A 56659-nucleotide genomic window follows, 5' to 3' on the forward strand; every position below is an offset into this window, starting at 1 on the left:
TGCGGATGATTGACCTGGGTTAAGCGTTTCAGCACTTTCAATAACACCGAACCGTTTTATCGAAATGTCCGCTCAGTATTACTTGTAGAGTTCCCAGTGGCGTGCAGTGAAGAGCGGGATATTCGCTTCGATCGAACATCACACCAGCAGGCGCCGCACACTTCGCAGTCCCTGGATCGACTCGATGATGACCGGTTGCAAGTTTTACTCAATATTGATTAAAAACTTGCTCGCCTTGGCGAATTTACTATCCCGCACGACGCGGGTCGTGCGTGCAGCCACCGTTCCAGAAACTCGGCTCAGGGCGACAGCAAACGCCAGCTTTCAGTGATCTCCCGCGCCAGGCGCTTCAGGCGGGAAACCCTGGGCACTTTGGGGCAAATTGCTCCCACCAACCTTCGCGGCTGGGCTGCTGCTGATAGGTCTGCACCTTATCCGCCGCACTGCCCAACAACTCACTCACTGTCGATCCGCGTTTCGCCACGTACGCATCCAGCTCCTCGATGGCATTGCTCAACACCTCATAGCCCCCGGTGAACACCGCCGAAGTCATTTCGGTGGCGCAAGCCCCGGCCAATAGGAAGCGCGCGACATCCAGGCCGCTGCGTGCCCCGTTGGTGGCGATCAGTGGGTAGTCGTCGGCCATTGCCCTGCGCGTCTGCATCACCCAACGGGCAGTGAGTGGCAGTGCCCAGGCGCCACCGATCGCGGCGCTGGTGCCGAGCAAGGGCAGGCCGGTTTCCAGGTCGGGTAGAAAACCCATGAAGCGGCCCATCATCACCACGCTATCGGCTCCGCCTCGACGCGCTGCCTGCGCGAGGCCAACCACATCTTCGCTTTGCCCGGTGAGCTTGATCCACAGGGGCAGGGTGGTTGCTTCGCGCAAGCGGCGCACGATGGCTTCGATTCGCGCGGCGCCTCGTTCCAGCACGATGGCGCCCTTGGCGGCCTCTTCGCCGTGGGGTGCGCCGATGTTCAGTTCCAGCACTCGCAGGCCGGCCTGTTCGATGCGTTGGGCGAATGCGGCGCATTGTTCCAGATCGCTGAGGATCAGGCTGGGAATGACGTAGGCATCCTGCAGGCGGGCTTCGCGGTCGAGCATCGCCAGTTCCTGCAGCCATTCCTCGAAGTCACGCTGTACCAGGCCGGAACGGCCGAACAGGCTGGCGTCGGCCGGCGGCTGGAAGTTCCAGGGCAGGCGGTTCCACTGGGCGTCGAGCAATACGTAGTCGGTCTTGTCCAGTTGCTCCTTGGCCGCTGTCGATTCGTTGGTGGACTTGGCCACTACCGCACCGGCGCCGCTGGCCAGTGCGGCGCGGATGGCGTCGGCGGTTATGGTCTGCTCACCGGCCCCGCAGATCACCGGGTTTTTCAGGGTCAGTTGGCCGATGGTGGTTATCAGGCGTGTCATGTCTGTAGCCTCACAGATTCATCAGGCGGGCGGCGTTGCCGGAGGTCAGCTTGCGGATGTCCGCATCGCTGAATTCCAGGTCGATCAACTGGCCGATCACGTTGCGAAAGCCGTCGGCGATGCCCGGGTTGCCTTGCTGGCCCAGGTCGGAGCCGAGGATGGTCAGGTCGACAGTGCCGGCCTCGATCACTTCACGCAGGAAGGTGTCGTCGTAGAACTTGAACTTGGACCCCGGTACCCACATGCACATTGAGTGCTCCATGAACACGCCGTCGCGGGCCAGTTGACGCATGTCGTCCAGGGTCGCGTCCACCACGTAGGTCGGGTGGTTGACCAGCAGGCGCTTGACCCCGCGCAGGCGTGCTTCCTCGAACAGCGGCCAGACCTCGCGGATGTTCAGATGACCTGCCGAGAGCACCACGTCTTTTGCGGCGATCAGGTCTAGGATGGCCTTGACCTCGTCTTTCAGGCGGCCTTCATCGTCGAGCACGGTCAGCGGAATGGGTTGCAGCATGCGTTGGGTGGTCTGCGGGAATTTCTCGACGAACTTCTTATCCTGCTGGTGATGGGCGATGTGGTTGGCCGAGGAGAACGTCGGCATCCAGACCAGTTTTGCGCCGAGGGTCAGGCCATGTTCCACGGCATGAACATTCAGCCCGCCGACAGAGTTGTTCAGTGGTACGCCGGACAGCATGTGCACGTCCAGTTCACTGAAGTGTTTGTTCAACAGGTGGGTCACTGGCGTGCAACTGTAGTAGTGGTCCTTGAGCAGCACAGCCTTCAGGCCCGCTTCAGACGCTTCGCGCATGGCTTCGACGTGGTCGCAGTAACGCGGCATGACCGACGGGCCGCTGTGGCAATGCAGGTCGATGGCGCCCTTGAGCAGGTCGGCAATGTGCGCCTGGCGTTCTGCGCTGATTGGGGTGTCGATGATGGCATTCATGGAAAGTCTCTCTTGTTGTGGTGCGGGTCAGCGGGCCGACCCGTGGAATTGACGGACGTGCTGGCTCCAGCCGGCGCGCAGCAGCGCCTGGTCGGAACCGAGAATGAAAAAGCTCACGCCGCGCGCGGCGAAGCGTTCGAGGTCTTCGAGGTTGGCGACGAACATGCCGGTGGGTTTGCCGGCCGTCTCGGCGGCGTCGAGCACACGGCTGACGGCGTCCTCGACCCGAGGGTCGTCCAGCTGTTCGGCACCCAGGGAAACACTCAGATCGGCGCGCCCGACCAGCAAGCAGTCGATGCGCTCAATGCGCGCCAGTTCGTCAAGGTGGTCCAACGCTTCGCGATCTTCAATCTGGGCGATCACCGCATGGCGGCCATCCTCGGCCAGCAGATGCTCGGGCAGACTGGCGCGGCCGTAGCCACCGGCGCGGGGCGAGTTGGAGAAACCCCGGCTGCCGTTGCGGTAGTACAGCGCCTGCAGCACCGCGTTGGCTTGATCGGCGCTGATGATGTGCGGCAATACCAGGCCGTCGGCACCCAGGTCCAGGGCCTGCTGCAATGTCGCGGGGTGCTTGTCCGGCACCCGCACCAGGCCTGCGGTGCGGGCCGCACGGCAGGCCAGCAGGCTGATGTCGAGGGCGGCGGCATCGAACGGCGCGTGCTCGGCATCGAGCACTACTGCGTCCAGTCCGGAGTCGCCGGCAATTTCGATCACTGCGTGGCTGGGCGTCTTGATAAAGGTGCTGAGCAGTCGCTCGCCCTGGCGCAGACGGCTGGTGAAGTTCATGCCGGCTCGCCTTTGGCCGGGGTGAATTCCGCGTCCTGGTAGTCGATCAGATGGCGGTAGTCGTCGCGGATTGGCGAGAACACATCGAGGTTCATCACCACTTCGTCGCCCAGCGGCTCGGCGTAATGCACCACGTGCGGCGGGATGCGGATCATGCTGCCCGGGCCGCCTTCGACCACTTCGTCGTCCAGGTGAAAGCGCACCCGGCCCTGCACGATGATCACCAGTTGCTCGAAGGTGTGGCTGTGCGGGAACACGTCCATCCCCGGGGTCAGCCAGTTCATCACGCACAAGGTGTCGTCGCCGCGAAAGGCAACGCGCTCGACGCCTTTGCGCACGGTTTCGCGGGGCAGGTCATTCCAGTTGTGAAGCAGGGCCTGGGCGAGACTCATCGGGGTATCTCCGTTTCTTTTATAAGAATGCTGTTTCGTTGTGAGATAAACCTACGCTGGCGTTCGGGGCCCGGTCAAGTGACTTTTTCGACCTTGACAGCGGTTCCTTGTCGACCCTAGGATTGTGTCGTACAAAAAAACAACGTTTCTACAAAAGAAACAAATTAAAGGAAGTGCCGTCCATGCGAGTCATAGAATCCCTGTTGATCGACGGGCAGTGGTCAGCCGGCAATCACCCGCGCCGCGCCGATGTATTCAACCCTGCCAACGGCGAGGTGATCGCCCAGCTGAGCCTGGCCAGTTCCGCCGATCTGGATCGCGCGCTGGCTGCTGCCGCACGCGGCTTCGAGGTGTGGCGCAAGACGTCGGCCTATGAGCGCTCAAAAGTGCTGCGCCGCGCTGCGGATCTGGTGCGCGAGCGTGCCGACGAGATCGCCGCACTGATCACCCTCGAGCAAGGCAAGCCCCTGGCTGAAGCGCGCATGGAAGCCTTTGGCGCCGGTGACCATATCGATTGGTACGCCGAAGAAGGTCGTCGCGCCTACGGCCGGGTGATCCCGGCGCGGGCCAGCGGCGTACGGCAGATGGTGCTGCGCGAGCCGATCGGCCCGGTCGCGGCGTTCAGCCCATGGAACTTCCCGGTCAGCCAACTGGTGCGCAAGATCGCCGGTGGATTGGCAGCCGGCTGCTCGATCATCGCCAAGGGCCCGGAAGAAGCGCCGTCTTCGTGCATCGAACTGTGCCGTGCCTTTCAGGATGCCGGCGTGCCTGCGGGCGTGCTGAACCTGGTGTTCGGTGTGCCGGCAGAGGTGTCGGATCAGTTGATCCGCTCGGAGATCATCCGCAAGGTGTCTTTTACCGGTTCCGTGCCGGTCGGCCGTGCGCTCGGTGCCCTCGCGGGCCAGTACCTCAAGCGCTGCACCCTGGAGCTGGGTGGTCATGCTCCGTTTATCGTATGCGACGACGTCGACGTTGACGCGGTCGCCACCCTGGGGGCCAACCTCAAGTTCCGCAACGGTGGGCAGATCTGCGCGTCGCCAACCCGCTTCTATGTGCAGGCCAGCATCTATGAGCGCTTCGTCGAAACCTTCTGTCGCGTCAGCGCCAGCCTGAAGCTCGGCGATGGCCAGGACGCGAGCACCCAACTCGGCCCCCTGGCCAACCCGCGTCGGGTAACGGCGGCCCAGGAGTATGTCGACGACGCTTTGGCCGTCGGCGCGCAACTGCGCCTCGGTGGGCAGGGCGGCGAGGGCGCAGGCTTTTACTACCCGGCGACCGTGCTAACCGAAGTACCGGAAAACGCCCGGATCATGAGCGAAGAGCCGTTCGCGCCGATTGCCTCGATCGTAGCCTTCGACACCCTGGAAGCAGTAATCGCCAAGGCCAACGGCCTGCCATTTGGCCTTGCGGCATTTGCCTTCACCCGTTCGGTGCAGCGCGCCACATTGCTGGCCGACGAGTTGCAGTCGGGCATGGTCTCGATCAACCACTTTGGCCTCGCCGCGCCAGAAACGCCGTTCGGTGGCGTCAAGGACAGCGGCTACGGCAGTGAAGGTGGCAGCGAAGGGCTGGACGCCTACTTCACCACCAAGTTCGTCAGTCAGGTCGGCTGATTCGTCTTCACCCAGAGAACAACAAGAATGGAAACCTTCGATTACATCGTGATCGGAGCTGGATCGGCCGGCTGTGCGCTCAGCGCACGGTTGGCCCAGGCGGGCAAGCAAGTGCTGCTGCTCGAAGCCGGTCCGGCGGACAATCACCCCTACGTGCACATTCCCGGCACCTTTATCCGCGTGCACGGCACCCGGCGCACCTGGATGTACCGCACTGAGCCCGAGCCCCATGTCAACCAGCGCGAAGTGTTCATTCCCCAGGGTCGCACCCTGGGCGGCGGCAGCTCGGTCAACGCGATGATCTACATTCGCGGCCAGGCCGAAGATTATGAAGAATGGAAAAATGCCGGTTGCCAGGGCTGGGGCTGGTCGGATGTGCTGCCAGTGTTCCGCCGCTGTGAAGCCAATGCCCGACTGGGTGGGCAATTGCACGGCCAACAGGGGCCGCTGAAGGTCAGCGACCCACGGCACAAGCATTTCCTCAGTCGCGCCTTTGTCACGGCGGCTGTCGAAGCGGGCGTGCCGGCCACCGATGACTTCAACGGTGCCAGGCAGGAAGGTGCCGGTTTCTACCAGACCACTACCGCCGATGGGCGCCGCGCCAGTTCAGCTGTGTCGTACCTGCGGCCGCTACGCAAGAATCCCAACCTTAAGGTCATGACGGGTATCCACGTCAGCCGTTTGCAGTTCGACGGTTTGCGGGTGGTGGGCGTGCAGGCACAGGATGAGGCCGGCCGCGGCTTGAGTTTCCGCGCCCGTGGCGAAGTGATCGTCAGCGCCGGGGCCATCGCTTCGCCGAAGCTGCTGATGCTCTCCGGGATCGGCCCGCGTGAGCATTTGCAGGCAATGGGCATCGACGTGCGGGTGGACGCCCCCGAAGTCGGCGAGAACTTCCAGGACCACCTCAGCGCCTCGGTCTACGCCCAGACCCGCCAGCCGTCGAGCCTGCTGGGGCACGACCGTGGCCTGCGCGCCATCGGCCATGGCCTGAAATACCTGGCCACGCGCCACGGCCTGCTGAGCTCCAACGTGGTGGAAAGCGGAGCGTTCGTCGATGCCACCGGCTGTGGTCGGCCGGACGTGCAATTTCATGTGGTGCCGGCACTGGTCGGCGATATCGACCGCATGCCGCCGGCCGGTCATGGCATTTCCGTCAACCCTTGTGCGCTGCGCCCGCGTTCCCGAGGCCGTCTGCGCCTGAAAAGCGCCGACCCGCTGGCGCAGGTGGCGCTCAACGCCAACTACCTGAGTGATCCCGAGGACATGCGCACCCTGGTTGCCGGAGTGAAGCTGGCCCGCAAGATCTTGCGCGCGCCGGCACTGGCCAATGTGGTCGAACGCATGCTGATGCTGCCGGAAAGCGACGACGTGCCCGACACGGTGTTCGAAGACTACGTACGCACCGTCGCCAAGACCGTATTCCATCCCGCCGGTACCTGCCGGATGGGCTCGGACGCTGCCGCCGTGGTCGACCCAACACTGCGCGTGCGCGGCGTGCAGGGGCTGCGGGTGGCTGATGCGTCGATCATGCCGACGATCGTCAGTGGCAACACCAATGCGCCTTGCATCATGATCGGCGAGCGCTGCGCCGATTTCATCCTGTCGGCTCAGGCCTGATAGGGCTCGCTTCACCAACACAACAATTACAAAAAGGGTACTGCGATGAAGCTCATAGCCCGTAACACGTTCGACAACGAGCAGGACAGCGTGCTGTACAACCGCATCGCCTGGCGGTTGCTGCCGTTCCTGTTCGTGCTCTACATCATTGCCTTTCTCGACCGGGTCAACGTCGGTTTTGCCAAGCTGCAGATGTCGGCCGATATCGGGCTGAGCGACATGGCCTTCGGCTTCGGCGCCGGGGTGTTTTTCATCGGCTACTGCCTGTGCGAGATCCCCAGCAATATGATGCTGCAACGGGTCGGGGCACGGTTCTGGATCACCCGGATCATGGTGATGTGGGGGATCCTGTCGGTGTCGATGATGTTCGTGCAGACGCCGAACCAGTTCTACGTCATGCGCTTTCTGCTCGGCATGGCCGAGGCTGGGTTTTATCCGGGGGTGGTGTTGTACATGACCTACTGGTTTCCCTCGTATGCCCGTTCCCAGGCCATGGCCTGGTTCAACCTGGGGATTGCCATGGCCGGAGTGCTGGGCAGTCCGTTATCGGGCTGGATCATGCAGACCTTCGCGGGCGTCCATGGGCTTGCCGGCTGGCAATGGTTGTTCCTGATCGAGGGCACGCCGGCGGTGATTCTCGGCATCGTGGTGTTCTTCTATTTGGATGATCGTCCGGGCAATGTCCACTGGCTGAGCCCTGAACAGAACCAGCGGGTGGTGCGTCAACTGGCGGCGCAGCGTCAGGAGCAGGAGCACGCGGGGGCCGGGCACAACTTCCGTGCGGCGTTCGTCAACAAGGACCTGTGGCGATTGATCTATGTGAACTTTGCCTTGTTGTGCGGCACTTATGGCGTGAGCTTCTGGCTGCCGCAGATCGTGCAGGGGCTGGGCATCAAGAGCCTGACCCACACCGGCCTGATCGCAGCGATTCCTTTTGCGGTCGCGTCGGTGGTGATGCTGGTGGTCAGCCGACATTCGGACCGCACCCGCGAGCGGCGTTGGCACGGCACCCTGTGCAACCTGGCCTCGGCAGCGGGCCTGGCGATAGCGGCGTTTTTCCACGATCAGCCGGTGCTTTCGTTGGCCGGCTTGAGCCTGGCGATGTCCGGTGGCCTGGCCGGGTTCTGCGTGCTCTGGGCTTTGCCTGGCGTATTGCTGACCGGTACTGCGGCAGCGGCCGGTATTGCGCTGATCGCCACTATCGGCAATCTGGGCGGCTACGCCAGCCCGTTCATGATGGGCTGGGTGAAGCAGGGTAGCGGGCACTTGGAGTACGGCTTGTATGTGCTGGCGGTAATGACCCTGCTGGGTGCCTACACAATGTTCTCGGTGAAGCTGCCGCAACAGGATCGCGCCAAGGTTGCAGCGGAGCCTGCCAGTATTTGATGTCGTAGACCAACACAAGCGTTTCGCCGAGCGATACAATCGGGCCTTTCCCCAAAGCCCCATGCGAGGTGAACGCTTGAACCAGGATGATGAAAAGCCTGCCACTGGTCCGGCCCTGCTCGAATCGGTGGAGATGGTCTTCCGCCTGCTCGATGAACTGACCGCTGCGCGGCGCCCGCTCGGGGTCACCGAGCTGGCCCAACAGCTGCAAACGGCCAAGCCGCGCACCTACCGGCACCTGGCTTCGATGCGCCAGTTGGGGATCCTCGAGCAGGACCCGACCACCGAGAAATACATGCTCGGTTCGCGCCTGGTGGCCTATGGTGAAGCCGCTGGCGAACAGTTCGACCTGCGCGCCATCGCCGATCCCTACCTGACCCGCATTCGCGATGCCACCGGCCAAACGGCCTTGCTCGCTGTCGCCACCCACGACACGGCACTGGTGGTGTCCTGTGTCGAATCCAAGGCCAACGTGTGCATTTCGGTGAAACCTGGCAACCGTGTGCTGCCGTATTGTTCGGCTCAGGGCCGCACGGTACTGGCATTCGCCGATACCGCCAGCCAGCAACGGGTGATGCGCCGCAAGATGCCGCAACTGACGCCCGTAACCCTGCACGAACCGGAGGCGTTGGCCCAGCGCCTGGCGCTGATTCGCGAGCGTCTGTATGACGATGCGGACGGCGAGGTGACCATAGGGATCAACGCCGTGTGCTGTCCGATTTTTCGCGACAACGACCAGATCGTCGGCACCATCGGCATCGTCGGGCCAAGCGCGGCGATCCCGTCGCCACCACCGGCGGCAATGTTGCGCGAGTTGCAGTCGGCGGCGGCGGAGATCAGCGAGCGTTTACATGCGGGAACCTACCAGCGCCTCTAGGCGCTGGCGGTCATGGCAGGGGCCGGATCCGGCTCCTGTGTGGGTGGCGCTTCAGAGGATGTTGATCGGGTACTCGGTAATGACCCGCACTTCGTTGAAGTTCAGCCCGCGATCGGGGCTGCGGAAACTGGCCTGGCGGATGCGAAAGGAAAGGTCCTTGGCCGACCCGGATTGCACCACGTACTTGAGCTCCAGGTCGCGTTCCCAGGCGCGACCGTTGTCGGTTTGCGCGGTATGGAAATCGGTGCCGCGCAGGTAGCGGCCCATGAAATTCAGGCCCGGCATGCCGACGCCCGCAAAGTTGAAGTCGTAACGGGCCTGCCACGAACGTTCGTTCTCGTAGTTGAAGTCCGAATATTGCACGGAGTTAGCCAAAAAAACCGTGCTGTTGCCATCCACACCGTAGGTGTAGTTGCCGGTGCCGGTCACCCGCTGATGGGCGACCATGAAGGTATGTGGCCCGGCCGCCAATGCGGCCGACAAACTCCAGATACGGTTATCCAGGATGCCGCCCAATTGCCGGCCTTCACTCTGGGTGTCATACCCGTTGAAATCGAACGTTGCCGCTAAACCCTCGCTGATCGGTAACGCCAATGTGCTGCCCAGGTAATATTTGCGCCAGTAATCCCCGACATCGGAATGATAGGCGCGCACGTTCAATTGTTTATTGACGGTGTAGTTGCCACCGAACAAGTCCAGCGAGGTCATGCCACCGCTGTCGTGTTCACTCTGATCGCGGCTGCGCAAAGCCGTGAAGTGGCCGGCGTGCAGCGTCAGATCGGGGATTTCCTTGCTGGTGACCAGCCAGCCCTCGGTGGTTTCGGGCAACAGACGGTTATCGCTGGTGGCGAGTACCGGCAGGTTCATCAGTTGCTCGCCGAACTTGAAGATCGTTTTCGAGAACCGCGCTTTTACTGCAGCGCCACCCTTGGAATAGCTGCTCTTGGCACCGTCGCTGTCTTCCTCCAATAGCAGCGTGCCACCGCCTTTGCGCCCCCCGCCAGTGTCCAGTTTCAAGCCGAGCAGGGCGATGCCGTCCACCCCGAAGCCAACGGTCCCCGGCGTATAGCCGGACTCGAAGAGGCCAATGAAACCCTGCGCCCATTCTTCGGAGTAGTTCTGTGAAGTGCGGTCGTCGAGGAAGTTGCGATTCATGTAGAAGTTGCGTGCTTTTATCGAGAAGTGCGCATCTTCGACAAAGCCACCCGTGTCGGCCATGGCATTGCAGGAGAGGGCGCAAGTAACAGCCAGTGCCAATGTGGTCTTCTTAGCATTCATGTAGTTATTTTCCAGGCGTGTGCGTGAGCGCACGGCCGTCATCAAGGCGATGACGGCCGTGGGTTCAAGTTCGATAAATCAGGAAGTGTGTTGGCGGACGATTGGATTATTGGAATTGTTCGTTAGGCATTTGTCTCCGAAGTGGTTAGTTGGCCGATTACACCAGTTGGTCGATCAGGGTTTTCTGAAAGGCGACGGTTTGCGCGTCGGGTTGTTGAGACTCGAGCATTGCGAGCAACGGGTCCTGCACGTCGGTGCGAATGCCACTGAGCGCCTCGATGGCCGCCAACCCGCAGAACGGCACATAGGCTTCGGCGTAACCGCCTTCGTGCACCAGCACCAGTTTGCCGTCGCACAGGCGTTCGGCTGCCTCGCGGGTCAGACGGGTCAGTTCGCGGTAGCTGTCGCTGTGCAAAAGCATGCGCCCCAGAGGGTCGACGCCGCTGGCGTCATAACCGCAGGCAACGATGATCAGTTGCGGGCGATAACGCTCCAGCGCCGGCAGCACCATGCGTTGCATGGCGTGCAGATAAGCCTCATGGCCGCTGCCTGGTGGAAGGGGCACATTGACGTTGAGCCCGGCTCCAGCACCGCTGCCGGTATCGTGTTCGCCGGTGTAGCCGCGGGGGTAGGCGCGCTGCTGATGGATCGACAGTGTCAACACGTCGTCGCGTTCGTAGTAGATCGTCTGGGTGCCGTTGCCGTGGTGCACGTCCCAGTCGAGCACCGCCACACGCTCGATGCCGAATTGCTCGCGAGCGATCTCGATGGCGATGGCGATGTTGTTCAGGTAGCAGAAACCCATGGCCTGATCGGGCAGGGCGTGGTGGCCGGGCGGGCGGCTGAGCACGTAGGCGTTGTCCAGTTCGCCTTGCAGCACCTGGTTGACGGCCGCACTGACCAGACCTGCCGATACCCGGGCGACCTCATAGGTGGCCGGGCCGACCGGTGCGCCCGGGTCGAGCAGGCCACCGCCGTTGGCGCACAGTTGGCGAAAGCGCTGCAGGTACTCGGGCGTGTGCACCTTGAGCATCTGCGCCATGGACACCGGCTCGCCGCCGCGCTGCACCAGCGACTTGCCCAGGCCCGAGACTTCCACCAGGTTTTTCAGGCGGCGCTTGGACTCCGGTGATTCGGCGTGGGCGGCACCCGACGGTGGTTCGACCCAGCCACCCACGGGCAAGGTCAGGGCGAACAGGCCACCGCTGTGCCAGAAGCAGTGTTCATCGTGAAAAAATCCGCTGTTGCTCATTTCTATTCCTTGTATCAGGGCAGGCTCAGCCTGCGGTGCCAACAGCGGCCACGGGCCCAGCCTGGGAGCGCACCCGGGCCATCACCAACGCGGCGGCGAGGTTCAGGGCGGCGAGGATAAACAGGCCGTATTCCAGGTGACCACTGGACTGCTTTATCCAGCCCATCATGAACGGGCTGGCGTAGCCGCCGAGGTTGCCGACAGTGGTCATCAGGGCGATACCGACTCCGGTGGCGGCGCCGGTCAGCAGCGTGCCGGGGATCGCCCACAGCACGTTGAATGCCGAGAGGCTGCCGGCCATCGCCAGGCACAGGCTGGCGAGGCACAACAGTGGCTGGTTGTGGAAAGTCGCGCTGAGGGCCAGGCCCAGGCACGCGGCGAGGATCGACAACGAGGCGTGCCAACGGCGTTCGCGGGTACGGTCCGAATGCTTGCCGACAAGCAGCATGCACACCGAGCCCACGGCGAACGGCACAGCCGACAACAGGCCGGTCTCCAACAGGGTCTGCTCACCCAGATTGCGGATAATCTGCGGCAGCCAGAACGACACACCGTAGGTGCCGCACAACAGGGCGAAATTGACGAACACCAGGCACCACAACGCACGGTGGCGGAAGGCGCTACGCAAGGTGTGGGTGGCACCCGCCTGCTCGTGCTCCCGACGTTGGCGGTCGAGGTCGGCGACCACCTTGGCATTCTGTGCGGCGCTCAGCCAGCGCACCTTGCCGGGGCGGTCATCGAGGTAGAAGAACACCACGATGCCGAGGAGCACCGCCGGCAGGCCTTCGAGCAAAAACAGCCATTGCCAGCCGGCCAGGCCGTGCATGCCGGCAAAGGTCTGCATGATCCAGCCCGACAGCGGCCCGCCGATTACGCCGGCAAAACCCACGCCCAGGCTCAGACAGGCCAGGCCCTGGGATTGCGCATAGGACGGCAGCCAGTACGTCAGGTACAGCACGATGCCAGGGTAGAAACCGGCTTCGGCCACCCCGAGCAGGAAACGCAGGATATAGAACGAAGTGGGGGTGGAAACGAACATCATCGAGGTCGAAATGATGCCCCAGACCACCATGATCCGGGCGATCCACAAGCGTGCGCCGACACGCTGCATCATCATGTTGCTGGGGATCTCGAACAGGCAGTAGCCGAGGAAAAATACCCCGGCGCCAAAACCGAAGGCCATGTCGCTCAGGCCCACATCGGCGGCCATCTGCAATTTGGCGAAGCCGACGTTGACGCGGTCGAGGAAGGCCACGACGTAGAGCACGAAAAGGAACGGCAAGATGCGCCAGGCGATGCGGTTGTACAGCGAGCAATCCTGGTCGCTGACAAAGGTGTTGCGGGAAATGAGGTTCATCAGAGGCTCTCTGGAATTATCGGGCAGCCTGCATGCAAGGCAGGCAAAAAAGCTTTTTTTGGGCAGTGAGCGGTAAAACGGGACTTCGCTATTTTGTTTTTTTCTGCGAAACGCTGTTTCTCTGTGTGGTCGCGATATTAAGAAGCCCTCCGAGTGGATGTCAAGGATTGACGGGATGAATGGGCAACGGCGTGCCGTTGTCCCAGGTTCAGCGGCGGGATAGAGAGCGCGAGAGCAATAGCAGCAAGGTGGCGAACAGCACCATGATGGTCGCGGCTGCCAGCAGCACCGGGCTCAGGGCTTCACGGGCAGTGGTGAACATTTCCCGCGGCAGGGTGCGTTGGTCGGGGCCGGCGAGGAACAGCGTCACCACCACTTCGTCCAGCGAGGTGGCGAAGGCGAACAGGGCGCCCGAGACCAGGCCCGGCGAAATCAGCGGCAAGGTCACCTGACGCAGCGTGACCCAGGGTGTCGCGCCCATGCTGGCGGCCGCCCACAACAGGCGCTGGTTCAAGCCGCCGAGCGCAGCACCGACGTTGACGATGACGAAGGGCACCGCCAGGGTCGTGTGCGCCAGCACCAGGCCCAGGTAGCTGCGGGTCAGGCCGGCACTGGAGAACACGAAGTACATGCCGACCCCGACGATCACCGCCGGCACGATCATCGGCGCGATCAGCAGCACTTCGATCACCCGCTTGCCAGGCATCGAAGGGTGACGCAGGCCGAGCGCCGCCAGCCCCCCCAGCAACACCGCGAGGGCGGTGCTGGTCAGGGCGATGGCAAAGCTGTTGGCCAGCGCGCCGAGCCATTGGCTGGAGCCGAAAAACTGCTCGTACCAGTGCAAGGTGAAGCTGCCCAACGGCAGCGACATGTAGCGGTTGTCGCTGAACGACAGCGGCAAGACCACCAGGATCGGCAGCAGCAGGAACGCCAGCACCAGCACGCCACTGAGCGACAGGCTCAAATTGCCGAACCACGCCAGTGGCCCGCGGTTGGGATTGCGGATCATCGTTTTGCTCCTTCGTGGCCGCGCCGAGCCAGGTGCGCCTGGACCAGATAAAGCAGGGTGGTGGCTACCAACAAAATCAGTCCGAGGGCTGACGCCAGGCCCCAGTTGAGGGTGCCGGTGGTGAATTGCGCGATGTAGAAGCTGATCATCTGGTCGGCAGGTCCGCCCAGCAGCGCGGGGGTGATGTAGAAGCCCAGGGTGACGATGAACACCATCAGCGCGCCGGCTGCCAGGCCTGGCAGCACTTGCGGCAGGTAGACCTGGAAGAACACTCGCAATGGCCGCGCGCCCATGGAATAGGCCGCCTGCACCAGCAAACGGTTACAGCCGGCCATGGCCGCCAGCAGCGGGAAGACCATGAACGGCAGCATCACGTGGACCAGCGCCAGGATCACCCCGAAGCGGTTGTAGAGCAGGTGCAACGGACTGTCGACCAGGCCCAGGCGCAGCAGCCAGGCGTTGACCAGGCCCTGGTCCTGCAACAACACCATCCAGGCAGTGGTACGCACCAGAATCGAGGTCCAGAACGGCAGCAGGATCAACAGCAGCAAGGCGTTGCGGGTGCGCGGCGTACGCTTGTCGAGGAAGGCGCACAGTGGGAACGCCAGCAGCACACAGACCAGCGTGGTGATTGCCGCAATGCCGAAGGTGCGCCCGAGAATGGCTCGGTACAGCCCGGTTTCCTCTTTGGCCACCAAACCATCGCGGTAGTCGTGCTTCAGGTCCACCGCTGACAGCAGGTGATAGCTGCCGACCGGCCCCGTGGCGCGCTTGAAAGTCTGCCACGTCGCGTTGTCCAGCCAGCGCGGATCGAGGGCCTGCAGCGAGGCCGCCGTGCCGTCCAGTTGCGCCGCTTCACGGCGCGCGGCGGTCAACAGGGCACGCAGTGCCGGTGCCTCATACGCCAGACGTCGTGCTGCTGCCGCGAGCTCTCGCGGTTGCACCTGGCGCAGGTCCTTCACCAGTGGCGCGAACAGGCGTTCGTCCGGCGCCGAGGTGCCGTCCCAGTTGGCAACCGCCAGGGCCGTGGCGGGCAACGCTTCAGTCAGTTCCGGATCGGCCACGGCGCGCCACAACAGCGTGCCGATGGGGCCGACGAAGGTCAGCAGCAGGAACAGCACCAACGGAGCCAGCAGGCCATAGGCCCGCCACAGCGCGGCGCGATCCTTGCGCGCCACCACCGGGATGGCGTTGTCGAAGGCGAGAGCACTCATGTGATTTCCCCCGGCTCACTTGGCCGCCCAGGCGGTCCATTTGGCATTCAGTTCATCGATGCGGTCGACCCAGAAATGGTCATCCAGCACCAGCACGTTGGCGCTGTTCTGTGGCGCACTGGGCGAGTCGACCATTACCGCCGGGTCGGTGTCGGCGATGCCCTTGAGCGAGGTGATGCCAGTGGGTTGCAGGGCTGGCCAACGCTTCTGGTTCTCGCCGTCCCCCATCACCTTGAGCAGGCCGTAGGCCTTGTCCACGTTGGGCGAGTTGGCGAGGATTGCCCAGCTGTCCATCGTTTGCAGCGACTGGTTCCACACCAGCCCGAACGGCTTGTGGTCCTGGCGGATGGCATTGGTCACCCGGCCGTTGTAGGAGGTCGTCATCGCCACCTCGCCGGATGCCAGAAGTTGCATCGGCTGACCGCCGGCCTTCCAGAACAGTAACTGGCCCTTGATGCTGTCGAGTTTGTGGAAGGCGCGCTCGACACCGCCGGGCGTGCCGAGGGTCTTGTAGACGTCGGTCGGGGCCACGCCGTCGGCCATCAGGGCCGCTTCCAGATTGCCTTTGGGGCCCTGGCGCAGAGCACGTTTGCCGGGGAAGGTGGCGGTGTCGAAGAAGTCGCTCCAGCCGGTCGGCGCACGCTTGAGTTTGCTGGTGTCGTAACCGATGACGAAGTTGTAGACCGCATTACCGATGCCGCATGTGCTGGTGGCGCCGGGGATATAGTTGGCCTTGCCGCCGATGCGGGAAACGTCCAGTGGCACGAACAAGCCTTCGGCACAGCCCAGTGCCAGGTCTTCGCCTTCGACCTGCACCAGGTCCCAGCCGCCGTCGTCGCTTTCGGCACGGGTGCGCAGCAGTCCGATGCCGCCTTCCCAACTGTCGTCGACGACTTTATTGCCGCTGGCCTGGGTGTACGGCTTGAAGAAGATGTCCCGTTGCACGTCCTGATAGGCACCGCCCCAGGAGGCAACGGTCAGGTCGCGGGCCTGGGCGCCGCTGGCGAGCAGGGCGAGCCCGCAGAGGGTGAGGGTGCTGAAGCGGTGACGATTGATCATGGTGTGACTCCCAGCCTTTGGAATTGGAATTGGTTGGCAGTGATGCAGGTCGAGCCGATGCGTTATTTGTTGTTGTGTGGTCGTGCAATACGTCAGCGCAGCACCATGGCCTGTTCCGCCGGCACTGCCAGGGCCAGGGTTTCACCAGGCTGCGGGGCAGCGCGTCCGAGACTGGCTGGGTTGCAGGTCATCGACAGTTGCGCACCTCGGGCCATGCGCAGACGTATGCGGCTGTGGGCACCGTGGAAAATGCTGTCGATCACTTGCACGTTGATCGAGGGCTCGCCAGGTGCGGCCAGGCGCAGGTTTTCCGGACGAATCGCCAGCGCCGCGCGATCGCCTGGGGCCAGGCTGGCATCGGCGCAGCAGGCTTCATGGGTGCTGCCGTCTTCATCCAGGCGCACTTGGGCGTGGCTGGCGGTTCGGGCGATGACCGTGCTGTCGAGCAGGTTGGTCTCGCCCAGGAAGTTGGCCACAAAGCGGCTCGAGGGCCGCGTGTAGAGCAGGTGCGGCGCGTTGATCTGGGCGATTTTGCCGTCGTTGAACACCGCCACCCGGTCGGACATGGTCATCGCTTCGTCCTGGTCGTGGGTGACGTAGACGAAGGTGATGCCCAACTGTTGGTGGATGGCCTTGAGTTCCAGTTGCATGTGTTCGCGCAACGCCTTGTCGAGCGCGCCGAGAGGTTCGTCCATCAACAGGATGCGTGGGCGATAGACCAGCGCCCGAGCCAGCGCGACCCGTTGCTGCTGGCCGCCGGACAACTGCCCGGGGCGACGGTCCTCGAAACCCTCAAGACGCGCCAGGGCCAGTGCTTCACTGACCCGAGTGCGGGCCTCGGCGGCCGGTACCTTACGCAGGTTTAGCGGGAACGCCACGTTCTGCGCCACGCTCATGTGCGGGAACAGCGCGTAGCTCTGGAACACCACGCCCATGTCGCGCTTGTAGGCGGGCAGGGCGCTGATGTCCTGGCCATCCATGAGGATGCGCCCACGATCCGGGGCGTCGAAACCGGCCAGCATCATCAGCGTGGTGGTCTTGCCCGACCCGCTGGGGCCGAGCAGGGACAGGAACTCGCCCTGGCGAATGTCCAGGTCGAGGTTGTCGACCACCCAGCTGCGTTCGTCGTAGGTCTTGTACACGCCGTCGAAACGCACCACGGTCGAGGCGCTGGCCGGGGCGGCAATAGGGGCCTGCGGTAGCGGCATGGCGACCTCGGGCTGTGGGCGCAAGGACTGGGCGATCATGGCCGCACACCTGCATGGACTTCATCCAGTGCCTGGGCCACAGCCTTGAGAATAGTCTGGATCTGGTCGGCATCGACGATCAGCGGCGGCGCCAAGACCAGGGTGTCGCCCAGGGCGCGCAGCAGGATGCCGTTGCGTTGCAGCACCGTGCTGACCTGCTGGGCGATCTTCAGTTCAGCGGCGAACGGCTCGCGGCTGTGCTTGTCGGCAACGAATTCCAGGGCTGCCATCAGGCCGATGCCGCGTACCTCACCCACCAGCGGATGATCAGCCAGCGCGCGCAGGCCGGCCTGGAACGCCGGAGCCACTTCGCGCACATGGGCGACGATGTCCAGTTCGTCGTAAAGGCGCAGGGTTTCCAGCGCCACGGCCGCCGCCACCGGGTGGCCGCCGTAGGTGTAGCCGTGGCCGAGGCCGCCGAGGGCCTGGCTCTGGTCGGCAATGACCTGGTAGATGCGGTCGCTGACCAGCAGGGCGGAGATCGGTTGAAACGCAGCCGACAGGCCTTTGGCGCAGGTGAGCATATCGGGCTCGATGCCCACCGCCTCGCTACCCCAGTAATGGCCGGTACGTCCAAACCCGCAGATGACTTCGTCGGCGATCATCAGGACCTCGTACTTGCGCAGTACCGCCTGAACTTTGGCGAAGTACCCGGTCGGCGGCACGATCACGCCGCCGGTGCCCATGATCGGTTCGGCGAAGAACGCGCCGATGGTCTCGGGGCCTGCTTGCAGGATGGTTTGCTCAAGCTCCTCGGCCAGGCGTGTGGCGAAGGCTTCTTCGGTTTCCCCAGGCTCGCCCTGGCGGTACAGGTGCGGGCAGCGCACGTGGATCACATCCGCCAGCGGCTCGCCCCAGCCTTTATGCATGTTCGGCAACCCGGTGAGGCTGGCGGCGGCAAGGGTGGTGCCGTGGTAGCAGCGCTGGCGAGCGATCAGCCGATGCTTGCCCGGCTTGCCGATCGCGGTGTGGTAATAGCGCACGAACTTGATCGCGGTATCGACGGCCTCGGAGCCGGAGCTCTGGAACACCACCTTCTCCAGCCCCGCCGGGGCATGGGCAATCAACTCGGCGGCAAGGTCGGCGGCCGGACCGTGGCTGCGGTGGGCGAAGGTCTGCTGATAGGGCAGCTTGAGCATCTGCGCATGGGCGGCATCGGCCAGGCGTGGCTGGCTGAAACCCAGGGTGGCGCACCACAGCCCGGACATGCCCTCGATATAGCGCTGGCCGTTTTCGTCAAACACGTAGATGCCTTCGCCACGCTCGATCACCAACGGGCCGACCTGCTCATGCAGCCGCAGGTTGGTCTGGGGATGAAGGTGGTAGGCGATATCACGCTGGGCCAGTGCCGAGCCTTGGGCATTCATGGGCGTACTTCCTCTAGGGTTAACTCGTAAGCGTATGCGGGACGTAGTTTCATTTTTACGAGCTATCGGGATGCTCGTCAAATGTTTTCTGTTTCGCTGGTAGAAAAACTGTTTCGCACACGAAACCAAGGAGGGCGTTGTTTTTGTACCTGGGATAATTTTCCTTTTTGAATCAACAGGTTTGCTGTTCAGAGCGTTGCTGGGCGCTCAGCGCGCTGGACGGTCGTCACTTGTCAGTGGCTCACGCTTGAGCGATATTCGCGCCATCGAGTTGTTTCGCCTGTGCGAACGGCGCGCACGAAAGGGAGACCCAAGACGATGAGTGAAGAAACCGGGAAGGGCGGCGTCAGGTCGGTGCAACTGGCGTTCGATGTGCTGGAACGCGTGGCCGGTGCCGACGGCGAAATCGGTGTCAGCGAGCTGGCGGCCCAATTGAATACCACCAAGGGCTCGGTATTCCGCCACCTGAAAACCCTGGTCGAGCGCGGCTACCTGAGCCAGAACCCACAGACATCGCGCTATCGCCTGGGGATCCAGGCGTTTGTGCTGGGACGCGTGGCAGCCAGTGGTATCGACCTGCTCAGCGCCTCGACCGACGCCATTCGCGACTTGCGTGAAGAATTGGGCCTGACGGTGGTGCTGTCGGCACTGCAAGGGCGCCGCCTTGTAGTGGTCGACACGCAACTGGGCAAGTCATCTCTGGAGATCGGCGTACGCACCGGCACCGAATTGCAGTTGCACTGCAATGCCCAGGGCAAGGTCGCACTGGCGTTCTCCCGACAATTGAATGTCGAGCAGGTCATGACGGCGGGATTGGCGGCCATCACCTTGCACACCGTCACGGACCCCAAGGTGCTGCAGCATCAGGTCAGCGAGGCGCGCCGTCAGGGCTGGGCAGCCGCGATAGAAGAGGAGACGCTGGGGGTGTCGGCGCTGGCAGCGCCAATTCTGGGGATCAACGCCGAACTGATTGGCACCCTCGCACTTGTGGCGACGGTGCAGTACATATCCAGAGACATCCATCCGGATCAGGTGCGCGCATTGAAGACGGCGGCATTGCGCGCGTCTTGGAACCTGGGGTTCAAAGGGGAGTTTTTGACTGATTGATGCGGTTGTGTTTGGTTAGAGGCTATCCGGATCGCCAAAAAACATCTGAATCCGCGACCGCAGCCATCTCTCCCCCGGATCATTATCCTGCGACCCCCGCCACGCCATATGCAGCTCAAAGCTACGGGTCGGCAGCGGCGGATCCTCGGCACGTACGCCGCCGGCGGCGGTGAGGGCTTCGGCGGTGTAGTCGGGGACGGTGGCGACGATGTCGGTGCCGGCGAGCAGGGTGCTCAGGCCGTTGAACTGTGGAACGGCCAGTACCACGTGGCGTTTGCGCCCGAGTTTTTCCAGCTCTTCATCGATGAAGCCACTGAGGTCGCCGGCGAACGACACCAAGGCGTGGGGGCGGGCGCAGTAGTCGTCCAGGCTCAGGGGGCCGGGGACGGTGTCAGCGCGCAGCAGTTTGGGCTGGCTGCGGCGCAGCACCTTGCGCTTGGCGTTGGCCGGCAGGTCGGTGGTGTAACTGACGCCGATGGAGATTTCGCCGGAGGCCAGCAGGCCTGGCATCAGGATGTAATTGACCCGGCGCACCACCAGCACAATGCCCGGCGATTCGGCGCGCAGGCGCTTGAGCAGCATCGGCAGCAGGGCGAATTCGACGTCGTCGGACAGGCCGATGCGAAACACCGAGGTGCTGGTGGCCGGGTCGAATTCGGCGGCGCGACTGACCGCAGTGGAAATCGAGTCGAGGGCCGGGGACAGCAGGGCGAAGATTTCCACGGCGCGGGCGGACGGTTCCATGCTGCGTCCGGTGCGCACGAACAGCGGGTCGTCGAACAGGCTGCGCAGGCGTGAGAGGGCCGCGCTGATGGCCGGTTGACCGAGAAACAGCTTCTCCGCGGCGCGGGTCACGCTGCGTTCATGCATCAGGGTTTCAAACACGATCAACAGGTTCAGGTCGACACGACGCAGGTCATTACGATTCATCTGGAGTCCTGGCAGAATCAGCAAACTTGACGAGAGCGGCCATTTGAGAACAATGACCGGCATGAATCTTACGGGGAAAGGCTGTTACTCTGCACCGAGTAAATCATTTTTCCCACAAGATGGGTTCGGTTTTCAAAGTGGATGGACGGATTGCCGCGGTTGCGGAATCAATGACAGGCATGTCGACTATTAATAGCCACTGATGGTCTTGGCGCGAAAGCCCGGATAGAGTTCAGGGCATTAGAGGTTAATTTGACGAGGTTTGCGATGTCCCGCACGATCCGTTTTCACAAGTTTGGTCCTGCCGAGGTGCTCAAGTGCGAAGAGCATGCGGCCGCTCAGCCGGCACCCGGTGAAGTACAGGTGCGTGTCGAGGCGATTGGCGTCAGCTGGTACGACACCCTGTGGCGGCAGAACCTGGCATCGTCCCATGCCCGACTGCCCTCCGGCATTGGCCAGGAAATGGCTGGCGTGGTCACCGCGCTCGGCGATGGCGTCGACGACCTGGCGATTGGTGACCGGGTAGCCAGCTTCCCGGCGCAAAGCCCCAACGATTACCCCGTATACGGTGAGCAAATCGTGCTGCCGCGTACCTCCGTGACCCGCTATCCCGACGTGCTGAGCCCGATCGAGGCCGCGGTGCACTACACGCCGCTGCTGATCGCTTATTTTGCGCTGGTCGATCTGGCTCGGGTCAAACCGGGGCAATTTGCCCTGGTCACTGATGCCAGCCACTGCGCCGGACCTTCGTTCGTGCAATTGGGCAAGGCCCTGGGTGTGCGGGTGATTGCCGCGACCAAGAGCGCTGACGAGCGTGAGTACCTGCGTTCGCTGGGTGCAGAGAAGGTGATTGTCACCGAAGAGCAGGACCTGCTGATGCAGATCAACAAGCTCACCGACAACCGCGGTGTCGATGTGGTATTCGACGGTCTCGGCGGCCCGCAGATGTCGCTGCTGGGCGACGTCCTGGCGCCTCGCGGCAGCCTGGTGTTGTATGGCCTGCAAGGCGGCAACCAGACACCGTTTCCGGCCTGTGCGGCGTTCCAGAAGAACATTCAGTTCTTTGTGCACTGCATCGGTAACTTCACCGGCAAGCCGGAGTTGGGAATTGCTCAGGACCCGGTGGCCATGCAGCGTGCCCTGCGCGAGATCAACCAATTGACCGCCGACCGCGTGCTATTGCCGCTCAAGACCCGGGTGTTTCCATTTGCCGAGTTTGTCGAGGCACACCGCTACATGGACGAATGCCCATGCCGAGAGCGCGTGGCGCTGCAGATCGAACCGGCCTGAATCTCGGCCACCGACGAAAGCCCGCGAAAGCGGGCTTTTGCATTTATGGGCCGCTGTTAACTCACTGTTTTTCTTTAATTGATTGAAGAATGGCGCAACTGAGCTGGTTTTTCCCTGCGATCTGTATCTTCTAATCAGCATCTAAGCCCTGATAATTGAATGACTACTTTCATCTCAAGGAATGAGTCATGGTTGAGCCTTATGTTTTAGTTGGCACCCCGCCGGGTGCCTGGTGTATGGATCAGTGCTTATCTACGTCTCGTGTTGAGAATCGGTTGTTGAGGTCGACGTTAGTTAGTTGTTATTCGGCTAATTGGTTGTTGATTCCTAATTTGATGTACTCATTGTCTGTAGGACATTGTGGGAAGCATCCTAAGAAGCGCCGTTTAGAAGGCGAAGTCCAATGTTCATGCGGGCTTTGGCGATATTTCCGCTTGCCGGTGTTATGGCCGCTCAATCGTGTCAAATGGTGTCTGTAGTCAAAGTGCTAGCATTTATACACCGATACTAAAGACCCGTATTAAGCATTCATCATCGACGCGCTTGTAGCGGTGGATGAGTGTTCTTTGGGTACCGTTCTATTGAATATCAGGTAAATAACGATGAGCGCCATTCATGATTCAGCGATGAACAATGTCTATCACCAGGTATTGACTCGTCTGTTGAGTTTTTTCTCCCGGGCAGAGCGCACCGCCCTGCAACTTCTAATCCAGCGTCTGTTAGTCGCGGCCGGAGGCCCGGATCGTATCGGTCATTACAAAGTATTGGTCTCGCATTCCGGTAGCCGCGACAGTTGTTACACCCTGGCTTTCATGCGTGCCGCGCAACTGAGTATCGCCGGCAGAAGTCCTGCAACCTTCCAGATGCGTGTTGCGACTCTGCGTCTGGGGGCTACGACACCGACCATGATGGAATCCATTCACCGCAGCTACAACGCCCTGTTTGTCTACGACGATCCTCGCGTCGAAGTATTGATGGTCGACCATCGTGAAGTCCTGCCCTTCGCCCATCCGACGCCGATTTCGGATGCCGGCCGCGAGCTCAATCGCCGAAATCTGTTGTTGCTCGGGCACCTGCGAACGCCCGGCAGCATTTATGAAGTAGGTGATGAGGGCTACCTTGCCATGGGCGATTTTTATGCCCAGATGGTTCGCTGGGAGGGTGGCGTGGACGCCCTGGTGGGCGGGGAAACGGCGCGCCAGCAACGGCAGTTCATCGCGGGGTTGCTGCGCGGTGCGAGAAAGGCCGGGCTGTCGGCGATGCCTGTGCCGACGCAGAGTTTTGAAGGTTTGTTCGACACCCTTGAAGAGCTGCAGGAGGATTTGTTCCGCGAGCTCTACGCCGGGCATGACCAGGTCGAATGGCGACCGCATTCCGGGTTTGACGCCCGACGCGGGACCCTGCATATCGATATTCAGGACCTGGTGACTGGCAATATGGAAGAACGCTGGCCGCTGTTGACCGAGTTCCTTGGCTTGCAGCCCGACGAGCGGGATCTGCAGATGCGTGAAAACGACTTCGCCAGCCCTTTGTTGTCGGCCCATTTCCACGGCTTGCAGGCAGCTTATCTGTACGGCCACACCTACGAACGTGGGTTCACCCATTACGTGCAACATGCGCTGCTGCTCATGCGCCGGCGTGGCGTGCCCGAACGGTTTTGCCAGCAGGCCTTGGCGCTGTACGGGGAGCCCCGCGATGTCGCGGAATTGCGGGTACAGGCCAATATCGAGGCGCAGCAAGTCCTCGGCCTGAGCGAAGCGCAACAGGTATGCCTGCTGTTCGCCCCCTTTGCCCATGGCGGGGCAGGGCTCGAGCGTTTTCTGCGGCGCTGTCATCCGGGCATGTTGGTGGCGCAGCTCGACCTGCATAAAGCACTGCAGGGGCAGGCCGCACCGGAGCCGGTGGCGCAATGGATAGTCGATGTCAGCGGTTTGCCGCTGGCCCAGGTTCGTAGCCTTTACGCCAGGGATCCGATCGACGCTGGCGAGCCAATCCCCAGTCAGGAAGCAGCACCTGCGCGTAGTGATTCGCCGGTGCCGACTGAACGTTCGGCGAGACGTTGAAGGTGGCCGCATTGATGGATCGCACAGGCCTGGGGCGACTTCGCGCCGGAAACAGCACCCGGGCTTGCCCGCGGCGCGGTCACTTGCCATGAAAGCGCACAGAGAAATTGATTTCGCCTACCAGGCCGTGTACCGCTACTTGACGAACCTGATCAATGAAATGGGGGCGGAGCGGCCGATCAAGTTGCCGTCGCTGCGTCAGCTGGCGGAGCGCTTGGGGGTATCGATCTCGACCATTCAGTACGCCTACTCGCTGTTGGAAAAGGAAGGGCGGGTGTACTCGGTGGCCAAGTCCGGATATTACGCCTTGCCGGTTGCGCTGAATGCCGCGTTCTGTGGAGGTAACGATCTGCTGGAAAGCCTGTATGTCAGCGTCCGGCGCCCCGGCATGCTGGTGATGAGCAGTGATGAGCCGGCGCAGTTGCAATCGCTGGACAGTCCCTTGCTGCTGCTGGAGCGCGAACTGGTGCGTCAGTATCCGCGTCAGCAGCAACCGCACTCGCAGCCCTGTGGCGAGCTGGAACTGCGCACGGCGCTGGCAGCCCGTTACACCACTTCGCCGATTCGCTGCTGGCATCCCGACGATGTCTATATCGGGGCCGATCTGCGCGGGGTGCTGGAGATCCTGATCGCCGTGCTGGGGCTCAAGGGCGCCACGGTGCTGGTGGAGTCGCCCTGCGACTGGGTCATCCTGCGCCTGTTGCAATCGGCCGGGGTCAGGGTGATTGAACTGCCTTTGGCCAGCAATGGCAGCCTTGACCCGCAATTGCTCGCCCGTCTGCTCGCCACCGAGAAGGTGCAGATGGTACTGCTCTCGTCCGGGGTCAGCATGCCCAGCGGTAGCGTCATGCCGGAGGACAATCGCCAGAGCATTGCGCGGATGTTACGCCAGCATGGCTGCTGGGTCCTGGAGAACGATGTCTATGGCGAGTTGAGCCACGAGCCCAGCGAGTGGCGTCTGCGGGACCTGCTCGATCCCGAGCGCCTGCTGGTGTTCTCCACTTTCGAGAAACTCATGGGCCCGGAAGCGCCCTACGGTTATCTGCTGTCGCGGGCGTTGAGCATGGAGCTGCAACGGACCTTTTTGCTGCGGTCCTTTCGCCTGTCGCCGATTCGTCAGAAAGCCATCGCCCGGCTTTACAGCAGCGGGCGCATTGATCAGCACCTGCAAGTGCTGCGGCGCCTGTTGTGTGAGCGCAAGGCGCGGATGCTGCAGGTAGTGCAGGAGCGTCTGGGCGATGCCATGGAGTGCGTCGAGCCGAGGGGCGGGGCCACGCTCTGGCTCCGTTCGCTGCGGCCGGTGGACATGCGCCGGGTGTTCCAGCGCATGCTCAAGCAAAGCGTGGTGATCGCCCCGGGTGAGCTGTTCAGCCTGCATGGCCTGCACGCCCAGCATGTGCGCCTGAGTCACGCCTTCAGCGCCCAGCACGATCTTGACATGGCCATGAGTCAGTTGGCCGACGCCCTGCGCCTGGAGCTCATTGACTGAGCGGCGGGCAATTTTAACTGCGCGCTGGCGGATATATAACGTCGCTCAATGGTCAAACTGCCAGTAAACTGCATCAGCAGTATTTTGGCTCCAGTCTTTGTAGGAGCGAGCCTGCTCGCGAAAAACTGTAGGCGCCGCGATTATCCAGAATGATCGCATGATCGTTCACGTTCTTCGCGAGCAGGCTCGCCCCTACAGCCCTATACCCGAACCACTTTTTTTCAGAGGTTTTGCATGACACTCAGTCCTTTTGCGGGCAAACCGGCGCCAGCTCAGTTGCTGGTCGATATCCCGCGACTGGTAACGGCCTATTACACAGGCCAACCGGACGCTTCGGTGGCAACCCAGCGTGTCGCGTTCGGCACCTCGGGGCACCGTGGCAGCTCGTTCGAGCTGAGTTTCAATGAATGGCACGTCCTGGCCATCAGCCAGGCTATCTGCCTGTACCGTCAGGCCCAGGGTATCGACGGACCGCTGTTTGTCGGGATCGACACCCACGCATTGTCGACCCCGGCCGGTGCCAGCGCCCTGGAAGTGCTGGCGGCCAACGGCGTGACCGTGATGATCGCGGCGAACGACGAGTACACCCCGACGCCGGCGGTGTCCCACGCCATTCTCTGCTACAACCGGGGTCGTACCACGGGGCTGGCGGACGGTATCGTCATCACGCCATCGCACAACCCACCGCAAAGCGGCGGCTACAAATACAACCCCACCAACGGTGGCCCAGCCGATACCCACATCACCAAGTGGATCGAGGCCAAGGCCAACGAATTGCTGGCGAACAAGCTCGCCGGGGTCAAGCGCATCAGTGTCGAGCAGGCGCTCAAGGCCGACACTACCCATCGCCATGACTACCTCAATACTTACGTCGCAGACCTGGTCAACGTCATCGATTTTGACGCGATTCGCGACGCCAAACTGCGCCTGGGCGTCGATCCGCTGGGGGGTGCCGGGGTGCGCTACTGGTCGGCGATTGCCGAGCACTATCGCCTGGACCTGGACGTGGTCAACACCGAGGTCGACCCGACTTTCCGCTTCATGTCGGTGGATTGGGACGGGCAGATCCGCATGGACCCGTCCTCCAGTCATGCGATGCAGGGCTTGATCGGTCTCAAGGAACGTTTTGACGTGGCCTTTGCCTGCGACCCGGACCACGACCGCCACGGTATTGTCACACCGTCCGGTGGCCTGCTGGCGCCGAACAACTACCTGGCCGTGTCCATCGACTACCTGTTCCAGAACCGCCCGCAATGGCGTGCCGACGCCGCCGTGGGCAAGACCGTGGTCAGCAGTGGCCTGATCGACCGCGTGGCCAAGCGCCTGGGCCGTCGCCTGTACGAAGTGCCGGTGGGCTTCAAATGGTTTGCCGACGGTTTGTTCGACGGCTCCCTGGGCTTTGGCGGTGAAGAAAGCGCCGGTGCTTCGTTCCTGCGCAAGGACGGCGGCGTCTGGAGCACCGACAAGGACGGTCTGATCCCGGCCTTGCTGGCGGCGGAAATGACCGCCCGTACCGGTCGCGATCCAAGCCAGGCGTATGCCGCCCTGACCGCCGAGCTGGGTGAACCCTTTGCCGTGCGAGTCGATGCCAAGGCCAGTCCCGAGCAGAAAGCCCTGCTGGGCAAGCTGGCGCCAGAACAGGTCAAGTCCACCGAACTGGCCGGCGAAGCGATCCAGCAGATCCTCAGCAAGGCGCCGGGCAATGACCAGGCGATTGGCGGCTTGAAAGTCATGACCGAAAACGGCTGGTTCGCCGCCCGTCCTTCCGGCACCGAAGACATCTACAAAATCTACGCCGAGAGCTTCATTGGCGACGCGCACCTCAAGCAGTTGGTGCAAGAGGCGCAGGCGTTGGTGGATGGGGCGATTAGCGGGTAATCATTGTAGGAGCTAGCCTGCTAGCGATTCAGGCGCTGCGGTGTATCAGATACGCCGCCATCGCGAGCAGGCTCGCTCCTACAGTTCATGTTACCGCCCGGCATGCCTCTCACCGGCGCAAATACGACCCGAAATCAATATCCCCGGCACTGAGGATCGCCTGCACCCGGTTGTGCACGTTGAGTTTGCGCAGAATCGCCGAAACGTGGGCCTTGACCGTGGTTTCGGCGATTTCCAGGGTGTAGGCGATTTGCTTGTTCGATTCCCCTTTGGTCATTCGTTCCAGCACCAGCAACTGCTTGCGGGTCAGCGCCTGAAGCAGTTCGGGTGGGAAGCTCGGGGTGTCGTTCATTCGTCGTGGGCTGCTGCTCTTCTGGGTGCGGATGATGTCGGGTGGCAGGTAGACGTTGCCATTGAGAATCTGCTCGATGGCATCGGTCATTTGCGCCCGGGGCGAAGACTTGGTGATGAAGCCCACCGCTCCATAAGTGATGGCCTGCAGGACAATCTGCTTGTCCTGCTCGGCCGAAACGATCACCACCGGAATGGTCGGTGCCTCGTTGCGCAGGTTGATCAGGCCATTGAGACCATGCATGCCGGGCATGTTCAGGTCGAGCAGGATCAGATCCAGATCGTCATGGCTTTCAGTCAGCGCCAGGGCACTGTCGAGGTCGGCAGTTTCCATCACCTCGCTGCCGGGGAAACCATCACTGATAACGTTATGGATCGCTTCGCGAAACAGCGGGTGATCGTCGGCAATCAGAATTTTATACATAGCCTCTCACCTCATTATTTTGATTATGGTGTGGCAATAACACGCAAGGTGCAACGTCAGGGAAAAGCCTCGGGCTGTGCGGTTGTCAGGGGCAGGTTGGCGGCCTGCCAGGCGTCGACGCCGTCGCGGTACCAGTACAGGCTCGTATAGCCCAGGGCGGCGGCGCGTTTCACCGCGTTCCAACTCAACCAGCAATCAGAGCGGCAGTAGAACACCATTGGCCGGCTGTGATCGCCAGCGGTCAAACGGGCGAGATTGCCTGCGAAGTAGGCTTGCCAGAGCGGGGTCAGTTCACCATCGCCGGTGTTGGCCAGCCAATGGCTGCCGGGCACATTTTCGTGAGGCTGATCTTCGATGAAGCGTTCGTGCAGCCATTGCCGTCGATAGACGTCGATCAGCAACGGCGCCGGGGTTTGTTTCAGCAACGTTTGCAGGGCAGGGGTGTCGACCAGGGTCGCGCCGTCGAGTTGCTGCGGCGTCGGGCTGCGGTAGACATCGATGCGGTAACCGTCACTGGAAAACAGCGCGGTCTGGGCCTGGGCGACGCCCAACATGAGGCACAGCGAGAGCAGCGCCAGGCAAGGGCGCAGGGGACGGCGGCAGGCACGCGGCATAAAGGTTCAGTCCTTATTGTTGTGACCTATTACATGCCTGTCGCAGTGCGTTGGGAATGCGACGTTAGACAGGAAAAGCAGTACTAAAGTACTGGTTTCATTATTTGTAGGAGCAAGGGTTGTGCTCAATTGGCCTTTCGCACCGCAGCATGCTGCGGATTGAACGTCAGCACCGCCAGTAGCGCAAACACCAGGGTCAGCCCGGCGCACACCGCCAGGGCCAGCGGATTGAGGCGTTCATATAAGGCAAACCGCACCAGTTCCACCGCATGAGTGAACGGGTTGAGCGCGCACAGCCAGTACAGCCACTCACTGGACTCGCGCATCTTCCACAACGGATACAGCGCCGAAGACAGGAAAAACAGCGGGAAGATCACGAAGTTCATCACCCCGGCGAAGTTCTCCAGCTGGCGAATCGCATTGGACAACAACAGCCCCAGCGCGCTGAGCATCAGCGCCACCAGCAGCAACGCCGGCAACGCCAATAGCATGCCAGCGGCCGGTGGGCGGACGCCATACAGCCAGGCAATCATCAGGAACGCATACACCTGCAGCAGCGAGATCAACGCCGTTGCCAGCAATTTGCTGCACAGCAGAAAGGTGCGCGGCAACGGGCTGGTGAGCAGCACGCGCATGCTGCCCATCTCCCGGTCGTAGACCATCGCCAGCGAGCCCTGCATGCCGTTGAACAGCAGGATCATGCAGGCCAGCCCGGGGATGATGTAGACCTCATAGGGGATATAGGTGTCGTAGGGTTCGATGATCGCAATGCCTAACGCCGCGCGAAACCCGGCGGCGAACACCAGCAGCCACAACAGCGGGCGCACCAGGGCGCTGAGAAAACGCGTGCGCTGCAACACGAAACGCAGCCATTCGCGCAGCACGATGCCGCGCAGGCATTCCCAGTAGGCGCTCATGATGTAACTCCTGATGGGACTGTGGTGGTCAGGCGGGCGAAGGCCGAGTCAAGGTCGCCGCCGTGGGCCTGGCTGAGAACGGCCGCCTGACCGCTGGCGACCAGGCGGCCTTGATGGAGAATCAGCAAGTCGTCGCTGGGTTGTACTTCGTCCAGCAGGTGGGTGGTCCACAGCACGCTCAACCGCTGTTCGCGGCACAGGGTGCGGAGGTGCTGGTTGAGGGCCAGGCGGCTGGCCGGATCGAGGCCGACGCTGGCTTCGTCGAGCAACAGCAGGCGTGGTTCATGCAACAGGGCGCGGGCGATTTCCACACGGCGACGATGCCCACCATTCAGTTCGCGCACCCGTTCGCGGCGCCGCTCCATCAAGTTCTGGCGCGCCAGTTCGGCCTCGACTCGCAGCCCGCTCTGGCGCCGTGACAGGCCATGCAGGGCGGCGTGATAACGCAGGTTCTGTTCGACGCTAAGGTCGAGGTCGAGGGTGCTCTGCTGGAACACCACGCCCAATTGCCGCAGAGCCGGGCCGGCGGCGTTGCGCAGCGAACAGCCGCCGACGCGGATGTCGCCCTGCTGCAGATCATAGAGTCGGGTCAACAGCGCGATCAGGGTCGATTTGCCTGCGCCGTTAGGCCCGAGTACCGCAGCAAAACGTCCCGGCGCCAGGCCGAAAGTGACCTGGCGCAGCGCCTCGCGGGCGCCATAGGCAAAGCTCAGGTCGCTGACGTCGAGGGCGTTCATGGGGTGACCACCACGCCCCAGGGATAACGCCCGACCTTCACCGACTTGATGACTTTGAGGCTGTCGACGTCAATCACCGAGACATCGCCGCTGACGCCATTGGTGGCCAGCAGCTGTTTCTGATCCGGGGTAAATGCCATCTGCCAAACGCGCCGCCCCACCAGCAGATAGTCAAGAATCTCGAAAGTGTTGGCGTCGATCACCGCCACATGGTTGGCCGGGCCGAGGGCGACGAATCCGTACTTGCCGTCGGCACTGAGCTTGACCCCCACTGGCTGGACCTTGTCCGGGTGCACGCCCTTGATCGCGAAGTTGAGAGTCTTGAGCACGTTGCGGCTGGCCACATCGAGAATGGTCACGGTGCCGCCGATTTCTGCCGAGGCCCAGAGCTGCTTGCCGTCCGGAGAGAATTCGACGAAGCGCGGACGCTGGTCGACCAACGTGCTGTCGGCCAGGGTCTGGGTGCTGGTGTCGATCCAGTGCAGCATGTTGGTCGTTTCACTGGTGTTCACCGCCCACTTGCCGTCGGGGCTGACCGCCATGCCTTCGGGCTCGACGCCGACGTTGATCTGGCCGAGCACCTTGGAGGTCTCGGTGTCGATCACCGTGACCAGCGCATCGTCCTCGTTGGACACATACAGCCAGCGGTTGTTGGGGTGCAGGGCGAATTGCTCGGGGTCCTTGCCGGAGGGCAGTTCCTTGATGATCTTGCGGGTCGCCACGTCCATCACCTGGACCCGGTCCGAATCGCTGGCGCAGATGTACAGCAGCTTGTTGTCATGGGACAGCAGCAGGCCGCGCGGACGCTGGCCGACCGGCAGGGTCTCGGTGACTTGCAGGGTCTGCATGTCGATCAGGCTCAGGCTGTTGTCCTTTTCGTTGGAGACCCAGGCAGTACTTGCCGCGGCGTGCCCGGCGGCGAGTAACAGGGCGCAGGAAAGCAGGGTGCGGCGCATGGTGGATTCCTTTTTGTTGTTGTCGTTGTCATGGGTGTCGATCAGGGAAAGCGGCAGCTGACCTCGGCCTTGTCGTAGCCCAGGCTGTCCATTTCGTTGAAGGGATGGAGGAAACCGTCCTGAGGCGAAGTGCTGACCAGCGCCCTTGGCTGGACGATCGGGATCGGTTGCCGCAGTTGGCCATTCCACGGCCGATAGCTGAGCTTGCGGCCCTTGAAACCGTCCAGCGGCAACTGGTCGCTGAGCTCCAACTGACGGATCGCCATCGGCTCGCTCTGGCGCAGTTTGCTGCCCGCACTGGCGATGCTGCGCACGGCAATCCAGGCGGCGAAATCCCGGTCGTTCATCCAGCGTCCGGCGAGGGCTTCAAAGCGCTTTTGCAGTTGTGCGGCGCCGTAGGTTTCCACGGTCTTGTGCCAGCCCACCGGCGTCAGGCCCTGGGTGCCGGCGACCGGGCGTGGGTACCAGGTCTGGTAGGGCACGTACTCGCCGAAGTCGCCGCGCTCGTCGGCCACCAGCACCACGTCGTACTCGGCGGTCTGAGTGAACAGCGGCATATCCGCCTGGGCGCTGCGCCGCTGATCGTTGTCGAAGGTCCAGGCTTTTTCCGCCACCAGTTGCACGCCGAAGCGCTTGGCGGCGCGGCGCAGGGCGGCGGCATAGGCCTGGTCGTCCTCGGTGGGGCCCACGATCAGCAGCGCCCGCTGCCATTTGCGCACGACCAGGAATTGTCCGAGGGCATCGGCGAGCATGGCGCGGCTGGGCAGGCTGTGCAGTACGTTGGGCAGGCATTCGGTGCTGCGCAGGCGGTCATCGGCGCTGCCAGCGTTGAACAGCAGGCTGTCGGGCAGGGCGGCACTGAGTTGGCGCAGGCTGGCGGCCGGTGCGTTGATGACGAACAGGCGCAGGCCTTGGGCGTGCTGGGCCTGGGCAGCGGCGAGCAGCGCCTCTGGGCTGTCGACGCTGGCGCTTTCGAGGCTGTAGCTCTGGTTGAGAAAACGCCCGGTGCTGTTGCTGTCGGTGATTGCCAGTTGCGCGCCGCGCAGCCCCGCATCGCTGGGTTCGGGGATCACGTTGGACAGCAGCGGGCCGGGGTCTGGGCGGTAGCCGAGGTAGCCGATGCGCACCTGCAGCGGCGCCTCGGCGGCCTGGCTGTGGGTCGCCAGTCCGGCGGCGCAGGCAATCGCCAGCAGGTAGTTCAGGGCGTAGGGGACTAGCTGGCGCATGGGGCACTTCCTCTGGGGTAGCGCCAGCATAGGAAGGCCACGACGACCTGCAAATATGCAGAAAGTACCGCTGGGGCAGTACCAAGGTAGTAACTCGTCGGGGCCGGCGTGGTTTTAGCATGGGCTATGGCGGCTACCATCCGGAGGGGATCGACCATGCGAATTCTCAAGGCATTGCTCCTGCCGTTGCTGCTGATCCTCAGCATGATCGGCATCGACCGGCTGCACGGTGCCCAACCGGCACCCTTGCGTTTGATTCCGGCCAGCGGCGGGCGCTAGGCATGTCGGCGCTATGGCGGATCAACCTGTGGGTCGGCGGCTTTTTTGCCCTGGTGACACTGGCCTGCGTCGGCCTGCTGCTGCACCAGGCGCTGGCGGACGTCGAGCGCGAGCTGCAATCGGCGCAGGCGGTGGTCGAGTACCTGAGCGACAGCGCCGAGCGTGACCCGGCCGGCCTGCAACCGCGCCTGACTGAAAGCCTGCGTCACGTACGGGTGCAGTGGCTGCAACCTGGCGAGACAGCGCCTTCAACGCCGCAGAGCGGGTTGGACGCCTGGTTGGGACGACTGTTGTTCGCCGAGGCCCGACACAGTGCGCGGCTGCTGGATCTGGCGGACGGTCGGCGGGTGCAGATCGCCCTCGATCCGCGGGATGAAATCGACGAAGTCTGGGATTCCCTGCAGCAGTTACTGAGCCTGTGCGGCCTGGCGTTGCTGGTCAGCCTGTTGACCATTCGCTGGGCGGTCAGCCGTGGCCTGGGCCAGTTGCAGCAACTGCAGCGGGCCTTGCAGCAGGTCTGCGACGGGCAGCTCAAGGTGCGCCTGCCCACCGAGGGCGTGGCGGAAGCGCGGCAGCTGGCGACTCAGTTCAATCGCATGACCGAGGCCCTGGAGCAGGCCCGTGCCGACAACACCCACCTGACGCGCACCCTGTTGGCGGTGCAGGAGCAGGAACGCACCCATCTGGCGCAGACCCTGCACGACGACCTCGGTCAGTACCTGGCGGGCATTCGTGCCCAGGCCTGTCTGCTGCGGCTGGTGGTGGACCAGCCGGAGACCGTCGAGCGCACGGTGCGTGAGCTGGAGCACAACTGCGAGCACTTGCAGCAAGGGTTTCGCACGCTGGTGCGCGAGCTGTATCCGGTGGCCTTGCAGCATCTGCCGCTGGCTGCAGCCTTTGCCTTGCTGGTGGAGCAATGGCAGGGCCGCCAAGGCATCGAATGCCGGCTGCGGGTCGGCGCACAGCTGCCGGTGTTGAGCTTGCCTGAGCAGGCCCACCTCTATCGCCTGCTGCAAGAGGCGCTGACCAACGTCGCCCGGCATGCCCAGGCCAGTCAGGTGCGGGTTCGTCTGCAGCAGCGCGGCGGGCGCCTGCGCTTGCTGGTGCGCGACAACGGGCGCGGGGCGCAGCGGCCGCAACGGCCGGGTGTCGGTCTATATTCAATGTTCGAGCGAGCCCGCAGCCTTGGCGGCGAGCTGCGCATCATCAGTCAGCCCGGCGCCGGATGGGCGCTGGCCTTGAGCATGCCTGTGGAGGCGTCATGAATATTCTGCTGGTCGATGACCATGCGGTGGTCCGCCAGGGCTACGCGAGCCTGTTGCGCGCGCTGTTGCCGGCGATCGAAGTGCGCGAAGCGGCCACCGGTGAAGAGGCGCTGGCTCGGGTGCAGGAGGCGGTGCCCAACCTGGTGATCATGGATTTCGGCCTGCCCGGTATCAGCGGCCTGGAAACCACCCGGCGCCTGCGCCAGCGCCTGCCGCAGCTGCGGGTGCTGTTTTTCAGCATGCACGATGAATTGCCCTTGGTGCGCCAGGCGCTGGATGCCGGTGCCTCGGGCTACCTGACCAAAAGCTCGGCGCCGGAAGTGTTGATCGAAGCGGTGCAGCGGATCCTCGCCGGCCATGCCTACATCGAACAACCCCTGGCCACCCAGCTCGCCTGCCACCCACAGCAAGACACCCGCGACCCGCGCCTGCAAAGCATGACCCAGCGTGAGCTGGAGATCTTTGTGATGCTCGCCAAAGGCACCCCGGCCCGGACCATCGCCGAGCAATTGAGCATCAGCAGCAAGACCGTGTCCAACCACCTGACCCTGCTCAAGAGCAAGCTGCAGGTGTCGTCCCATGCGGAGTTGGTGCATCTGGGGATTGATATGGGGGTGGTGCGGGTGGCGGGGTGACTTGGGGTGGCCTTGCACCAATATTGTGTTCGACGCGGTGTCTGTGGAAGCTAGCCTGCTAGCGATGGCGATCTGTTTGTGTACATATCCATTGCTGCGGTAACGGCGACTTATGGTTGCGCCGGTATGACTCACCCACATGGGTTACAAATCAGTTCACTCACATAGGTAACAGTTTTTAACTGGCAGGGTCGGTTTTTGAGGATCTGACCATGCCTTGGCGAGAGCTAAAACCTATGGACCTGAAATTGCTTTTCATCGCGGACTACATCAAGGGTCCGCCCAGCTTCAGTGCCCTCTGCCAGGCTTACGAAATCAGTCGCAAGACCGGCTACAAGTGGGTCGAGCGGTATGAAAAAGAAGGCCCGGCGGGACTCGAGGAGCACAACCGTCGCCGGCTAACGAGGCGGCCTACCGGCCGACCTGGTTTTTCAGGTTGGTGCAGAGCCCTGTAGGAGCGAGCCTGCTCGCGAAGAGCCTGAGGCCACCGCGTACATTCAGTACAGCTGCGTCACCGTTGACGACCATCGACAGCAGGCTGGCTCCCACAAAGGGCTGAGTTGCACCGGCTTCCCTGAATAGGCCGGCCGGTAGGCCGCCTCGGCTGCTTTTGATTTTGATCCACCGGCCCCGTTACCGCAGGAATGGATATGTACACCTTAAGGCAGCCATCGCTAGCAGGCGCCCACAATGAACAGTGCCGTTCAAATTGCATCCAGTTCATCTATCCCAGGTAGTAGGACACCCCCGGCACCCCTCCATATTCGCATCCTGAAAATTCCCATAATGCTGACGCGAACCGCTGAGGTTCGCCTGCTCCAGGTTGCTTTCACCGAACTTGGCTTCCTGCAAATTGGCGTCGCTGAGGTCTGCGCCCTTGAGGTCGGCCTTGCTCAGCCAAGCCATTTCCAGGTCGGCGGCGCGCAGGTTGCTGTTGTGCAGTTTGGCCCCGGAGAGGCGGGCGAATTGCAGGTAGGCGCCGCTGAGGTTGGCGTCCTTGAATTGCGCGCCCTGGGCGAACAGGCCCCAGCCCTGGATCGCCATCAGGTTGGCGCCGCTGAAGTCCGCCAGGCGTGCGTTGCTCTGTTGCAGGCTGGCGCGGGCGAGGTTTGCGCCTTGCAGTTGGGCTTTTTCCAGGTTGGCCAGGTCGAGGCGGGCGTGGCGCAGATCGGCGTCGCGCAGGTCGGCGCCGTTGAGGTTCATGTTGCGCAGGTCCTGATTGCTCAGGTTGGCCCCACGCAAATTGGCGCCGGGGCATTGGCTGTGGTCGGCGATGGTGCAGCCGTTGATGATCAGCGGGGTGTCGTCACCGTCGTCGGCGTGGGCGGCGGTGAGGCCGAGCAGGAGCAGTAGGGGGAGATAGTTCATCGCGAGATTCTCGGGTATGCCCATTTCCCCTGTGGGAGCCGGCCTGCCGGCGATGGTCGTGAACGATGACGTGTGCTGTCTGGTACCCAGCGGCGGTCTTCAGTCCATCGCTGGCAGGCCAGCTCCCACAGGGTGTGTGTCAGTAGTGAAGATCAGCGTTTCGCCGTCTGGTTATCCCAGCTAGGAATCTTGAACACCCAGAACGAGCCGCCCTGTGCCACGGGCTTGGTCAGCTCGGCCATGTCGCCGCCCCACAACGGCACCGCGCCGCCGTAGCCGACGGTCACGCCGATGTACTGCTCGCCGTCCTGTTCCCAGGTGATTGGCGGGGAGACGATGCCGCTGCCGGTCTGGAATTTCCATAGCTCCTTGCCGGTTTTCGCGTCGAAGGCCTTGAAGTAGCCGTCGCCGGTGCCGGTGAACACCAGGTTGCCCTTGGTCGCCAGCACGCCCGCCCACAATGGCAGGGCCTCCTTGTGCTCCCAGACCAGCTTGCCGGTGGTCGGGTTCATCGCCCGCAGGGTGCCGACGTGATCCTCGTACATGCGCTTGATACGGAAACCCATGCCCAGGTACGCCGAGCCCTTCTTGTAGTTGACCTCCTCGGTCCAGTACTCCTCTTTCCACTGGTTGCCCGGGATGTAGAACAGCCCGGTGTCCTGGCTGTAGGCCATGGGGTTCCAGTTCTTGCCACCGAGGAACGGCGGCGAGACTTCCACCGGTTTGCCCTTGGTTTCACCCGGCAGCGGCTTGGCCGGACGCTGGCCCTCGTTCTCCACCGGACGCCCGGTCTTCAGATCGATATGGCTGGCCCAGGTGATGTTGTCGACGAAGGGGAAGGCGTTCTGCAATTTGCCGTTGTTGCGGTCGACCACATAGAAGAAGCCGTTGCGGTCGGCGTGACCGGTGGCCTTGACCAGCTTGCCGTCCTTGTCCTTGTAGTCGAACAGCACCAGTTCGTTGTTGCCGGAAAAGTCCCAGGCATCGTTCGGCGTGTGCTGGTAGAACCATTTGACCTCGCCGGTGCTCGGATCGACACCGACCTGGCCGGAGGTGTAGAGGCTGTCATAGTCGTGGGGGTTGCCATCCTTGGAGGTGCGCGCCCAGGTATTCCACGGGCCTGGGTTGCCGGCGCCGACGATGATGGTGTTGGTTTCCGCATCGAAGCTTGCGCTCTGCCACGGAGCGCCACCGCCGTGGCTCCAGGCCTCGACCTTGCCGGTTTCGGTGGTCGGATCATCCGGCCAGGACGGCGCCTTGACGTCGCCGGTGGGGGTGCTGTCCTTGCCGTTCAGGCGGCCCATGTGGCCCTCGACGAAAGGCCGCATCCAGACTTCTTCGCCGGTCTCCGGGTCGCGTGCATAGAGCTGGCCGACCACACCGAATTCATCGCCGGAGCTGCCGTGGATCAGCAGCACCTTGCCGCTGGTCTTGTCTTTGATCAACACCGGGGCGCCGGTCATGGTGTAGCCGGCGGCGTGGTCGCCGAACTTCTTGTTCCAGACCACTTTGCCGGTGTTTTTATCGAGGGCGATCAGCCGTGCGTCGAGGGTGCCGAAGTAGATCTTGTCGCCGAAAATCGCCGCACCGCGGTTGACCACGTCGCAGCACGGACGAATGTTGTCCGGCAGGCGATGGTTGTAGGTCCACAGGCGTTTGCCGGTCTTGGCGTCGAGGGCAAACACCCGCGAGTAGGATCCGGTGACGTAGACCACGCCGTCGCTGACGATGGCCTGGGACTCCTGGCCACGCTGCTTCTCGTCACCGAAGGAATACGACCAGGCCGGGGTCAGCTTGAACACGTTCTGGTCGTTGACCTGGGCCAGCGGGCTCCAGCGCTGGGCGTTGGTGCCCATGCCGTACTGCAGCACGTCCTTGGTGGTCAGGTGATCGTTGGCGATGTCTTCCCAGGTCACTTTGCCGGTGCTGACGGGGGCTGTCGCGGCATGGCTGGTGGCGCCGACGGACAGGCTGCCGACCAGCAGGAAGGCCTGCATGGCAACGGTCAGGGGGGAGAGGGCGGGTAGCGATCTTATTCTCATGGTTGCAGTTCCCAGTGGAGGTTTTGGCCTGCACAGGTTGCGGTGCCGGGCGCACGGCGGATACGGAAAAAGTCCCGCTGTTGTCGGGAAGACTTCCCGAACCGCACCTGATTTGGGCGTGCACCTCAAGCCCTACTACCAAGGGATTAGTACCCGACCACCAAAGCAGCATGGGGCATCCCGGCCGGGCTTTCTAAGATGGCTGCCATAGCCTCTGCCAAGAGGTTTTGCGTGCAATCCTGAGGGCATAACAATGACAACAAAACGCAACGCCGTGCTCGTGGTCGGGCTGCTGGCCGGCTTTATCTGTGCAGGTTCGACCTGGGCCCACGGCAACGTGGTACCGCAAGCGGTCGAGACCAAGGGCCTGACGCCAATCAAGGATGCCGGTGTAACGCTCAATGGCGATGGCTGGGCGGAGGTCAATCCGTACCGCAATTCGCCGGAACACGACAAGGCTGTCGAGATTGGTTCGTCGGCTTACAACCAGAACTGTGCGGCCTGCCATGGCCTGGAAGCCAAGTCCGGGGGGATCGCTCCTGACCTGCGCATGCTGGATGCGGGCGATGCCGGCGATGAATGGTTCGTCGAGCGGGTACGCCACGGCGCCGTGCGCGACGGCCGGGTGTACATGCCGAAGATGGCCGACTACCTGAGCCAGGAAGCGCTGTGGGCGGTGCGGACTTATCTGGACAGCGTGCACGTCGAGGAATAAGCCATGCGCCTGCTGAGCCTGTTGATCGGTGCCCTGTGGCTGTGCTGCCAGGCGGCGCAGGCGCAGGTCCGTAGCTATGACCAGATGATCGCCGACGGCGAGCTGCAGGTTGCGGTGTACAAGGATTTCGCCCCCTACAGTTTTGAAGACGGCGGTCAGGCACGCGGCGTCGACGTCGAACTCGCCGAGGCGCTGGCCAAGGCCCTGGGCGTGCGCCTAAAGCTGATCTGGGCGCCTGCCGGGGAAAAACTCGACGACGACCTGCGCGACTACATCTGGCGCGCCAGCCCGCTGCACAACCAGCAGCTGGCCGACCTGATGATGCGCGTGCCCTACGATCACGATTACGCGCGCAAGCGCAACGAATTGGGTGAGCTGGAGAACGGCCATGTGGTGATGTTCGGTCCGTACCAGAACGAACAATGGCAGGTCGCGTATGACCGCCGACGGCTGGACAAGGTCGCCAGTGTCGCGGTGTTCGAGCAGCATCCAATCGGGGTCGAAGTCGACAGCGTGCCGTCGTTCTATCTGACCTCGGTGTTCAACGGCATGTTGGCCAAGAGCACCCGCCACTACCCTGGCGTGCCCCAGGCATTTGTCGCGATGCGCGCCGGTGAAGTCGATGCGGTGATGGCGATGCGCGGCGAGATCGACTGGCAGGTGCATCTGGCCGCCGACCCGCAATTGGCCCTCGCCGAGAACGCCTACCCGAACATGGGCAAGCAGCTCTGGGAAATCGGCATGGCGGTGCACGAAAGCAATCGGCAACTGGCTTACGCCGTCGAAGAAGTCCTGGAAGGCTTGATTCGCGATGGCACGCTCAAAGCGATGTATGGGCGCTACGGCCTGCGCTACGACGTACCGCAGATGTACCAATAGGAGCTGGAGCGATGAACTGGCGAGTGAGTTGGTTGTTGGCCTGCTGGCTGCCGTTGCTGGCAGAGGCCGCGCAGGTCGACCCGGGAAAGGATCCGGTGCCCTCGGTGATGTGGGCGTTCTACCACAAGCAGATGCTCGGTGATGCGCCGTTCGTGTTCGACGAGCGGGTCAAGCTGCTCGCGCCACCCTTTGCCGAAGACGCCCGCCAGGTGCCGCTGGAGATCGATGCGCGGGCGTTCCAGGGCGACGTGGTGCGTATCCTTGCATGGGCCGAGCTCAATCCCTTGCCGAAAATCGTCGACTTCGAGCCGCTGCAGCGAGTGCTGCCATGGCTGTCGATCCGCATCCGCATCGAGCAGGCGACGCCGTTGCGTGCGGCGGTGCAGACCCGCGATGGCCTGTGGCATGTCGGCTCGACCCTGATCGATGCGGCGGGCGGCGGCTGTACGGCGCCGAGCGTGGTGCGCACCGAACCGGGGTGGGAAGAGCATGTCGGCGAAGTGCTCGGCGGCCGTTATCCGCGAGGGGACTTCAGTCGTCTGCGCCTGCAGGTGGCCCATCCGATGGATAACGGCATGGTCTCCGGCATCCCTGAATTTTTCCTCAATCATGCCGAATTGCGCGGTGCCGACGACCAGGTGTTGGCGCGTCTGGAGCTGTTCCCGGCGGTCAGTGAAAACCCTAACCTGGGCTTCGATCTCGAAGGGGCAGGGCAGACGCAACTGCTGCTGCGCGACAACAGCGGCAACCAATTCACCGCGGCCATACCCTGAGCCCAAGGAGCCCGCCATGTGCTGGATGCTGCTGTTCTGCCTGACATTGAGCCTGCCGGTGCTGGCCGATCTCGACTATGCCCTGACGCCGCGACAGATCGCCGCCGACACCTGGTTGCTGGAAGGCAGCACGGCCAATTTCGGCAAGGACAATGGCGGCAATATCGTCAACACCGGGTTCATTGTCACCTCGGCTGGCGTGGTGGTGATCGACACCGGGCCGTCGAAGCGCTATGGCGAAGCCATGCGTAAAGCGATTGCCAGCGTCACCGACAAGCCGGTGATCGAAGTGCTGCTGACCCATCACCATCCCGACCATGTGCTGGGCAATCAGGCCTTCAGCGATGTGCCGATTGGTGCGCTGCCTGGCACCGCTGCCTTGCTGAAACAGCAGGGCGAGGCCATGGCGGAAAACATGTACCGCATGGTCGGTGACTGGATGCGCGGCACCGAGGTGGTATTGCCGACTCAGGCCATCGAGCCTGGGCTGAAAAGTTTTGGGAATCACGATTTGCAATTGCTGAGCCTGGGTGGGCATACCGGCGCAGATCTGGCTATTCTCGACCAGCAAACCGGCGTGCTGTTTGCCGGCGACCTGGTGTTTTATCAACGCGCCCTGACCACGCCCAACAGCCCGGGGCTGGCGGTGTGGCTGGCGGATATCGCCACCTTGCAGGGCCTGGGCTGGAAGCTTGTCGTGCCCGGCCACGGCCCGCTCGCCAGCGATGCCAGGCCCTTCGAACAAATGCGTGACTACCTGGGCTGGCTCGATCAGTTGCTGCGCGAGGGCGCCGCCAATGGCAGCGACATGAGCGAAATGATCCGCAGCCCCATCCCCGAGCGCTTCGCCGCCATCAGCCTGAGCCGCTACGAACTGATCCGCAGCGTCAGCCACCTGTACCCGCGTTATGAGCGCAAGCAGATGATGCGCGTCGATTCCACCGCCGAGCACAACCCCCCTGTAGGAGTGTGTTGTGAATGACCTCTGCGACCCCATACCAAGGAACTAGCAATCTCCACACTGCGGGCAATTGTTGGCCCGGCGCCCTGGCTCAAGAATCTGCACCAGACCGGGAAAATTTCCCGGGTATAACAAAAACCGCAGAGGTAGCCGTCATGACACAACCCGCACGTCGCCAGCCCTTCGTCCTGAGCCTGCTGCTCAGTGCCATGCTGTTGTCCGGCCAGGCACTGGCCGCCGTCAGCGACCAGGACATTCTCCAGGACCCGAAAAACCCGGAGCAGATCGTCACCAACGGTCTGGGCGTCCAGGGTCAGCGCTACAGCCCGCTCGACACCCTCAACGTCAACAACATCAAGGACCTGCGTCCGGCCTGGGCGTTTTCCTTTGGCGGTGAAAAACAACGCGGTCAGCAAGCCCAGCCGATGATCAAGGACGGCGTGATGTACCTGACCGGTTCCTACTCGCGGGTGTTCGCGGTGGACGCACGCACCGGCAAAAAACTCTGGCAGTACGATGCGCGCCTGCCCGACGACATCCGTCCGTGCTGCGACGTGATCAACCGTGGCGTGGCGCTGTACGGCGACCTGGTGTTCTTCGGCACCCTCGACGCCAAGCTGGTAGCCCTGAACAAGGACACCGGCAAGGTGGTGTGGAGCAAGAAAGTCGCCGACCACAAGGAAGGCTACTCGATCAGTGCCGCGCCGCTGGTGATCAACGGCAAGCTGATCACCGGGGTCGCCGGTGGCGAATTCGGCGTGGTTGGCAAGATCCAGGCCTACGATCCGAAAAACGGCGAGCTGCTGTGGATGCGTCCCACCGTCGAAGGCCACATGGGCTATGTGTACAAGGACGGCAAGGCGATCGAGAACGGCATTTCCGGTGGCGAGGCGGGCAAGACCTGGCCCGGCGATCTGTGGAAGACCGGCGGCGCGGCGCCATGGCTGGGCGGCTACTATGACCCGGAAACCAACCTGCTACTGTTCGGTACCGGCAACCCGGCGCCGTGGAACTCGCACCTGCGTCCTGGCGACAACCTCTACTCCTCGTCGCGCCTGGCCCTCAACCCGGATGACGGCACCATCAAATGGCACTTCCAGAGCACGCCCCACGACGGCTGGGACTATGACGGGGTGAACGAGTTGGTGTCGTTCAACTACAAGGAAGGCGGCAAGGAAATCAAGGCCGCTGCCACCGCTGACCGCAACGGCTTCTTCTACGTGCTGGACCGCACCAACGGCAAGTTCATCCGGGGCTTCCCGTTTGTCGACAAGATCACCTGGGCCACTGGCCTCGACAAAGACGGTCGGCCGATCTACAACGACGCTAGCCGCCCCGGGGCGCCGGGCAGCGAAGCCAAGGGCAGCTCGGTGTTCGTCGCACCGGCGTTCCTCGGCGCGAAGAACTGGATGCCGATGGCCTACAACCAGGACACCGGGCTGTTCTACGTGCCGTCCAACGAGTGGGGCATGGACATCTGGAACGAAGGCATCGCCTACAAGAAAGGCGCGGCGTTCCTCGGTGCCGGCTTCACCATCAAGCCGCTCAACGAAGACTACATCGGCGTGCTGCGGGCCATCGATCCGAAGACCGGCAAGGAAGTCTGGCGCCACAAGAACTTCGCGCCGCTGTGGGGCGGGGTCCTGACCACCAAGGGTAACCTGGTCTTCACCGGCACCCCGGAAGGTTTCCTGCAGGCGTTCAACGCCAAGACCGGCGAAAAGGTCTGGGAGTTCCAGACCGGCTCCGGCGTCCTCGGCTCGCCGATCACCTGGGACATGGACGGCGAGCAATACGTCTCGGTGGTCTCCGGTTGGGGCGGCGCGGTGCCGCTGTGGGGCGGCGAAGTGGCCAAGCGGGTGAAGGACTTTAACCAGGGCGGCATGCTCTGGACCTTCAAGTTGCCGAAGGAGTTGGTGGCCAAGCACTGATCTGAAGACCGCTGGATAACCTGTGGGAGCGAGCCTGCTCGCGATGGGGCCATGTCAGTCACCCATGATGTGCTTGACCCACCGTCATCGCGAGCAGGCTCGCTCCCACAGGATTTACTACCAAATAACGAGAGCCCCTCCTGCCAACGGCGCATACGTCTGGCACGCGGGGCTCTCTACTATCGGTGCATCGCCTGTTTCCCCGACAGGCTTCGACCCAACAGAGGCTCACCATGATCTACGCACAACCCGGAACACCAGGCGCCGTCGTTTCGTTCAAGCCACGTTACGGCAACTTCATCGGCGGTGAGTTTGTCGCCCCGATCAATGGCGAGTATTTCACCAATACCTCGCCGGTCACGGGTGAAGTGATCGCCGAATTCCCGCGCTCCAGCGCTGCCGACATCGACCGCGCCCTGGATGCCGCCCACGCAGCAGCGGATGCCTGGGGCAAGACCTCGGCCCAGGATCGCTCCCTGGTGCTACTGAAAATCGCCGACCGCATCGAGCAGAACCTGGAAATCCTCGCCGTCACCGAAACCTGGGACAACGGCAAGGCCGTGCGCGAAACCCTGAATGCCGACGTACCGCTGGCCGCTGACCACTTCCGTTACTTCGCCGGCTGCATCCGCGCCCAGGAAGGCGGCGCCGCGGAAATCAACGAACTGACCACCGCTTACCACTTCCACGAGCCGCTGGGTGTGGTCGGGCAGATCATTCCGTGGAACTTCCCGCTGCTGATGGCCGCCTGGAAACTCGCCCCGGCCCTGGCCGCCGGTAACTGCATCGTGCTCAAGCCGGCCGAGCAGACGCCGCTGTCGATCATGGTCTTCGCCGAGCTGATCGCCGACCTGCTGCCTCCCGGCGTGCTGAACATCGTCCAGGGTTTTGGCCGCGAAGCCGGTGAAGCGCTAGCCACCAGCAAGCGCATCGCCAAGATCGCCTTCACCGGCTCCACGCCAGTGGGCGCGCACATCATGCATTGCGCCGCCGAGAACATCATTCCGAGCACCGTCGAACTGGGCGGCAAGTCGCCGAACATCTTCTTCGAAGACATCATGAACGCCGAACCGCAGTTCATCGAGAAGGCCGCTGAAGGCCTGGTACTGGCGTTCTTTAACCAGGGCGAAGTATGCACCTGCCCATCCCGCGCCCTGGTGCAGGAATCGATCTACGAGCCGTTCATGGCCGAGGTGATGAAGAAGATCGTCAAGATCAAACGCGGTAACCCGCTGGACACCGAGACCATGGTCGGCGCCCAGGCGTCCGAGCAGCAATACGACAAGATCCTCTCGTACCTGCAAATTGCCCAGGAGGAGGGCGCGCAACTGCTCACCGGCGGTGCGGCCGAGCGTCTTGAAGGCGATCTGTCCAGCGGCTATTACATCCAGCCGACCTTGCTCAAGGGCCACAACAAAATGCGTGTATTCCAGGAGGAAATCTTCGGCCCGGTGGTGGGTGTCACCACCTTCAAGGACGAAGCCGAAGCCCTGGCCATCGCCAACGACAGCGAATTCGGCCTCGGCGCCGGCCTGTGGACCCGCGACATCAACCGCGCCTACCGCATGGGCCGGGCGATCAAGGCCGGGCGCGTCTGGACCAACTGCTACCACCTGTACCCGGCCCACGCCGCGTTCGGTGGCTACAAGAAGTCCGGGGTCGGCCGCGAGAACCACAAGATGATGCTCGACCACTACCAACAGACCAAGAACCTGCTGGTGAGCTACGACATCAATCCGCTCGGATTCTTCTAACTCTTAAGGTTCACCGATCCCCCTTGTAGGAGCGAGCCTGCTCGCGATGGGGCCCGAACATTCTCCGCTGAATGTCAGGCCGCCATCGCGAGCAGGCTCGCTCCTACAGTTTTGTGCTCTGTGCAAGACCTGCAATACCCCCTACCAAATCACCCCGCAACCTCCTTCCAAAGTAGCATTCGGTCACCTCGGCCCCCCGTGCATTAATGCCTGTACCGGAATCGCCCGGCACAAGAAGAGGAATGACCCATGTGGACTAAACCCGCGTTTACCGATCTGCGCATTGGCTTCGAAGTGACGATGTATTTCGCCAACCGTTGATTGTTCACCCGGCCAGCCGTTGCGTTGGCCGGGCCTGCCTTGTGGAGCGATGTTCATGCAGATCCGCGTTCTCGGTTCCGCCGCCGGTGGCGGTTTTCCGCAATGGAACTGTAACTGCCGCCAGTGCGCCGGCGTGCGCAACGGCAGCCTGCGGGCGCAGCGACGCACCCAATCGTCGATTGCCTTGAGCGACAACGGCGTCGATTGGCTGCTGTGCAACGCATCACCGGATATTCGTGCGCAACTGGAGAGCTTCCCGGCGCTGCAACCGGCTCGCCGGCTGCGCGACACGGCGCTGGCCGGGGTGATCCTGATGGACAGCCAGATCGATCACTGCACCGGCCTGCTGAGCCTGCGCGAAGGTTGCCCGCACTCAGTGTGGTGTACCGAGCGGGTGCATCAGGACCTGAGCAGCGGCTTCCCCCTGTTCAACATGCTCGCGCACTGGAATGGTGGCCTGCAGTGGCAGCCCATTAGCCTCGACCGCGAGCCCTTTAACATCGACGCCTGCCCGGACCTGAGCTTTCGCGCCATTCCCTTGGTGAGCAACGCGCCGCCCTATTCACCGAACCGTGGCAACCCGCAGCCGGGCGACACCATCGGCCTGTTCATCGAAGACCGGCGCAGCGGCCAGGCGTTGTTCTATGCCCCGGGCCTGGGCCAGATAGATGACGAACTGCTGGGCTGGATGGACCGCGCCGATTGCCTGCTGCTCGACGGCACGCTGTGGCGCGATGACGAGATGCGCCTGAGCGGCGTCGGCCAGAGCCTGGGTCGCGACATGGGTCACCTGGCGCAAAGCGGGCCGGGCGGGATGCTTGAAGTGCTGGACGGTTTCCCGCGCCAGCGCAAGGTGCTGATCCACATCAACAACACCAATCCGATCCTTGACGAAGACTCCGCCGAGCGGACGCTGCTGCAGCGGCGGGGGATCGAGGTGGCGTATGACGGGATGAGTATTGAGTTGTAGCTGCAGACCCAATCGCGAGCAGGCTCGCTCCTACAGAAGAGCGCACAACCTGTAGGAGCGAGCCTGCTCGCGATGAGGGCCGCCCTAACAATAAAGATCCTGGAGAAACCTGATGCCCTCAGCCCCCATGCCCCCCGCCGAATTCGAGGCCGCCCTGCGCGCCAAGGGCGCCTATTACCACATCCACCATCCCTTCCACCAAGCCATGTACGCCGGCCGCGCCACGCGTGGGCAGATCCAGGGCTGGGTCGCCAATCGCTTCTACTACCAGGTCAACATCCCGCTCAAGGACGCCGCGATCCTCGCCAACTGCCCCGACCGCGAAGTGCGCCGCGAGTGGTTGCAGCGCATCCAGGACCACGACGGCGCACCCGGCAGCGAGGGCGGCATCGAAGCCTGGCTGCGTCTCGGTGAGGCGGTGGGCCTCGATCGGCAACAGATCCTCTCCCAGGAACTGGTGTTGCCCGGCGTTCGCTTCGCCGTCGATGCCTACGTCAACTTCGCCCGCCGTGCCTGTTGGCAGGAAGCGGCCAGCAGCTCGCTGACTGAACTCTTCGCCCCGCAGATCCACCAGTCGCGCCTCGACAGCTGGCCGACTCATTACCCGTGGATCGACAGCGCCGGCTACGACTACTTCCGTACCCGCCTGGGCCAGGCACGGCGCGATGTCGAGCACGGCTTGCGCATTACCCTGGCGCATTACACCACGGCCGCCGGCCAGCAACGCATGCTGGAGATCCTGCAATTCAAGCTCGACGTACTGTGGAGCATGCTCGACGCCATGAGCATGGCCTACGAGCTGGAGCGTCCGCCGTACCACACGGTGACTGGCGACAACGTCTGGCACCGGGGGATCGCCCTGTGAGCCTGATTCAACGCAAACAAGTGCCGGCACTGCGCCGGGGTTTTCGCCTGCAATGGGAGCCGCGCCAGGACTGCCATGTGCTGCTTTACCCCGAGGGCATGATCAAGCTCAATGGCAGCGCCGGGCAGATCCTTGCGCTGCTCGACGGCCAGCGCAGCGTCAACGCGATTATCGAGCAGTTGATCGAAAGCTTCCCCGGCGTGCCCGGGATCGACGAAGACGTGCTGGCATTCCTGGAGGTCGCCCATGCTCAGTTCTGGATCGAATGAGACCCTGCCCGGCCCGCCGCTGTGGTTGCTGGCGGAGCTGACCTACCGCTGCCCGTTGCAATGCCCGTATTGCTCCAATCCGCTGGACTTCGCCCGCCATGGCGAGGAACTGAGCACTGAGGAATGGATCCGGGTATTCCGCGAGGCACGGGACATGGGCGCGGCGCAATTGGGGTTTTCCGGCGGCGAGCCGCTGGTGCGCCAGGACCTCGCCGAGCTGATCAAGGCCGCGCGAGACATGGGTTACTACACCAACTTGATCACCTCGGGCATCGGTCTGACCGAACAGAAGGTCCGTGACTTCAAGGTGGCTGGGCTGGACCACATCCAGATCAGTTTCCAGGCCGCCGATGAGGCGGTGAACAACATGCTCGCCGGTTCGCGCAAGGCCTTCGCGCAGAAATTGGCGATGGCCCGGGCGGTGAAAGCCCAGGGTTATCCGATGGTGCTGAACTTCGTCACCCACCGGCACAACATCGACCACATTGAGCGCATCATCGAGCTGTGCCTGGAACTGGAAGCAGACTTTGTCGAGCTGGCCACCTGTCAGTTCTACGGCTGGGCCGAACTCAACCGAGTCGGCCTGCTGCCGACCCTCGAGCAGTTGCAGTGCGCCGAGGCGGTGACCAACCTCTATCGCCAGCGCCTCGAAGCCGAAGGACATCCGTGCAAGCTGATTTTCGTTACCCCGGACTATTACGAAGAGCGCCCCAAGACCTGCATGAACGGCTGGGCCAACCTGTTCCTCGACATCACTCCCGACGGCACCGCACTGCCATGTCATAGCGCACGGCAATTGCCGGTGGCCTTTCCCAATGTGCGCGAGCACAGCATCGAGCACATCTGGAATGATTCGTTCGGCTTCAATCGCTTTCGTGGCGATGCCTGGATGAAGGAACCGTGCCGCTCCTGCGATGAAAAACACAAGGACCTGGGCGGCTGCCGTTGCCAGGCCTTCATGCTCACCGGCGACGCCGAAAACGCCGACCCGGTGTGCAGCAAGTCAGCGCATCACGGGGTCATCCTCAAGGCCCGGGAAGAAGCCGAGGCGCCGGGGCAGGGGATCGAGCAGCTGACGCTGCGCAATGAAAAGGCCTCGCGGTTGATTTTTCGTGGATAAAGCCGATTTTGATCCTGTGAATGGGCTCCTACTGGGGGGCACACAGAAACGCCAGCTCCCCACCATTTGGTCTCATTGCATTCGCCAACGGATGCTTTAGTGTGGCGGTTACATTCCAATACAATAAAAAACAGGCTTTCCAATGAGCCAGAGTCTCAGTCAACTGCGTAAATTCGTTTCCCCGGAAATCATTTTCGGTGCCGGCTGCCGGCACAACGTCGGCAACTTCGCCAAGAGTTTCGGCGCGCGCAAGGTGCTGGTGGTCAGTGATCCCGGGGTGATTGCCGCCGGTTGGGTGGCGGATGTCGAGGCCAGCCTGCAGGCGTTGGATATCGATTACTGCCTGTATAGCGACGTATCGCCCAACCCACGGGTCGAGGAGGTCATGCGCGGTGCCGAGTTGTACCGCGAGCAACAGTGCGACGTGATTGTCGCGGTCGGCGGCGGCAGCCCGATGGACTGCGGCAAGGGTATCGGCATCGTGGTCGCTCACGGGCGCAGCATCCTCGAGTTCGAGGGTGTGGACACCATTCGTGTGCCGAGCCCGCCGCTGATCCTGATTCCGACCACCGCCGGCACCTCCGCAGACGTCTCGCAGTTCGTGATCATTTCCAACCAGCAGGAACGCATGAAGTTCTCCATCGTCAGCAAGGCGGTGGTGCCGGACGTGTCGCTGATCGACCCGGAAACCACCCTGAGCATGGACCCGTTCCTCTCGGCCTGTACCGGTATCGACGCGCTGGTGCATGCAATCGAGGCGTTCGTTTCCACTGGCCACGGCCCGCTGACCGATCCCCATGCGCTGGAAGCAATGCGCCTGATCAACGGCAATCTGGTGCAGATGATTGCCAATCCCCACGACATTGCCCTGCGCGAGAAAATCATGCTCGGCAGCATGCAGGCCGGGCTGGCGTTCTCCAACGCGATCCTCGGCGCGGTGCACGCCATGTCCCACAGCCTCGGCGGCTTTCTCGACCTGCCTCACGGCTTGTGCAACGCGGTGCTGGTGGAACACGTGGTGGCGTTCAACTACAGCTCGGCGCCGGAGCGTTTCAAGGTGATCGCCGAGACCTTCGGCATCGATTGCCGTGGCCTCAATCACCGGCAGATCTGCGGCCGTCTGGTGGAGCACCTGATCGCCCTCAAGCATGCCATCGGCTTCCACGAGACCCTTGGATTGCACGGCGTCAGCACGGCGGATATTCCGTTCCTGTCGCAGCACGCGATGGACGATCCGTGCATTCTCACCAACCCCCGCGAATCCAGTCAGCGTGACGTCGAGGTCGTTTATGGCGAAGCCCTCTGACCAGCAGCAACAGGCGCTGGCGGGGTTACTGGGACTGGGCAGCCACTCGACGCGCAAGAGCCATTACCCGGAGCTGGCGGCGCGTTTGCAGGATCTGGAAACCGAGCGCAATCGCTACAAGTGGCTGTTCGAAAACGCCGTGCATGGGGTGTTCCAGGCCAGTTTGCTGGAGGGCATGCGCGCGGCCAATCCGGCGCTGGCGCGAATGCTCGGCTACGACGATCCGCAGGACGTGCTGTTTTCCCTCACCGACCTGGCCGGCACCTTGTTCGTCGGCGGCGCCCGCGAACTGGAGCAGATCGGCCTGATCCTGCAGCGCGAGCGCAGCCTGCTGGCCTATGAAACCCAGCTGCGGCGCAAGGATGGCAGCCATGTCGATGTGCTGATGAACCTGCTGCTCAAGCCGGACCAGCAAGGCCTGGTTGAGGGCTTTGTCGCTGATATCACCGAGCGCAAGCTGGCCCAGGAGCATCTGCAACAACTCAACGATCAATTGGAGCAGCGGGTGACCGCGCGCACAGACGAGTTGCTCGAGGCCAACCGCAACCTGCAACAGCAGATCGCCCAGCGTGAGCAGATCGAGCAGGACTTGCGCGATGCCCGCGACGCCGCCCAGGCCGCCAATCGCAGCAAGGACAAGTACCTGGCGGCGGCCAGCCATGACTTGCTGCAACCGCTGAATGCCGCACGCCTGCTGATCTCCACCCTGCGCGAGCGACGTCTTCCGGAGGTCGAGCAGGTGCTGGTAGAACGCACGCATCAGGCCCTGGAAGGGGCAGAGGATCTGCTCACCGACTTGCTGGATATTTCCCGTCTGGACCAGTCGGCGGTGAGGCCCGATGTGGCGCTGTATCGCCTCGATGAATTGCTCGGGCCGCTGGTCTCGGAGTTTCAGTCGGTGGCCCAGGCCGCCGGTCTCAATCTGCGGGTACGCATGGGCGACTACGCGATTCGCACCGACTTGCGGCTGATGACCCGGATCCTGCGCAACCTGCTGAGCAATGCCTGCCGCTACACCGACCAGGGCAGCATCCTGCTGGCGGCCCGGCGTCGTGGCGACCAACTGCGGCTGGAAGTCTGGGACACCGGACGCGGGATCGCCGCAGACCGGCTCGAAGCGATCTTTCTTGAGTTCAACCAACTGGATGTCGGCCGCGCCGCCGACCGCAAGGGTGTCGGTCTGGGCCTGGCGATTGTCGAGCGCATCGCCAAGATTCTCGGCTACTCGGTGCAGGTGCATTCGCGTCCGGGGCGCGGCTCACGCTTCAGTATCGAGGTACCGATTTCTGCCGAAGTACCGCTGCCCATCAACCTCGCGGCTCCTCAAGCCAGCACGGGCAATCCGCTGCCGGGGCGGCGTCTGTTGGTGCTGGATAATGAAGTGAGCATTCTGCAGAGCATGGGGGCATTACTTGGGCAGTGGGGCTGCGAAGTGGTGACCGCCACTGACGAAAGCTCGGCCCTGAGCAACCTGCAAGGCCAGGCGCCGGAACTGATCCTCGCCGACTACCACCTGGATCATGGGGTGGTTGGCTGTGACGTGGTGCGGCATTTGCGCGAGCATTTCCAGCAGGCGATCCCGGCGGTGATTATCACCGCCGATCGAAGCGATCAATGCCGGCGCTCATTGCAACAGCTGGAGGCGCCGCTGCTCAACAAACCGGTGAAGCCGGGCAAGCTGCGCGCAGTGTTGAGCCAGTTGCTGGCTTAGCCGGCGATCATCGGCGGTAGCGTCCCAAGCAACGCCACCGCTGCCACCGCGCCGAGCCCCAGCAGCCACTCCAACTGAACGCTGGCGCGCAACACGCCCAGGCGCTGTTGGCACTGGTCGATGCGCAGCCGATTGAACAGGGCCAGGCCGAGCATCGCCAACACCAGCAGCACCTTGATCATCAGGATCAAGGCAAAGCCGGACAGCAGCGGGGTGGGCCAGAAGGCGCCAGTGAGCACCCGCACGTTGATCAGGCCCGTGATGACCAGGCCCGCCACCAGCCCGTAGCCGACCCCACTGAAACGTCGCAGGATGGTGCTCAGGTCATGTCCCTCGGGCTGGCGCAAAATCAGCACCAGCATCAGCAAACCGCCGAGCCAGGCGGCGACGCAGCTGAGGTGGACGATCTGATTGAGGATCAGCAACTGCCCGCTCAGGCCGTCGAGCATGGCGCCGTGGCCGACCGGGGCCAGGGTTGCCAGCAGCAGCGCGCCAAGGCTCAGGCGCGGCCAGTGGCGCGAATGCCAGGGCGTCCACAACAGCGCCAGCAGCAGGGCGTTGAGCAGCAAATGGCAGCGCCAGACCTGGCCGAAAAAGGTCTTGTCGAGTACCAACTGCAGCGTCGGTGTATCTACCTCCAGCAGCGTTGAACCGGCCATGCTGGCGCTGATCAGCCACAACCAGGCCACACCACTGAGCAGCGCCAGTGAGGTCAACCAGCGCGCCAGACGCAGCAAGCGGCGATCCAACAGCGGGGTATTGTCCTTGATCAGTAACGGTCGAAACAGCCAGGCACCGAACAGGGTCAATACCAGGCTGAAATGCACAAAGCGCAACAGCACCATGCCATCGATCATGGGTTATTCGCCGATCTTGAAGCCGTAGCTGCCTTTGCTTTTGTGGGTGTCGACTGAAAGCGCATTCCATTGCACCTGATAGCTGCCAGGCGCCAGAGGTGCCACCGGAGTGACCACCAGGGTTTTCTTGTCGCTGCCTTCGGTGACGATGCTCTTGACCGGCACCGCGACCCCATCCTTGGTCAGGGTGACCTGGGTGAACGCTGCTTCAATGCCTTCGGAGAACACCAGGCGTACGTCAGCGGGCGCGCTGACGGTGCTGTCCGCTGGCGGCACCTGGCTTTTCAGGTGGGCATGGGCCCAGACCGAAGAGGCCACCAGCAAGGAGCCGAGCAGGGCGGCAGTGGTCAGGGCATTTTTCAGCAGCATGAGAGGCACCTATGTGATTGATCGAAATACCGCAGTTTAGCCTTGGCTGGCGCAGCGCACGACGTTTCGTTTCGTCCTGTGCCAATGCTAGTCTTGGACCATGCCGTTCTCAGGGAGCCCCCATGGGCAATCACAAGATCGAGATCCGTCGCAGCAACGTCGAAAAAATCCTCCTGGCGGCCGAAAAGGTCTTCGCCGAGAAAGGCTTCGGCAGCACGGCCATGGCCGACATCGCCCGCGAAGTGCAACTGCCGCGCTCCAACCTGCATTACTACTTCAGCACCAAGACCGAACTCTACAGCGCGGTGCTGTTCGACCTGCTGGAAGTGTGGAAACAGGACGCGCTGTGCTTCGAGATGTTCGATGACCCGCGGGTGGTGTTGAGCAGCTACATCCGCGCAAAAATGCAGCACTCACGCAGCCGGCCTTATGGCTCGAAAGTCTGGGCCAACGAAATCATCCACGGCGCCCCGACCCTCGGCGAAGCCCTGGATGCCAGTCTCTACGATTGGGCAAAAATGAAAGAAGCGAAAATCCGCCAGTGGGTCGACGACAAACGCATCCTGCCGGTGGAGCCTTCGAGCCTGCTCTACATGATCTGGGCCTCGACCCAGCACTACGCTGACTTTGATCATCAGGTGAATATTCTCAATGACCATCAGCCGCTTTCGGATATGCAGTTCGAGAAAGCGGTGCAGACGGTGACGAGTGTGATTTTGCGGGGGATTGGGTTGGGGTTGTGAGGGTGATTTGGCACAACGATGATGTGTTCATCCTGAATGTGCGCGGCGCCCAGAAGTTTTTCGCGAGCAGCGGAGCGCCGCCCGGGCGGCGCTCCGCTGCTCGCGAAGGCGGCCTGGCAGGCGCCGCCGCACTCAAGCACTGACGTGATACGGATTCCTCGGATCATGGTTCCAGTCGAGGAACGGCTTGCCATTGTCCTTGGGCACCATCTCGATGCAGTCCTGTACCGGGCAGGTGATCTGGCACAGGTTGCAGCCCACGCATTCGTCGTCGATCACCTGGTACTTGTGGGTGCCGTCGGCTTGTTTGAGGCTGGCCACGGCCTGGTGGGAGGTGTCTTCGCAGGCAATATGGCAACGACCGCAGCCGATACAGGCCTGCTGGTCGATTTTCGCGATCACCTGGTAGTTGATGTCCAGGTACTTCCAGTCGGTGGTGTTGCCCACGGCGCGCCCGGAGAAGTCGGCGATGCTGCGATAGCCCTGACTGTCCATCCAGCGTGACAGGCCGTCCTTCATGTCTTCGACAATGCGAAAACCATGCAGCATCGCCGCGGTGCACACCTGCACCGCACCGCTGCCCAGGGCGATGAATTCGGCGGCGTCGCGCCAACTGCCAATGCCGCCGATACCGCAGATGGGCAGGCCCTGGGTCTGTGGATCGCGGGCGATTTCCGCGACCATATTCAGCGCAATCGGCTTGACCGCCGAGCCGCAGTAGCCACCGTGGGTGCTCTGGCTGCCGACGGTGGGCAGGGCGACCATGTGCTCGAGGTCGACACTGGTGATCGAGTTGATGGTGTTAATCAGCGACACCGCATCGGCGCCGCCACGGTGAGCCGCGCGGGCGGCGACGCGGATGTCGGTGATGTTGGGCGTGAGCTTGACGATCACCGGCAGTGAGCAATAGGTCTTGCACCAGCGGGTGACTTGCTCGACGTACTCCGGCACCTGGCCGACCGCCGCGCCCATGCCGCGTTCCGGCATGCCATGGGGGCAACCGAAATTCAGCTCGATGCCGTCGGCGCCCGTGGCCTCCACCAGCGGCAGGATGTTTTTCCACGACTCTTCGACGCAGGGCACCATCAGCGACACGATCAGCGCTCGGTCCGGCCAGTCCTTCTTGACCTGAGTGATCTCGCGTAGATTGATTTCCAGCGAGCGGTCGGTGATCAGCTCGATGTTGTTGATGCCCATGACCTCGCGGTTGGCGCCGAAATGCGCCGAGTAACGCGATGAGACGTTGACCGCCGCCGGGTCCTCGCCGAGGGTTTTCCAGACCACGCCACCCCAGCCGGCCTCAAACGCGCGGACCACGTTGTAGGCTTTATCGGTAGGTGGCGCCGAGGCCAGCCAGAACGGATTGGGGGCTTTGATGCCGGCGAAGACAATCGAGAGATCGGCCATTACGCAGCCTCCACATTGAGCATGAGTTGGGCATGGATCGCTTGTGCGGCCAGCTTGCCGTGTTGCACCGCCTGCACGGTGAGGTCCTGATCGAGGCTGGTGCAGTCACCGCCGGCGTAGACCCCGGGAACGCTGGTGCGCATCTGTTCGTCGACCTGAATCCGGCCATTGGTACGCTGCAGTTGAGCGGCCAGGGAATCGCTCAGCGCCTGGTCATCGAAAGCCTGACCGATGGCTTTGAAGATAGCGTCGGCGGCCAGTTCGAAGGTCTCGCCGGTGGTGGCCAGGCGACCGCTGTCCATGCGCGTGCGGGCGAAGCGCATGCCGCGCACCTGGCCGTTGCTGTCGAGCAGCACTTCCTCGGGCTGGGCCCAGGTCAGCAGCCGCACCTGATTGGCCTTGGCGATGTCCTGTTCGTGGTCGGTGGCGCCCATGTCCTCGACACCACGGCGATACACCAGGTTGACGTCACGGGCGCCGAGTCGGGCCATCTGCACCGCCATGTCGATCGCGGTGTTGCCGGCACCGAGGACGATGCAGTGTTGGGCCAGCGGTAATTGGCTCAGGTCATCGGCCTGGCGCAGTTCGCGGATGAACTCGGTGGCGGCCAGCAGCCCCGGAGCATCTTCATCGGCGAGGCCCAATTGTTTGCTGGCAGCCAGGCCGAGGCCGAGGAATACCGCGTCGAACTGTTGATGCAGTTCGCTCAGGCTGAGGTTGTTGCCCAGTTGCTGGCCATGGCGAATTTCGATGCCGCCGATCTGCAGCAGGAAGTCCACTTCGTGCTGGGCAAAGTCATCCACCAGTTTGTACTTGGCGATCCCGTACTCATTGAGGCCGCCAGCTTTTTCCCGCGCTTCGAAGATCACCACGTCGTGGCCGTGCATCGCGCAACGGTGGGCACAGGACAACCCGGCGGGCCCGGCACCGACCACGGCAATCCGCTTGCCAGTCGTTGGTGCGCGCTGGAAGGGATGCTCGCTGAACTGCGCGTTGTCGATGGCGTAGCGTTGCAGCAGGCCGATCAGCACCGGCGCGCATTCTGCGGCGTTGTTGCGCACGCAGGCTTGCTGGCAGAGGATTTCGGTGGGGCAGACCCGGGCACAGCTGCCGCCGAGGATGTTTGCCGAGAGAATTTTCTGCGCGGCGCCCTGGACGTTGTCCTGATGGATGTTGCGGATGAACGACGGAATGTCGATCTCGCTCGGGCAGGCATTGACGCAGGGGGCGTCGTAGCAATACAGGCAGCGCGAGGCTTCGACCTCGGCCTGGCGTGGGGTAAGAGGGGGCGCCAGGTCGGTGAAGTGGCCGGCGAGGGTGGCCCCATCC

Annotated in this window: 51 protein-coding genes and 1 pseudogene (1 of these 52 only partly in view); 27 read left to right on the forward strand and 25 right to left on the reverse strand. The window is 62.8% G+C overall.

Annotated features, from left to right (window positions below; genetic code table 11):
• Positions 1-349 precede the first annotated feature (349 nt).
• Genes NR126_RS12790 through NR126_RS12805 form a run of 4 tightly spaced genes read right to left on the reverse strand, consistent with a single transcriptional unit; the run spans position 350 to position 3532 of the window.
• Entirely contained in the window at positions 350-1411 is a 1062-nt protein-coding gene (locus NR126_RS12790; RefSeq protein ID WP_027616350.1) for a dihydroorotate dehydrogenase, read from the reverse strand.
• A gap of 10 nt (positions 1412-1421) precedes the next feature.
• On the reverse strand, positions 1422-2354 hold the full coding sequence (locus NR126_RS12795; RefSeq protein ID WP_256830361.1) for a DUF6282 family protein: 933 nt from the start codon (positions 2352-2354) through the stop codon (positions 1422-1424).
• Between the two features lie 27 nt (positions 2355-2381).
• Positions 2382-3140, reverse strand: coding sequence for an HpcH/HpaI aldolase/citrate lyase family protein (locus tag NR126_RS12800; protein ID WP_027616352.1), 759 nt, complete (start codon positions 3138-3140; stop codon positions 2382-2384).
• Entirely contained in the window at positions 3137-3532 is a 396-nt protein-coding gene (locus NR126_RS12805) for a cupin domain-containing protein (RefSeq protein ID WP_027616353.1), read from the reverse strand. The genes NR126_RS12800 and NR126_RS12805 overlap by 4 nt, the downstream gene beginning before the upstream one ends.
• Positions 3533-3714: 182 nt before the next feature.
• Here NR126_RS12805 and NR126_RS12810 point away from each other — a divergent pair, with 182 nt between their 5' ends.
• The 4 genes from NR126_RS12810 (at position 3715) to NR126_RS12825 (ending at position 9025) form a co-directional block, all read left to right on the forward strand.
• Entirely contained in the window at positions 3715-5145 is a 1431-nt protein-coding gene (locus NR126_RS12810; RefSeq protein ID WP_256830363.1) for an NAD-dependent succinate-semialdehyde dehydrogenase, read from the forward strand.
• A gap of 27 nt (positions 5146-5172) precedes the next feature.
• The gene (locus tag NR126_RS12815; RefSeq protein ID WP_027616355.1) at positions 5173-6762 is read left to right on the forward strand and encodes a GMC family oxidoreductase; all 1590 of its coding nucleotides are present in this window, start codon (positions 5173-5175) and stop codon (positions 6760-6762) included.
• 45 nt (positions 6763-6807) lie between these two features.
• On the forward strand, positions 6808-8148 hold the full coding sequence (locus NR126_RS12820; RefSeq protein ID WP_027616356.1) for an MFS transporter: 1341 nt from the start codon (positions 6808-6810) through the stop codon (positions 8146-8148).
• A gap of 76 nt (positions 8149-8224) precedes the next feature.
• On the forward strand, positions 8225-9025 hold the full coding sequence (locus NR126_RS12825; RefSeq protein WP_256350807.1) for an IclR family transcriptional regulator: 801 nt from the start codon (positions 8225-8227) through the stop codon (positions 9023-9025).
• Between the two features lie 51 nt (positions 9026-9076).
• On the opposite strand, the gene NR126_RS12830 is transcribed toward NR126_RS12825, so the two are convergent.
• The 8 genes from NR126_RS12830 to NR126_RS12865 all read right to left on the reverse strand — a co-directional run bounded on the left by NR126_RS12830 (position 9077) and on the right by NR126_RS12865 (position 18808).
• Positions 9077-10303, reverse strand: coding sequence for an OprD family porin (locus NR126_RS12830; RefSeq protein ID WP_027616358.1), 1227 nt, complete (start codon positions 10301-10303; stop codon positions 9077-9079).
• 157 nt (positions 10304-10460) lie between these two features.
• A complete protein-coding gene (locus NR126_RS12835) occupies positions 10461-11555 on the reverse strand; it encodes a class II histone deacetylase (protein ID WP_027616359.1) in 1095 nt (364 codons plus the stop codon).
• 25 nt (positions 11556-11580) lie between these two features.
• Positions 11581-12912 (reverse strand): MFS transporter, encoded by a 1332-nt coding sequence (locus NR126_RS12840; RefSeq protein WP_027616360.1) that lies wholly within the window; start codon positions 12910-12912, stop codon positions 11581-11583.
• A gap of 208 nt (positions 12913-13120) precedes the next feature.
• Positions 13121-13918, reverse strand: coding sequence for an ABC transporter permease (locus tag NR126_RS12845; RefSeq protein ID WP_027616361.1), 798 nt, complete (start codon positions 13916-13918; stop codon positions 13121-13123).
• Positions 13918-15135 (reverse strand): ABC transporter permease, encoded by a 1218-nt coding sequence (locus tag NR126_RS12850; protein WP_027616362.1) that lies wholly within the window; start codon positions 15133-15135, stop codon positions 13918-13920. The genes NR126_RS12845 and NR126_RS12850 overlap by 1 nt, the downstream gene beginning before the upstream one ends.
• Before the next feature lie 15 nt (positions 15136-15150).
• Positions 15151-16194 carry an ABC transporter substrate-binding protein gene (locus NR126_RS12855; protein WP_256830365.1) on the reverse strand — a complete coding sequence of 348 codons (1044 nt, stop codon included), beginning with the start codon at positions 16192-16194 and terminating at the stop codon, positions 15151-15153.
• Positions 16195-16286: 92 nt separating this feature from the next.
• Positions 16287-17402 (reverse strand): ABC transporter ATP-binding protein, encoded by a 1116-nt coding sequence (locus NR126_RS12860; protein WP_372826442.1) that lies wholly within the window; start codon positions 17400-17402, stop codon positions 16287-16289.
• A 35-nt stretch (positions 17403-17437) separates the two neighbouring features.
• The gene (locus NR126_RS12865; protein ID WP_256830367.1) at positions 17438-18808 is read right to left on the reverse strand and encodes an aminotransferase; all 1371 of its coding nucleotides are present in this window, start codon (positions 18806-18808) and stop codon (positions 17438-17440) included.
• 318 nt (positions 18809-19126) lie between these two features.
• Here NR126_RS12865 and NR126_RS12870 point away from each other — a divergent pair, with 318 nt between their 5' ends.
• Positions 19127-19915, forward strand: a complete 789-nt coding sequence (locus tag NR126_RS12870) for an IclR family transcriptional regulator (RefSeq protein WP_027616366.1) — start codon at positions 19127-19129, stop codon at positions 19913-19915.
• 15 nt (positions 19916-19930) lie between these two features.
• Here the strand turns inward: NR126_RS12870 and NR126_RS12875 are convergent, their stop codons facing one another.
• Positions 19931-20845 (reverse strand): LysR family transcriptional regulator, encoded by a 915-nt coding sequence (locus NR126_RS12875; protein WP_105754586.1) that lies wholly within the window; start codon positions 20843-20845, stop codon positions 19931-19933.
• A gap of 267 nt (positions 20846-21112) precedes the next feature.
• On the opposite strand from NR126_RS12875, the gene NR126_RS12880 reads away from it, so the two are divergent.
• The 4 genes from NR126_RS12880 (at position 21113) to pgm (ending at position 27565) form a co-directional block, all read left to right on the forward strand.
• Complete coding sequence (locus tag NR126_RS12880; protein ID WP_027616464.1) at positions 21113-22135, forward strand: zinc-dependent alcohol dehydrogenase family protein; 1023 nt, start codon at positions 21113-21115, stop codon at positions 22133-22135.
• Between the two features lie 602 nt (positions 22136-22737).
• Positions 22738-24198 (forward strand): hypothetical protein, encoded by a 1461-nt coding sequence (locus NR126_RS12885; protein WP_027616465.1) that lies wholly within the window; start codon positions 22738-22740, stop codon positions 24196-24198.
• A gap of 88 nt (positions 24199-24286) precedes the next feature.
• Complete coding sequence (locus NR126_RS12890) at positions 24287-25687, forward strand: PLP-dependent aminotransferase family protein (protein WP_256830369.1); 1401 nt, start codon at positions 24287-24289, stop codon at positions 25685-25687.
• A 234-nt stretch (positions 25688-25921) separates the two neighbouring features.
• On the forward strand, positions 25922-27565 hold the full coding sequence (gene pgm, locus NR126_RS12895) for a phosphoglucomutase (alpha-D-glucose-1,6-bisphosphate-dependent) (protein ID WP_027616467.1): 1644 nt from the start codon (positions 25922-25924) through the stop codon (positions 27563-27565).
• Positions 27566-27674: 109 nt separating this feature from the next.
• On the opposite strand, the gene NR126_RS12900 is transcribed toward pgm, so the two are convergent.
• The 6 genes from NR126_RS12900 to NR126_RS12925 form a co-directional block, all read right to left on the reverse strand.
• Complete coding sequence (locus NR126_RS12900) at positions 27675-28340, reverse strand: response regulator transcription factor (RefSeq protein ID WP_027616468.1); 666 nt, start codon at positions 28338-28340, stop codon at positions 27675-27677.
• Between the two features lie 56 nt (positions 28341-28396).
• The gene (locus NR126_RS12905) at positions 28397-28954 is read right to left on the reverse strand and encodes a PQQ-dependent catabolism-associated CXXCW motif protein (protein ID WP_027616469.1); all 558 of its coding nucleotides are present in this window, start codon (positions 28952-28954) and stop codon (positions 28397-28399) included.
• Positions 28955-29079: 125 nt separating this feature from the next.
• Positions 29080-29871, reverse strand: coding sequence for an ABC transporter permease (locus tag NR126_RS12910; RefSeq protein ID WP_027616470.1), 792 nt, complete (start codon positions 29869-29871; stop codon positions 29080-29082).
• A complete protein-coding gene (locus NR126_RS12915; protein WP_256830370.1) occupies positions 29868-30608 on the reverse strand; it encodes an ATP-binding cassette domain-containing protein in 741 nt (246 codons plus the stop codon). Before NR126_RS12915 ends, NR126_RS12910 begins: the two co-directional genes overlap by 4 nt.
• Positions 30605-31564 (reverse strand): YVTN family beta-propeller repeat protein, encoded by a 960-nt coding sequence (locus NR126_RS12920; protein ID WP_027616472.1) that lies wholly within the window; start codon positions 31562-31564, stop codon positions 30605-30607. The genes NR126_RS12915 and NR126_RS12920 overlap by 4 nt, the downstream gene beginning before the upstream one ends.
• 41 nt (positions 31565-31605) lie before the next feature.
• Positions 31606-32790: an ABC transporter substrate-binding protein gene (locus NR126_RS12925; RefSeq protein WP_256830372.1), complete on the reverse strand. Its 1185-nt coding sequence runs from the start codon at positions 32788-32790 to the stop codon at positions 31606-31608.
• Between the two features lie 156 nt (positions 32791-32946).
• On the opposite strand from NR126_RS12925, the gene NR126_RS12930 reads away from it, so the two are divergent.
• The 4 genes and pseudogenes from NR126_RS12930 to NR126_RS12945 form a co-directional block, all read left to right on the forward strand.
• Entirely contained in the window at positions 32947-33069 is a 123-nt protein-coding gene (locus NR126_RS12930) for a hypothetical protein (protein WP_256350804.1), read from the forward strand.
• A 2-nt stretch (positions 33070-33071) separates the two neighbouring features.
• The gene (locus NR126_RS12935; protein ID WP_027616474.1) at positions 33072-34334 is read left to right on the forward strand and encodes a HAMP domain-containing sensor histidine kinase; all 1263 of its coding nucleotides are present in this window, start codon (positions 33072-33074) and stop codon (positions 34332-34334) included.
• Positions 34331-34969 (forward strand): response regulator transcription factor, encoded by a 639-nt coding sequence (locus NR126_RS12940; protein WP_027616475.1) that lies wholly within the window; start codon positions 34331-34333, stop codon positions 34967-34969. The genes NR126_RS12935 and NR126_RS12940 overlap by 4 nt, the downstream gene beginning before the upstream one ends.
• Positions 34970-35181: 212 nt before the next feature.
• Positions 35182-35367: pseudogene (locus tag NR126_RS12945) on the forward strand (helix-turn-helix domain-containing protein); the annotation flags it as partial.
• 322 nt (positions 35368-35689) lie between these two features.
• Here NR126_RS12945 and NR126_RS12950 read toward each other — a convergent pair.
• Positions 35690-36337: a pentapeptide repeat-containing protein gene (locus NR126_RS12950; protein ID WP_027616476.1), complete on the reverse strand. Its 648-nt coding sequence runs from the start codon at positions 36335-36337 to the stop codon at positions 35690-35692.
• 152 nt (positions 36338-36489) lie between these two features.
• On the reverse strand, positions 36490-38379 hold the full coding sequence (gene exaA / locus NR126_RS12955) for a quinoprotein ethanol dehydrogenase (protein WP_081786279.1): 1890 nt from the start codon (positions 38377-38379) through the stop codon (positions 36490-36492).
• Positions 38380-38632: 253 nt separating this feature from the next.
• Here exaA and pedF point away from each other — a divergent pair, with 253 nt between their 5' ends.
• The 13 genes from pedF (at position 38633) to NR126_RS13020 (ending at position 51954) form a co-directional block, all read left to right on the forward strand.
• On the forward strand, positions 38633-39094 hold the full coding sequence (gene pedF, locus NR126_RS12960) for a cytochrome c-550 PedF (protein ID WP_027616478.1): 462 nt from the start codon (positions 38633-38635) through the stop codon (positions 39092-39094).
• 3 nt (positions 39095-39097) lie between these two features.
• Positions 39098-39973, forward strand: coding sequence for an ABC transporter substrate-binding protein (locus NR126_RS12965; RefSeq protein ID WP_256830373.1), 876 nt, complete (start codon positions 39098-39100; stop codon positions 39971-39973).
• Between the two features lie 11 nt (positions 39974-39984).
• Entirely contained in the window at positions 39985-40746 is a 762-nt protein-coding gene (locus NR126_RS12970; RefSeq protein ID WP_105754581.1) for a quinoprotein dehydrogenase-associated SoxYZ-like carrier, read from the forward strand.
• Positions 40747-40762: 16 nt separating this feature from the next.
• A complete protein-coding gene (locus NR126_RS12975; protein ID WP_256830374.1) occupies positions 40763-41728 on the forward strand; it encodes a quinoprotein relay system zinc metallohydrolase 1 in 966 nt (321 codons plus the stop codon).
• 134 nt (positions 41729-41862) lie between these two features.
• Positions 41863-43638: a PQQ-dependent methanol/ethanol family dehydrogenase gene (locus NR126_RS12980; RefSeq protein ID WP_105754579.1), complete on the forward strand. Its 1776-nt coding sequence runs from the start codon at positions 41863-41865 to the stop codon at positions 43636-43638.
• A 233-nt stretch (positions 43639-43871) separates the two neighbouring features.
• The gene (locus NR126_RS12985; protein ID WP_105754578.1) at positions 43872-45392 is read left to right on the forward strand and encodes an aldehyde dehydrogenase family protein; all 1521 of its coding nucleotides are present in this window, start codon (positions 43872-43874) and stop codon (positions 45390-45392) included.
• Between the two features lie 249 nt (positions 45393-45641).
• On the forward strand, positions 45642-45713 hold the full coding sequence (gene pqqA / locus NR126_RS12990; protein WP_003253598.1) for a pyrroloquinoline quinone precursor peptide PqqA: 72 nt from the start codon (positions 45642-45644) through the stop codon (positions 45711-45713).
• Positions 45714-45768: 55 nt separating this feature from the next.
• Positions 45769-46683: a pyrroloquinoline quinone biosynthesis protein PqqB gene (gene pqqB, locus NR126_RS12995; protein ID WP_256830375.1), complete on the forward strand. Its 915-nt coding sequence runs from the start codon at positions 45769-45771 to the stop codon at positions 46681-46683.
• Positions 46684-46795: 112 nt separating this feature from the next.
• Positions 46796-47548, forward strand: coding sequence for a pyrroloquinoline-quinone synthase PqqC (gene pqqC, locus NR126_RS13000; RefSeq protein WP_256830376.1), 753 nt, complete (start codon positions 46796-46798; stop codon positions 47546-47548).
• On the forward strand, positions 47545-47817 hold the full coding sequence (gene pqqD, locus NR126_RS13005; RefSeq protein WP_027616486.1) for a pyrroloquinoline quinone biosynthesis peptide chaperone PqqD: 273 nt from the start codon (positions 47545-47547) through the stop codon (positions 47815-47817). Before pqqC ends, pqqD begins: the two co-directional genes overlap by 4 nt.
• A complete protein-coding gene (pqqE, locus tag NR126_RS13010; protein ID WP_256830377.1) occupies positions 47795-48937 on the forward strand; it encodes a pyrroloquinoline quinone biosynthesis protein PqqE in 1143 nt (380 codons plus the stop codon). Before pqqD ends, pqqE begins: the two co-directional genes overlap by 23 nt.
• 142 nt (positions 48938-49079) lie before the next feature.
• On the forward strand, positions 49080-50243 hold the full coding sequence (gene ercA / locus NR126_RS13015) for an alcohol dehydrogenase-like regulatory protein ErcA (protein WP_027616488.1): 1164 nt from the start codon (positions 49080-49082) through the stop codon (positions 50241-50243).
• Positions 50227-51954, forward strand: coding sequence for a NahK/ErcS family hybrid sensor histidine kinase/response regulator (locus NR126_RS13020; RefSeq protein ID WP_027616489.1), 1728 nt, complete (start codon positions 50227-50229; stop codon positions 51952-51954). Before ercA ends, NR126_RS13020 begins: the two co-directional genes overlap by 17 nt.
• On the opposite strand, the gene copD is transcribed toward NR126_RS13020, so the two are convergent.
• The gene (copD, locus tag NR126_RS13025; RefSeq protein ID WP_027616490.1) at positions 51951-52811 is read right to left on the reverse strand and encodes a copper homeostasis membrane protein CopD; all 861 of its coding nucleotides are present in this window, start codon (positions 52809-52811) and stop codon (positions 51951-51953) included. The two genes, NR126_RS13020 and copD, sit on opposite strands and share 4 nt — an antisense overlap.
• A 3-nt stretch (positions 52812-52814) precedes the next feature.
• On the reverse strand, positions 52815-53180 hold the full coding sequence (copC, locus tag NR126_RS13030; protein ID WP_027616491.1) for a copper homeostasis periplasmic binding protein CopC: 366 nt from the start codon (positions 53178-53180) through the stop codon (positions 52815-52817).
• Between the two features lie 122 nt (positions 53181-53302).
• Between copC and NR126_RS13035 the strand changes: the two genes are divergently transcribed.
• Complete coding sequence (locus NR126_RS13035) at positions 53303-53923, forward strand: TetR/AcrR family transcriptional regulator (RefSeq protein WP_027616492.1); 621 nt, start codon at positions 53303-53305, stop codon at positions 53921-53923.
• Between the two features lie 132 nt (positions 53924-54055).
• Here NR126_RS13035 and preA read toward each other — a convergent pair whose 3' ends face one another.
• Positions 54056-55330: an NAD-dependent dihydropyrimidine dehydrogenase subunit PreA gene (preA, locus tag NR126_RS13040; RefSeq protein ID WP_027616493.1), complete on the reverse strand. Its 1275-nt coding sequence runs from the start codon at positions 55328-55330 to the stop codon at positions 54056-54058.
• On the reverse strand, positions 55330-56659 hold the 3' portion of the coding sequence (locus NR126_RS13045) for an NAD(P)-dependent oxidoreductase (protein WP_177433258.1). Its footprint extends 38 nt past the window's final position; only the last 1330 of its 1368 coding nucleotides appear in the window; its start codon lies off the right edge, out of view; it ends in the stop codon at positions 55330-55332. Before NR126_RS13045 ends, preA begins: the two co-directional genes overlap by 1 nt.

The organism is Pseudomonas sp. Pse1, assembly GCF_024519635.1.
In the GTDB taxonomy this organism is placed as follows: Bacteria; Pseudomonadota; Gammaproteobacteria; order Pseudomonadales; family Pseudomonadaceae; genus Aquipseudomonas.

What these genes read in the sequence shown, in the direction of transcription:
- NR126_RS12790 (WP_027616350.1), bottom strand. Translation starts at nt 1,411, where the DNA reads ATGACACGCCTGATAACCACCATCGGCCAACTGACCCTGAAAAACCCG.
- NR126_RS12795 (WP_256830361.1), bottom strand. Translation starts at nt 2,354, where the DNA reads ATGAATGCCATCATCGACACCCCAATCAGCGCAGAACGCCAGGCGCAC.
- NR126_RS12800 (WP_027616352.1), bottom strand. Translation starts at nt 3,140, where the DNA reads ATGAACTTCACCAGCCGTCTGCGCCAGGGCGAGCGACTGCTCAGCACC.
- NR126_RS12805 (WP_027616353.1), bottom strand. Translation starts at nt 3,532, where the DNA reads ATGAGTCTCGCCCAGGCCCTGCTTCACAACTGGAATGACCTGCCCCGC.
- NR126_RS12810 (WP_256830363.1), top strand. Translation starts at nt 3,715, where the DNA reads ATGCGAGTCATAGAATCCCTGTTGATCGACGGGCAGTGGTCAGCCGGC.
- NR126_RS12815 (WP_027616355.1), top strand. Translation starts at nt 5,173, where the DNA reads ATGGAAACCTTCGATTACATCGTGATCGGAGCTGGATCGGCCGGCTGT.
- NR126_RS12820 (WP_027616356.1), top strand. Translation starts at nt 6,808, where the DNA reads ATGAAGCTCATAGCCCGTAACACGTTCGACAACGAGCAGGACAGCGTG.
- NR126_RS12830 (WP_027616358.1), bottom strand. Translation starts at nt 10,303, where the DNA reads ATGAATGCTAAGAAGACCACATTGGCACTGGCTGTTACTTGCGCCCTC.
- NR126_RS12835 (WP_027616359.1), bottom strand. Translation starts at nt 11,555, where the DNA reads ATGAGCAACAGCGGATTTTTTCACGATGAACACTGCTTCTGGCACAGC.
- NR126_RS12840 (WP_027616360.1), bottom strand. Translation starts at nt 12,912, where the DNA reads ATGAACCTCATTTCCCGCAACACCTTTGTCAGCGACCAGGATTGCTCG.
- NR126_RS12850 (WP_027616362.1), bottom strand. Translation starts at nt 15,135, where the DNA reads ATGAGTGCTCTCGCCTTCGACAACGCCATCCCGGTGGTGGCGCGCAAG.
- NR126_RS12855 (WP_256830365.1), bottom strand. Translation starts at nt 16,194, where the DNA reads ATGATCAATCGTCACCGCTTCAGCACCCTCACCCTCTGCGGGCTCGCC.
- NR126_RS12860 (WP_372826442.1), bottom strand. Translation starts at nt 17,402, where the DNA reads ATGCCGCTACCGCAGGCCCCTATTGCCGCCCCGGCCAGCGCCTCGACC.
- NR126_RS12865 (WP_256830367.1), bottom strand. Translation starts at nt 18,808, where the DNA reads ATGAATGCCCAAGGCTCGGCACTGGCCCAGCGTGATATCGCCTACCAC.
- NR126_RS12870 (WP_027616366.1), top strand. Translation starts at nt 19,127, where the DNA reads ATGAGTGAAGAAACCGGGAAGGGCGGCGTCAGGTCGGTGCAACTGGCG.
- NR126_RS12875 (WP_105754586.1), bottom strand. Translation starts at nt 20,845, where the DNA reads ATGAATCGTAATGACCTGCGTCGTGTCGACCTGAACCTGTTGATCGTG.
- NR126_RS12880 (WP_027616464.1), top strand. Translation starts at nt 21,113, where the DNA reads ATGTCCCGCACGATCCGTTTTCACAAGTTTGGTCCTGCCGAGGTGCTC.
- NR126_RS12885 (WP_027616465.1), top strand. Translation starts at nt 22,738, where the DNA reads ATGAGCGCCATTCATGATTCAGCGATGAACAATGTCTATCACCAGGTA.
- NR126_RS12890 (WP_256830369.1), top strand. Translation starts at nt 24,287, where the DNA reads ATGAAAGCGCACAGAGAAATTGATTTCGCCTACCAGGCCGTGTACCGC.
- pgm (WP_027616467.1), top strand. Translation starts at nt 25,922, where the DNA reads ATGACACTCAGTCCTTTTGCGGGCAAACCGGCGCCAGCTCAGTTGCTG.
- NR126_RS12900 (WP_027616468.1), bottom strand. Translation starts at nt 28,340, where the DNA reads ATGTATAAAATTCTGATTGCCGACGATCACCCGCTGTTTCGCGAAGCG.
- NR126_RS12905 (WP_027616469.1), bottom strand. Translation starts at nt 28,954, where the DNA reads ATGCCGCGTGCCTGCCGCCGTCCCCTGCGCCCTTGCCTGGCGCTGCTC.
- NR126_RS12910 (WP_027616470.1), bottom strand. Translation starts at nt 29,871, where the DNA reads ATGAGCGCCTACTGGGAATGCCTGCGCGGCATCGTGCTGCGCGAATGG.
- NR126_RS12915 (WP_256830370.1), bottom strand. Translation starts at nt 30,608, where the DNA reads ATGAACGCCCTCGACGTCAGCGACCTGAGCTTTGCCTATGGCGCCCGC.
- NR126_RS12920 (WP_027616472.1), bottom strand. Translation starts at nt 31,564, where the DNA reads ATGCGCCGCACCCTGCTTTCCTGCGCCCTGTTACTCGCCGCCGGGCAC.
- NR126_RS12925 (WP_256830372.1), bottom strand. Translation starts at nt 32,790, where the DNA reads ATGCGCCAGCTAGTCCCCTACGCCCTGAACTACCTGCTGGCGATTGCC.
- NR126_RS12930 (WP_256350804.1), top strand. Translation starts at nt 32,947, where the DNA reads ATGCGAATTCTCAAGGCATTGCTCCTGCCGTTGCTGCTGATCCTCAGC.
- NR126_RS12935 (WP_027616474.1), top strand. Translation starts at nt 33,072, where the DNA reads ATGTCGGCGCTATGGCGGATCAACCTGTGGGTCGGCGGCTTTTTTGCC.
- NR126_RS12940 (WP_027616475.1), top strand. Translation starts at nt 34,331, where the DNA reads ATGAATATTCTGCTGGTCGATGACCATGCGGTGGTCCGCCAGGGCTAC.
- NR126_RS12950 (WP_027616476.1), bottom strand. Translation starts at nt 36,337, where the DNA reads ATGAACTATCTCCCCCTACTGCTCCTGCTCGGCCTCACCGCCGCCCAC.
- exaA (WP_081786279.1), bottom strand. Translation starts at nt 38,379, where the DNA reads ATGAGAATAAGATCGCTACCCGCCCTCTCCCCCCTGACCGTTGCCATG.
- pedF (WP_027616478.1), top strand. Translation starts at nt 38,633, where the DNA reads ATGACAACAAAACGCAACGCCGTGCTCGTGGTCGGGCTGCTGGCCGGC.
- NR126_RS12965 (WP_256830373.1), top strand. Translation starts at nt 39,098, where the DNA reads ATGCGCCTGCTGAGCCTGTTGATCGGTGCCCTGTGGCTGTGCTGCCAG.
- NR126_RS12970 (WP_105754581.1), top strand. Translation starts at nt 39,985, where the DNA reads ATGAACTGGCGAGTGAGTTGGTTGTTGGCCTGCTGGCTGCCGTTGCTG.
- NR126_RS12975 (WP_256830374.1), top strand. Translation starts at nt 40,763, where the DNA reads ATGTGCTGGATGCTGCTGTTCTGCCTGACATTGAGCCTGCCGGTGCTG.
- NR126_RS12980 (WP_105754579.1), top strand. Translation starts at nt 41,863, where the DNA reads ATGACACAACCCGCACGTCGCCAGCCCTTCGTCCTGAGCCTGCTGCTC.
- NR126_RS12985 (WP_105754578.1), top strand. Translation starts at nt 43,872, where the DNA reads ATGATCTACGCACAACCCGGAACACCAGGCGCCGTCGTTTCGTTCAAG.
- pqqB (WP_256830375.1), top strand. Translation starts at nt 45,769, where the DNA reads ATGCAGATCCGCGTTCTCGGTTCCGCCGCCGGTGGCGGTTTTCCGCAA.
- pqqC (WP_256830376.1), top strand. Translation starts at nt 46,796, where the DNA reads ATGCCCTCAGCCCCCATGCCCCCCGCCGAATTCGAGGCCGCCCTGCGC.
- pqqE (WP_256830377.1), top strand. Translation starts at nt 47,795, where the DNA reads ATGCTCAGTTCTGGATCGAATGAGACCCTGCCCGGCCCGCCGCTGTGG.
- ercA (WP_027616488.1), top strand. Translation starts at nt 49,080, where the DNA reads ATGAGCCAGAGTCTCAGTCAACTGCGTAAATTCGTTTCCCCGGAAATC.
- NR126_RS13020 (WP_027616489.1), top strand. Translation starts at nt 50,227, where the DNA reads ATGGCGAAGCCCTCTGACCAGCAGCAACAGGCGCTGGCGGGGTTACTG.
- copD (WP_027616490.1), bottom strand. Translation starts at nt 52,811, where the DNA reads ATGATCGATGGCATGGTGCTGTTGCGCTTTGTGCATTTCAGCCTGGTA.
- copC (WP_027616491.1), bottom strand. Translation starts at nt 53,180, where the DNA reads ATGCTGCTGAAAAATGCCCTGACCACTGCCGCCCTGCTCGGCTCCTTG.
- NR126_RS13035 (WP_027616492.1), top strand. Translation starts at nt 53,303, where the DNA reads ATGGGCAATCACAAGATCGAGATCCGTCGCAGCAACGTCGAAAAAATC.
- preA (WP_027616493.1), bottom strand. Translation starts at nt 55,330, where the DNA reads ATGGCCGATCTCTCGATTGTCTTCGCCGGCATCAAAGCCCCCAATCCG.